Below are 49,446 nucleotides of genomic sequence, written 5' to 3' on the forward strand. Positions count from 1 at the left end.
GTGGTCAAAGCCAGGAAACTTGCCCGCAAGTCGTCGATCAATCTCTCCCGCATCGTGTTTATCGGCCTGATTGCGCTGGCATTTATGCCGCCCGACAGCTTGGAATCCGTGCGTGTTGCCGGCACGCGGCTAGCTGAGAACATCGAGATCGTGCGCACGCGGCCTCTGTCGGCGCCCGGCGATGCGTCGTCGTCGGCCTCCGTTCCCCGGCAATCGCCACAGCCGGAGGCGGGAAACGATAACGACGTCGGTCAGGCGCATGTCGAAAGCGCGGCCAAGCCGGAACCCTCACCGGCGGAAGGAGCCGCCCAGCCTGTGAAGCCTGACGCGCCGCCCGCTCCCGTGCCGCCGTCAGCGCAACCGGCCCCGCCGTGGACCGAAACCGAGATTGCAAAGGCGCGCACGCAATGTAATCGACTACTCAACAAGGTCACGCTGGTCGCCGACGTCCTTGAACCAACGAGGGAGGGCGTTTGCGGAGCGCCGGCCCCTCGCCTCGTCAAAAGTCTGGGCGTCAGCAAAGTCAGGATTGATCCGTCGCCGGCGCTCGACTGTCCGATGATTGCGGCGTTGAATACTTGGCTTGCGGACAAGCTACAGCCGGCCGCACAGAAAGGCTTCGGGTCGCCGGTTGTCCGCATTCTGGCCGAGGGCGCCTATTCGTGCCGCAATCGCTATGGCCTGGCGAAGGCTCCGATCAGCGAGCACGCCTTCATGAATGCCATCGACATTTCGGGATTTGTTTTGGCGAACGGCAAAGTCATCAAAGTTAGCAAGTCTTGGGCGCCCCAGTCACACGCTCTGCAGGGCAGCCTTACGGCGAAGCCAACCCCACCGAGCCGCGGTCTCAAAATTCTGGCCGTTGCCGAAGTGAAGCTCGGCGCAAGCGACTTAGCTAAGCAGGTCGCGGTCAAATCGAAGCCATCGGCACCGTCGGCTGCGGAGAAGGAAAAGGCCGTGCGGGAAGCGGAATCGGTTTTCCTGCATCGGGTGCATGACGATGCCTGCGATATTTTTGGTACGGTGCTCGGGCCCGATGCGAATGCCGCGCACCACGACCACTTTCATCTCGACATGAAGGCTCGCAAATATCGTTCGATTTGCGAATAGCGGCGATCAACGAGTAATTGCGACGCGCCTTAGACCTTCAGCGCAATAACTTCCATGCAGGTGCGATAGCGTTCGCTGATGTTGTACTCGGCGAATTTGAAGCCTTGAGTTTCGAGCAGCTGCACGAGTCGCGCTCTGGTAAAGTTGTGGTAGTGCTCGAGCTCGCCCCAATAAGGGTTCGTGCCCGTCGCATCGAGAACCCGCCAAATGATAGAATCCATATTCGGCATCGAGATAAACAGCGCGCCGCCGGGCCGCATCATGCGATGTACGGCGGCAAGCGATCGTTTTGGAAATGGTACATGTTCCAGAACATCCGCCATGCTGACGACGCTGAAGCGTTCGACGGCTGCGATGTCTTCGATGTCGTCGGAGTAAGCTTCGAATCCAAGGTTCCGCAGTTTCGCAACGTTCTCGGTGCGCAGATCGGTACCGACCGCACCGAAACCCCATTCCGCCGCCGTAAACAGCAATGACCCGTTGCCGACACCGATGTCGAGCCAATCGCCATTCGGGACGTAACGCGCCACCCGCTCGACCATCTTTGCCGAGACCTTGCGTTGGTTCTCGGCGTCGTTGCCGACCTTCTGGTTGCCGTGCGTCGCGGAAAAGATGATCTCGCAGGCCTCGGGCGTAAAATAGCCTTCGGTGAAGACATGGCCGCACGAGGAACATGCGCACCACTTCATCGTCGGCGGAAGTTGCGGCTTATAAAGAGGGTGGTTGGTGACTTTGGCCTCGATCTGGTGAGGAATGTCAGCGCCGTCGCAGAGCGGGCATTTGTCGTAGAGCGTGCGGGTATTTTCCAACGGCATCACCGTTTCGATCGGTGCCTTCGACTCGTTATCCACCACGACGAATGGGCGGGGCGCTTCTGCTGATCTCATAATATCCACCATCGTCTCAAAAGAGCTTTCGAGGTTGCGAGCGTAGCGATGCGAGTCAAAGAGAGGTGCGGTTTGACGCTGCTCGGCGAGCTTGTGCCGGATTTGTTCGAGCCTGCCTTTGTCGAGTGCCAAGGTCAGCGCCGCCTGCGCGTACTCTTCGGGGCTATGCGTGATCAGCTCCGGCAAATCCATCGCCGTCAGCAGACTGGCTGCGACACGTCCGGAAAATGTCTCTCCCATGCACGTCAACACCGGCAACCCGACCCAGAGCGCGTCGCTGGCCGTGGTGTGCGCGTTGCAGGGAAGCGCATCGAGAAAAAGGTCTGCTAAGCGTTGCCGCGCGAGATGCTTCGCGATCGGAAGCCGGCCGGCGAACACGAGGCGATCCGACTCGACGCCTCGGCTTGCCGCCTCGCGCCTTAGGTTTTCGAGGCAAATATCATTGGAACCCAGCAACCATAAAACGGAACCCGGCACGCTCTGAAGCAACCGCATCCAGACGTCGAACATTGCGGCATTGATTTTATAGCTGTTGTTGAAGGAGCAGAATACGAAAGCATCTTCCGGCAGCCCGAAGTCGGCGCGCGTCACCGGCTCTTCGTCAATTTTACGCTGTCTGTCATTGGGCTGATAGCAATGCGGAAGATGCACGATCCGTTCGGAATACTGCTCCTGATGCTCCATCGGAGCGACAATGGCATCCGCCAGGATATAGTCGATGAAATCGGCACCCATCGTCCCGGGGTAGCCGAGATAGTTCACTTGAACCGGCGCCGGTCTATAAGCCAGAATCTCCGCGCGGGCGTCTTTCGTGTAGCCCTTGAGATCGATGAGAATATCGATGCCATCGGAATGGATCGTCTGCGCCGCATCATGGTCGGACATGGCGCCGATATGCACATAATGTTCGAACGCACCGATGATGCGGTGGCGAAGCTTGCTGCCGTCGTCCGGGCTGAAGCAGTAGCCGAATAGCTCAAAACGCTTGCGATCGAGATTTTCCAGGATCTCGACGAGAAGCATCGTCGTCGCATGCTCGAAGAAATCCGACGATAGAAATCCGACCCGAATGCGCTGATCGACGCCCGAGCCGTTGTGATGACTCTTGAACTGCGCTGCTTCCGGCACCCCAAACATTTTCGCGTAGCGACGGGCCGCGTCGAGTTGATCGGACCTGCTCGACAGCATCGAGATCAGGTTAAACGGCGCGACACTCGTCGTTCTCGCGCGGAAAAGTTCGAGACAGCGCTGATCCTCGGTGTCGAGACCGTCCCAGTCGCAAAGGATGCGGCGCAAATTGGCAAACTCGAAGCGATTGACGATCGAGTCCGGCGCGCACTCGACGGACCTGGCAAATGCCGACCGGGCGTCTTCGAACCGTTCGCGTTCTTTAAATGTCACCGCCAGGTTGTAGTGGGCGACAGCGAGATCGGGGTCGAGTTTGAGCGCATGCTCGAATGCCTGAATTGCGCCCGTGTGCATGTTCATGCTTCGCAGCAGACATCCGACGTTGGCGTAAGCCTCGGCGCGATCCGGATCGATTGCGAGGCCCGCCTGGTAGCTCGCAAACGCCTCTTCTTTTTGCCCTGAACCCTCAAGCGCGAGCGCCAAGTTAAAGATCCAATCGGCACGGTTCGGCTCTAGAAGGATCGCCTTGCGATAAACGCTGACCGCCTCCTGGTGGCGCCGCTCGGCACGTAAAAAGGCGCCCAATTGGTCGAGACTTTGCGCGAGTTCGGCGGGAGTCTTCGCCTGCGCTTCGAGCAGGGCTTGGGCGGTATCCAACGACTCGGTCGACGCCAGGATGCGGCGCTCAAGGGTCCCCGCCGCCTCGTGGCTGGGATTGATTTCGAGCGCCCGGCGACAATGAACCAGTGCTTCAGCTGCGTCACCCGATTGCAGCATAAGCTCGCCCAGCCGGGTGAGAATATCCGGTTGCACCGGCTTCAGCCGAAGTGAATCCGAATAGGCGGCCGCCGCGTCGACGTTGTTCTGCGCAATGCGGAGAAGGTTGCCGAGCACTGCAAAGGCTTCCGAGCTGGTTGGCTGCAGCGCCATGCACCGCCGGCAAGCGTCGATGGCCTCATCGGCGTGTCGCATTTCTCCCAGAATGACCGCGAGGTTCAGCCACGCCTGGTGATTGCGTGGATCGATCGTGAGACTTTGTCGAATGTAGTCGACGGCATCGGGGCGAGCATTGAGTTTGAAAGCGATCAGGCCGAGGTGATGCAGGCTCGGAGCGTGTCGCGGAGACTTTGCCAGCACGCGACGGTGCGCGAGATCGGATTCGTGCAGCTTGCCCGCCTGCAGGTACTGCACGGCATCGCGAAAGTCGCGAGCGAGCACGGGATCGACGGCCGACAACGGCTTGGCACGGGCATTGGCTGATGCCTGGCGGCGCTCTTTGCGATTCATCCCGCACTCGATTCGGTGAGCTGAATGCTCCAACAATGATGGAGTCGATTCATGCCCGCCGCATCGTGTGCGAGGCTTGCGCCGAACGAAAGAGGCGCGTCAATCCCTACTCCGCCGGCTGAGGTGCCTCAGGGCCGGTCGCGACCTTGCGGCGGCCCAGTCCCGAGAGCCAGCGGCAAACGACGTAGAAGACCGGCGTGAAAATGAGACCGAAGACCGTCACGCCGATCATGCCGGCAAACACAGCCGTACCGAGCGCCTGCCTGAGCTCGGCGCCGGCGCCAACCGCCCAGACCAGCGGCACGACGCCGAGAATGAAGGCGAGCGACGTCATCAAAATGGGCCGCATTCTGAGGCGCGCGGCCTCAACCGCGGCAGCGAATCGATCGCGGCCTTGCACCTCAAGCTGCTCGGCAAATTCGACGATCAGAATAGCGTTCTTCGCCGCAAGACCGATCAAGACCACGAAGCCGACCTGCGTCAGGATGTTGTTGTCCTGACCACGCAGCACGACGCCTGAAATCGAAGCGATGAGGCTCATCGGCACAATCAGAATGATCGCAAGAGGCAGGGTCAAACTCTCGAACTGCGCCGCAAGAACCAGGAACACGAATGCGACGCCCAACGCAAATGCGAAGATCGAAGCGTTGCCTGCGCGAACCTGCTGGTACGCGAGTTCCGTCCATTCGTAGCCGAAACCGCGCGGCAGGGTTTCCGCCGCCATCTTCTGCATGATGTCGATGGCCTGACCCTGCGAATATCCGGGGGCCGCAGAGCCGTCGAGTTCGGCGGCGGGGTAGAGGTTGTAACGCGGAACACGCGACGGCCCCGATATGTCGTCAACGGTCGTAAAGGAACCGAGAGGCACAGCATCGCCGTTCGCATTGCGGACATGGATTTTAAGGATGTCTTTGCTGTCGAGCCTGAATTGACTGTCCGATTGGGCCGTCACGCGGAATGTCCGACCAAGCAGATTGAAGTCATTGACGTAGGCCGAGCCGAGATAGGTCTGAAGGGCCGAGAACACGTCAGAGACGTTGACGCCAAGCATCTCCGCTTTGGTGCGGTCGATGTTGAGGTAAAGCTGCGGTGTCGACGTCTCAAATAACGAGAAGACCTGCTGAACGCCGGTCGTCTGTGCGGCCTTAGCCATCATGGCATTGACGGCGCCCTGCAGCGCTACCGAACCGGCGCCCGAGCGGTCCTGAACCATCATCCGGAAACCGCCGGCGCTGCCGATACCACGCACGGGGGGCGGCGCCACAACGAAAACCAGTCCATCCTGAATCGCAGAAAACTTAGCGAGTAGCGCAGCCTGTATGTTTGGCGCCGACATGCGCGGGTCTTTGGCGCGCTCCTCAAACGGTTTCAGCGTGACGAAGACCGCACCTGCATTGGGTGCGTTCGTGCGCGTCGCACCCGAAAAACCCACGATGTTGACGGCATGAGCAACGCCGGGAACTTCAAGGGCCAATTCGGAGACCCGCCGGTTAACCGCGTCAGTGCGCGCCAGGGAAGCGGCGGGTGGCAGCTGGATCACCGTGATCAGATAGCCGGCATCTTGTTGTGGTATGAAGCCGACCGGCGTCTTACGGAACTCGTTCAGTCCGAAAGCTATCAAGCCCGCATAGACGACGAGCATCAACACGGCGAGACGAACCACGTGCTTGACGAGCCAGCCGTATCCCGACGATAGCTTTTCGAAACTCCAATTGAAGCCGCGGAAGAATGTGTGCACCGGCCACATCAGCAGGCTCGACTTGTGCTGCGCCTCGTGTGGTTTCAATAGAAGCGCGCAGAGCGCCGGGGACAACGTCAGCGAAACGATCAGCGAAATGACGGTGGCACCGGCAATCGTCAGGGCGAACTGGCGATAGAACTGCCCCGATATCCCGGTGATGAACGCCGAAGGAACGAAGACCGCCGTCAGCACCAGCGCGATCGCGATCAGTGCCGTTCCGACTTCCTCCATCGTCCTATAGGCTGCTTCACGCGGGTCCAGGCCCTTGGCCATGTTGCGTTCGACGTTTTCCACCACGACGATCGCATCGTCGACCACGATTCCGATCGCGAGTACGAGACCGAACAATGACAAGTTGTTCAACGAAAATCCGAATGTCGCCATCAGAAAAAAGGTGCCGATGAGAGACACCGGGATGGCGACGATTGGAATAATGGCGGCGCGCCACGTCTGCAAGAAGAGCACGACGACAAGCACGACAAGAACGATCGCCTCGAGAATGGTTTCAACGACCGCGTTGACGGACTGCTGAATGTAGTCGGTAGGGTTGTAGATGATCGTGTACTTGATGCCCGGGGGGAAGCTTTTTGAAAGCTCCGCCATCTTCTGTTTGATGGCGTCGGCCGTATCAATGGCGTTCGAACCGGGAAGCTGGAAAATGCCGAGTCCGACAGCGGCGGTCTTATCGAGGTAAGAATTGACGCCGTAGTCGAGGCCAGCAAGCTCGACGCGCGCCACGTCCCTTACTCTGACGACAGCGTCGTTGTTTTGTTTAACAATGATATTGCCGAACTCTTCGGGATCGGTCAGCCGTCCGAGCGTTTGCACCGATATCTGAAAGGCGTCCGGATGCTTGAGAGGCGGCTGGCCGAGAACGCCGGCCGCGACCTGAACGTTCTGCCGTTGCAGTGCTTCCACCACGTCGTTCGCCGTCAACGCCAGCGACTGAAGCCGATCGGGATCGAGCCAAACGCGCATCGAATAATCTCGGCCGCCGAAGACTGTAACCGAGCCGACGCCTTGGATGCGGCTCAGCACATCAAGGACGTTGAAGTTAATATAATTCGATATGAACAGCGTATCGCGAGAATTATCGGGCGAGAGAAGATGCACGACCATCATCAGGTCGGGAGAGGCCTTGGCGACAGTGACGCCGATGTTGCGCACGTCAGCAGGTAACCGCGGCAGCGCCGTCTGAACGCGATTTTGAACCTGCACCTGCGCGATATCGAGGTTAGTGCCGAGGTCGAACGTAACGGCGATCGAAAAGCGCCCGTCTCCCGTCGAATTCGACGTGATATAGAGCATGTGCTCAACGCCGTTGATCTGCTGCTCGAGCGGCGTAACGACGGTCGCAGCCACGACTTCAGCGCTGGCACCGGGATACTGGCCAGTGACATTGACCACCGGCGGCGCAATCTCGGGATATTGCGCAATAGGCAAGCGGCTAAGCGACACCGCGCCAATAATGACGAGAACAACCGAAATAACGGCCGCAAAAATCGGGCGATCAATGAAGAAGTGCGAGATGCGCATCTAGGGTCCGTTATTCAGTTGGTGCGGACCGTTGGGTCCTTGGCTGTCATCGCTTCGGCCGATGCCTGCTGAGGCGTGACCTTGGCTCCCGGCCGGACGCGCATGAGCCCGTTCACGATGATCGTGTCGTCGGGGCTCAGGCCGGTCCTTATGACCCGCAAGCCATCGACGACAGGGCCGAGTGTCACGTACTTCGGCGTGGCGACATCGTTGTTGCCGACGGCAAATACGAATTTTCGAACTTGCTCCGTGCCGATCGCGGTATCGGGAACGAGCAGCGCCTCTGCCGGCGGCGACGTTGATATCCGGATGCGGCCGAACATTCCGGGCGTTAACTTGCCGTCGGGATTTGGGAATTCGGCACGACCACGGATCGTGCCCGAAGCCCGGTCGATCACGTTATCGACGAAATCGATCCGGCCCTCATGAACAAAGTCTTTTTCGTCGATCAGCTTCAATTGCGCAGGCAGCGACTTCAAGCCGCTGTCCCTGCTTTTAGACTGCGCATCCGACAGGGCATCGATGTAACGCAAGTAGGAAGCTTCATCCATTGTGAACTCGAAACGGATCGGATCGACCGAGACAATCGTTGCAAGCAGCGTTGTGTTTCCCGCCGTGCCTCCGGTAACGAGGTTGCCGATCGAGACACGGCGATCGCCTATACGCCCTGAAATAGGTGCTGTCAGCTGAGTGAACGTCAAATCCAGATCGGCCTGACGCGTCGCGGCTTCCTGCGCCGTGACGTTCGCTTCGGCGACGCGCTTGGCCTGCGTGCGTTGATCGAAGGTTTGCTGCGTGATCGTCGAGCCGCGCACGAGACCTTCGCCGCGCTTCAGGTCGCTTTCGGCAAAGGCGAGGTTTGCTTTCGCCTGCTCGATGGCTGCCTGCGCCTGATCGAGCGCGGCTTGGAACGGACGGCGATCGATGGTGAAAAGAGGATCACCCGCCTTGACCAGCTGGCCGTCGGTAAAATGAATGCTGTCGAGATAGCCGGAAACACGCGCCCGCACTTCGACGAAATCCACAGCGACGAAGCGGCCGACATACTCGTCAAAATCCGACACGAGTTTCTTGACCGGCTTGGCAACCGTCACTTGAGGCGCCGGCGGTGCGGCCGTCTGGGCGGCCGACTTGTTGTCGTCGCACGCCGACAGGCTTGCAGACAGCAAAAGCAGCGACACCATGATTGGGGTGGATCGATATAACAGCGTTTTGTCTCCGTCTCTCAAACTGCGTGTTGAGCTGTGCGACGGCCTTGGCGGGCCGGACAGCGAATAATTTATCTAAACACGAGACACTACGCGCGATCGGTCGCGACTGAGCCCCACGTCTATTCCCCTGCCGAAAGAACCGAATGACAATTGTCACCGAACTGTGCTAGACGTTACCGATCGGTAACATACAGGTACCGATCGGTAACATACTCGTCAAGGGGGCGATGAACACAACTCTGCTCAACGAAAATGGCAAGGCTGGCATCGCCGCGCTTGCGTCTCGGCCACCACGCGAGCGTATTCTGCTCGTTGCACGCGATCTTTTCTACCGCCACGGATTGCACCCCGTCAGCGTCGAAGCGATCGTGGATGCAGCCCTGACCAACAAGATGACGCTATATCGCCATTTCAAATCGAAAGACGATTTGATCGTCGCTTATGTCAATCAGCTAGCGAGCGAGGGCGATATCGTCTGGGAGCGAATTGCGGCCGACAGCCCCGGCGATCCGCAGAAGCGCCTCGATGCGTGGGTCGACCACATCGAAGACGTGTTAACGAACAAATATGAACGTGGCTGCGCGCTTGCCAACGCTGCAGTCGAACTCGATCCGGATCATCCCGCGCGGGCCGTGATCGAGGCCTATAAGCGGCGCAAACGCGAAGGCCTCGTCCAGCTGTTCAAGGCTGCACGGTATCGCGATCCCGAACGGCTCGCAGACGAAGTGTTCTTGCTCTTCGAAGGCGCCCGGATCAGCATCCAGTGCGGCGGTAAGGGTCCCGCTTCCCGTGTCGTGAGTATGTTACGTGGCCTTCTGGCAGCAGGCCCGCGCCGTACTCGCGGTTGAGAGCAACGATTACGATTGCATCCACGGATGCCTGCGGCCTCGAAAGGCGCGGGCGGCCACTTTCATCAGTATAATCTATTGTATATTCATCACTTTCAATGTTCGTCGCTATCCAGCGCATTCTTGGATATTCGATTGTTTGGCGCTTGCCTACTGATGACCGGCACCTCACATTTGTGTCATAGTCGCAATTGAGCGGCCGTGACATTTGCGGCTCGGTTACATTCGCGCAGTGCTATTCTGCTAAAAAGAAAACGACGAGGAAACGATGCGCAACATAATCATTCAAGCAGCCGCATCCGTGGCTGTGGCGCTCACATTCGGTCTTAGCTTGAACGGCGCCGCCTATGCCGCCAATCCCGGCGACACTGCAGCCTGGGACGGCATCCGGGGCGACATCTTCGGTACACGGGAAATCCTCGATGGCGCCGGCAAAGTCGCGCTTGAAGCTCCGTACCGCGCCGAGGATGCCTCGACAGTGCCGATCAGTATCCGGCTGCCCGCTGATTTCGCAAAAGGCGTCAAATCGCTGACGCTGGTCATTGATCAGAACCCGTCGCCCGTCGTCGCAACGTTCACCTATGGCGACGCCGCCGGAACCGGCGAGCGTGTTCTGGCGACCCGCGTGCGTATCGACCAATATTCGAACGTGCGCGCCATCGCAGAGACGACCGACGGCAAACTGTATATGGCGTACCGGTTCGTAAAAGCCTCGGGCGGCTGCTCGGCACCCGCTTCCAAGGATGCCGAGGAAGCGGCGAAGTCGCTGGGCAAGATGCGCGTCAAGACCGCTTTCAAGGATCCGAACGGCGCTCCCATTCAAGAGGCAGAGATCATGATCAAGCATCCGAACAATTCGGGCTTGCAGATGGATCAGGTGACCGGTCTCTACACGCCGGCGCATTTCGTGGACAAGATCGACGTCACCACGGGGGACAAGCTGGTGTTCTCGATGACCGGCGGTATCTCCATCAGCGAAAATCCGCACTTCCGTTTCAGTTATCAAGGCAGCCCATCGGATGTGATGAACGTCCACGCCGAGGACTCGATGGGCAAGGTCTTCGATGGCCACTCGACGCCGAGCCAATCCTGATACGCGATGATCGGAATGCGGCCTGATGGCCGGAAGTCTCTCAGATGACGACCTAACCCCTGTCGCAGGCGGCGGACTTTTGCACCGCCGCCTTTTGCTTAAGCGCGGCCTCGTCCTCGCGGTGGCCACTGCGGCAGCGCCGTCCGTCTCGCGCGCAGAAGATACGAAGGTCGGCGCAACCGCGGACCTCGCGAACCCACCTTGGCTGCATAAGACCGGGCTACCGTTCACGGGCTACGGCACGCCTTCGAAATACGAAAAATACGTCGTGCGCAATATCGGCGGCAACCGCGCGCCCGCCGGCGACGGCGTGTCGTGGACGCCACTCGAAGACCTTGAGGGCATCATCACGCCAAGCGGGCTGCACTTCGAGCGTCATCATGACGGCGTGCCCGAGATCGATCCGGCGCTACACCGCCTCGTGATCCACGGGCTCGTCCGCCAGCCGCTGATGTTCACCGTCGAGAACCTGTTGCGCTATCCGATGCGCTCGCAATTTCTGTTCATCGAATGCGGTGGCAACAGCAATGCCGGCTGGCACGAGGAGCCGATCCAGCGGCCGCTCGGAGCATTCCACGGGCTCGTCTCGTGTTCGGAGTGGACGGGTGTGCCGCTCTCTATTTTGCTCGATCAGGCGGGCGCCGACCCGAAGGCGTCCTGGGTTATCGCCGAGGGCGCCGATGCCGGGCTGATGAACGTCAGCCTGCCGCTGTCGAAGCTGATGGATGACGCGATGATCGCGCTCTACCAGAACGGCGAGCGCCTCCGGCCCGAGAACGGCTATCCCATGCGTCTCGTCGTTCCCGGTTGGGAAGGCGTATTGAACGTCAAATGGCTACGCCGCCTCCAGCTTGCCACCGAACCGGCCATGACGCGAAACGAGACGGCGAAATACACCGAGCTTCTTCCCAGCGGCAAAGCTCGGATGTTCACGTTCGTGATGGACGCGAAATCGGTGATCACATCGCCTTCGCCGGGACAGAAGATGCACGGACCGGAGATTTATGAGATCCGCGGCATTGCGTGGAGCGGGCGCGGCCGTATCGCCAAGGTCGAGGTCTCGGCCGACGGCGGCGCGTCGTGGGCTGAAGCGCATTTGCAAGAACCTGTCATGTCCCGCTGCTTCACGCGCTTTCGCATGCCGTGGAAGTGGGACGGCAAAGCCGCGGTCCTGAAGAGCCGCGCGACCGACGAGACGGGATACGTGCAGCCGGAGCGCGACGTGCTCGTCAAGGAACGTGGGCGCGAAGGATATTTTCACTACAACGCAATCGTCTGCTGGGCCATCGATGAGGACGGCTCGATCCGCCATGTCTATGCGTAGACCCGCAATCGCCGCCTTAACTGCGATGACGATGTTGGCTTCGCCGGCGCACAGTGATCCAGCAGCCGACGCCCCTCACCTCGGAACGCCGATGTCGCACGATGACGTGGCGAAATGGGATCTGACGATCTTTCCGGATGGCCGCGGTCTTCCGCCGGGACACGGTACGGCCAAAGAAGGCCGCCAGATTTACGAGCGCCAGTGCGCAAGCTGTCATGGCGACGAGGGTCAGGGTGCAACGGCTGAAGAACTTGTCGGCGAGCCAACGCCGCCGAGCGTCGATATTCCGAGTAAGGCCATTGGCTCATACTGGCCCTTCGCGACGACCATTTTCGATTTCATCCGCCGGAGCATGCCGCCCGCCGCACCAGGCTCGCTTTCCGCCGATCAGATCTACGCGGTGACGGCCTATCTGCTGGCAGCCAACAAGATCATCGGCGATAGCGACGAGATCAACGCCCAGACCCTACCCAAGATCAGAATGCCGAACCGCGATGGTTTCATTCCGATCGACGTCAAGAAGTGACCGCCGTCAGAGCCGCTTGGGGTGTCACAATCCGCGCGATGGTAAAATTTCCGGCTCGCTTCATGCCGACGCGCGCGCCCAAAGTCTTTGAATACTATTGAATTAACCTCTCGCGTGCCCTATTTCCCGGCCCCAGCGCGATCGTAGCGCTTGCGAGGTCGCCGGCTGGGCCGGCTGTTCAACTTTTGGGAGCGGCCGTTGGAAAACGTACTCATCATCGGGGCAGGCGCGGCCGGTTCAGTGGTCGCAAAAAAATGCGCGATGAACCGCGACGTCTTCAAGAAAATTCACCTCGCCTCGCGCCGTCTCGAAAGCTGCAAGAAAGTCCAGGCCGCCTGCGAAACACCGATCGACATCTCGCAGGTCGACGCGGACAACGTTGCCGAGACCGTTGCGCTGTTGAAAACGGTCAAGCCCGATCTCGTCATCAACATGGCGCTACCCTACCAGGACTTGCCGATCATGGATGCCTGCCTCGAGGCCGGCGTCAACTACATGGACACCGCCAATTACGAGCCGCGTGAAGAAGCCAAATTTACCTACAAATACCAGTGGCCCTACCACGATAAGTTCAAGGAAAAGGGACTGATGGCCGTCCTGGGCTGCGGTTTCGATCCGGGCGTCACTAACATCTTCTGCGCCTACGCGCAGCAAAAGCTGTATGACGAGATCCATACGATCGACATCATCGACTGCAACGCTGGCAGCCATGGCAAAGCCTTCGCGACGAACTTCAACCCGGAGATCAATCTCCGGGAAGTGACGCAACGCGGCAAATACTGGAAAGACGGCGAGTGGATCGAGATCGATCCGCTGAGCATATCGACGATGATCGACTATCCCGAAGTCGGGCCGGTCAAGTCCTACCTGATTTATCACGAGGAAGAGGAAAGCCTCGTCGAGAACATCAAGGGCTTGAAGCAGATCCGCTTTTGGATGACCTTCTCGGACAACTACATCAAGCACCTCGACGTGCTGCAGAACGTCGGCATGACGCGCATCGATCCCGTCATGTACAAGGGCACGCCCGTCATCCCGATGGAGTTTTTGAAGAGCCTTCTGCCCGAACCCTCCTCGCTAGCCGAGAACTATACGGGCAAGACGTCGATCGGCGTCGTCTTGAAGGGCGAAAAGAAGGGCAAGAAGAAGCGCTACATGATCTGGAACGTTGCAGACCATGCCGAGACGAACAAGGAAGTCGGCGCCCAAGCCGTGTCGTATACGACCGGCGTTCCGGCCGTCGTCGGCGCGATAATGATCTTCAAAGGTCATTGGAAAGGCGAAGGCGTGTTCAACGTCGAGCAACTGCCGCCCGTGCCCTACCTCGAAGAACTCGGCAAGCAGGGGCTGCCCTGGCACGTAAAGGAAATCGACAAGCAGGACCAGAAGAAGCTTTTCGCGGTCGAGACTTGATGTCGGAAGCCGAAATTCTTTCTATCCGCAACGAATTGACCGGCCTCGTCGTCTCAGTTGTCTCCGTGAGCTTCGGCATGATCTCGGCCTATATCGCCGGGCTCTGGCTGTTCCTCAGGGAAGCGCCTCTGGTTCTCAGGTTGCTCGCATTCACGTTGCTGACATTCGGTCTCGGCTTCATGGGCGCGTTGACGGCCGGCTTGAATGACCTTCTGCTCGGAAGCGAACATGCCTGGTCGAAGCTCGGCAGCACGGCGACTGGAATTACGGGCTTCGGAAGCGAGCGTCCGGACTGGCTCTATGGCTTGTCCCTCTATGAAGCCTCGACGGTGCTCGGCGGGCTAGCATTCGCAGCGATCTACCTGGCGTTGGCCTATCTGACATTCATCTATCGATGGCCGGCCTCCAACGCTCGCACAGCATTTTAGCGCGCCGCACCAAGCTCGCGCGTAATTCAGCGTTTCCTATCAGGGTTGCCGATGGCACATTCCGACTGGTCTGAAAAAATCGCAACACCCGCTTACGTGCTCGACGAAGCAGCGCTGAAGCGAAATCTTGCGCGGGCCGCTCGCATCAAACGCGACGCGGGCTGCAAAATTCTGCTCGCGACCAAAGCGTTTGCACTGCCTGCTGCCTTTCCGATGATGCGCGACGTTCTCGACGGCACGACGGCAAGCGGCGAATACGAAGCGCGTCTCGGTCATGACGAGTTCGGCAAGGAAGTGCATGTTTATTCGCCCGCCTATGCGGACGGCGAGGTCGAACGGCTGACGAAGCTCGCGCAGCACATCTACTTCAATTCGCCGGAGCAGATGACGAAGAATCTGCCCGTCCTGAAAAGGCATCCGGAGTTGAAGATCGGCATCCGCATCAATCCCGGCTATTCGAATGCCACGCTCGGCGGGGCGCTTTACGATCCGTGTGCCCCCTACTCGCGCTTCGGCGCGACGCGCGACACCCTCGAAGGCGTGCCGTGGGAGCACGTCGACATTCTTCACGCACATGCGCTGTGCGAGTCTGGCGACGAGGGCTCCGTCGGCCTCATCGAACACGTCGGGCGGGAGTTTCCCGATTACATCCGGCGCGTTAAAACCGTGAACTTCGGCGGCGGCCACTTCATCAACAAACAGGGCTACGATATCGAGAAGCTGATCGCGGCTATCCGAGCCTTCAAAGCCGCGTTCGGTGTCGAAGTCATTCTGGAGCCTGGCGCGGGCCTCGTAGTCGATACCGGTTATCTCGTTGCTACCGTGCTCGACATTCATCGCAACGAGAAAGACATCGCTATCCTCGATGCCTCAGCCTCGACGCACATGCCGGACGTGCTCGAGGTCCCATACACGCCGTTCATTATCGGCGCTGGTGCGCCGGGCGAAAAGCCGCACACGTACATTCTGGGCGGCAAGACGTGCATGACGGGCGATATCATCGGCGAATATTCGTTCGAAACGCCGCTGAAACCTGGGGATCGCGTCATTTTTACCGACATGATGCAGTATTCGTTCGTCAAGAATAACACTTTCAACGGCGTGCCGCTGCCTGACCTCGCAATCTTGAGCGAGGACGGCAGCTATCGCATAGTGCGGTCGTTCGGGTACCAGGATTTCCGGCACCGCCTCGGCTAGGGTTTGCCGCCATCGATTGGCCGAACCAGTCTCTTTCTTCTGCGAACCGGCCGAACCCCGGTGTGCAGAAAGTTGACGTTGGGGCCAATATGAAATCTGACACTCCCAAGCCGGTCTTGCTTGCCGACTATCGGCCGCCGGACTTCCTGATCGATACGGTGGATCTCGACATCGTCCTCGATCCGACGCGGACGCGCGTCACGTCAAAATTGACGCTGCGCCGAAATCCAAAGACAAAAGTATCCGCCAAGGCACCGCTAAAGCTCGACGGCGAATTACTCGAACTCGAAAGCATTTTGCTCAACGGCAAAGCGTTGAAGCGGTCGGCCTACACCGCCAACGAGACGGGCCTCACCCTGAAGGCTCCGCCAAAGGGTTCGTTCACGCTCGAGATCACGACGATCGTCAATCCGGAGGCCAACACGGCGCTACAGGGAATCTATCTGTCGCGCGGCGTCTATTGCTCGCAGTGCGAGGCTCAGGGCTTCCGCCGGATCACCTACTTCCTCGACCGTCCCGACGTTCTGGCACGCTACACGGTGCGTCTCGAAGCGGACATCGCCGCCGCGCCCGTGCTGCTGGCGAACGGTAATCCGACCGAGCGAGGCATTCTCTCTGGCGGGAAACGGCATTTTGCCGTGTGGCATGACCCGCACCCAAAGCCGTCCTATCTGTTTGCGATCGTCGGCGGCGATCTTTCGCCTGTTTCTTCCACGTTCGTCACTCAATCCGGCCGCCAAGTCCAGTTGAACATCTATGTCGAGCACGGCAAGGAACGGCGCGCCAATTGGGCGATGGACGCGCTGACGCGATCGATGCGGTGGGACGAAACGCGCTTCGGGCGCGAATATGATCTCGATGTCTTCAACATCGTCGCCGTGTCCGATTTCAACATGGGAGCCATGGAGAACAAGGGCCTCAACATCTTCAACGACCGCCTGATCCTCGCCTCACCCGAAACAGCGACCGACAGCAACTACGAATCCATCGAAAGCGTCGTCGCGCACGAGTATTTCCATAACTGGACCGGCAATCGCATCACCTGCCGCGATTGGTTTCAGCTCTGTCTCAAGGAAGGCTTGACCGTTTACCGAGATCAGGAGTTTTCCGCCGAGCAGCGGAGCCGGACCGTCCAGCGCATCTCCGACGTCCGACAGTTGAAGGCGCTGCAATTTCCCGAGGATCAGGGACCCCTGGCGCATCCCGTTCGGCCGGAAAGCTACATCGAGATTAACAATTTCTACACGCCGACCGTTTATGAAAAAGGCGCCGAGCTGGTTCGCATGATCGAGACCGTTCTTGGCCGCGAAAAATTTCGCGCCGGAATGGATCTCTATTTCGCTCGCCACGACGGCGAGGCCGTAACGATTGAAGACTTCATCGCGTGCTTTGCCGACGCGAGCGGCAAGGATTTCACGCAGTTCAGGCGCTGGTACGCGCAGGCCGGTACGCCGGAGATCGTCTGCGATCTGACCTACGACAGGCGCAAGAAGGCCGCCGCCCTGACGGTACATCAGGTGCTGAAGCCGACGTCCGGTCAGCAGAAGAAGCAGCCGGTTTTCATCCCGCTCAGCATGGCGTTGCTCGGCGAGAACGGCAAGGAAATGGACCTCGAGGTCGAAGGCGGCGCCGAGATCCGCAAGGGCGTTCTGGCGGTCACCGACCGCACGGCGAATTTCAAGTTCAAGGGCGTCACGTCTCGTCCGGTTCCGTCACTGCTGCGGGGCTTTTCAGCGCCGGTCAACGTTACGATTACACTATCCGACGACGATCTTGCATTTCTGATGCATCACGACGGCGACCTCTTCAACCGCTGGCAGGCGAGCAATAAATTCACGACGCGCGCCATCCTGGCGATGCTGGGTGCAAAGAAGCTGAAACCGGCGGTGGCATCGAAGGCGGCAAAGCTCGCCGAAGCGCTGCGCTACGCGCTTCGCGATACGACGCTCGACGACGCCTACAAGGCCGAGCTGTTGAGGCTGCCGGCCGTGACGGACGTCGCACGCGAGAAAGCAGAGAAAGTCGACCATGCGGCGATTTACGAAGCTCACCGGACCTTCAGCCAGGCGGTTGCGAACGCATTAGCCGACGAGCTCAACGAGCTCTATGCACACGCTTCGAACGGTCCGCTCTATTCGCCGGATGCGAAAAGCGCCGGCCGCCGCGCACTTCGCAATGCGGCTTTGACCCTCCTGACAGCGCGAGGGACAAAGGACGATTACGCGCGGCTCGAAGGCCATTACCACCAGGCATCGAATATGACCGACACCGCGCACGCGCTTTATCTCATCGCGGGCGTCGATGCGCCGGGGCGCGCAAAAATCCTCGCGAACTTCTTCGAGCGATGGAAGGGCGATCATCTTGTCATCGACATGTGGTTCGCCGCCCAGGCCCAATCGCCAAGAGACGAGACGCTCGATCAGGTCAAGGCGCTCTGCCGGCATCCGTTGTTCAAGATAACGACGCCGAACAAGGTTCGCGCCTTGATCGGCACATTCGCAGCTTCAAACCCGTTGCAGTTCAATCGCGCCGATGGTGCCGGTTACGACTTCCTGGCCGACAAGGTTCTAGAGATCGATCCGCTCAATCCGCAGGTTGCAGCGCGCATGCTCGGCGCATTCCGTAGTTATCGGTCGCTCGAGACGAAGCGAAAGTCGCACGCAAAGGCGGCTTTGAAGCGGGTTGCATCAGCGTCGCGTATCTCGCGCGACTGTCACGAAATCGTCTCGCGCATGCTTGAAGACTGAAGCGCTGGAAGGCGCCCGCAAGGGCAATCCCGTTAACTTCTGCCGGGCTTTTGCTCACCACGCCAAAATTACGACGAAATTGATTGCGCTCCGATTTTTTCTCCCTCGACAGGTGAGTCGCAAATCGGCGATTGTTGATTCGGGTCTGGAGCGCGGTCGTCGTTCAATTCCAGACGCGGGGCGCACTAAAGCAAAAATTGAGCAGGGGAATACAAGGATGGCTCGGACTTGGTCCGTCCCTCAACGGGGAAGCTATGCCGTCTTGGCAGCACCAGCGGTGGCGCGCCATGAACGACTGTTTGCGCAGCTGGCTGCAATGGGACGGGCCGATCCGCAACGCGGACTCCTTTTGTTGGTCGCGGCAGCGCTGACGATTATTGCGGTCGCCGTTCCGCATCTCGCCGACGAATCCTTGTCGAGCCTGCTGTTTCTAGCTGGCGCGGGACTGGCGGCAATCCTGTTTTGGGTCCCCTCAGAGTCGATCTCATCGTCGCAGTCAAAGCGAGCGGCGCGAAATACTGCGGCGCCATTGCCCGCCGCAAAAAGCAAATCTATAGGGCCGGCGAGTTTCGCCGAACTCGTCGTGCGTCCGGGAACCGCTCCGGCGTTCGACCGCGCGCAGTGGGCCAAGCTCACGGCCCATATGAGCCACGAGCTCAGAACCCCTCTCAACGCTGTTCTCGGATTCTCGGAAATGATGTCGAATGAAGTCTTCGGACCGCTCGGCTCGAGTTGCTACAGCGCCTACGCACGCGACATTCACGCGAGCGGGCTGATGCTTTTGAAATCGGCCGAAGACGCCCTTGCGATTACCACGCTGTTGACATCGCCGGATCAGCAGGGCGGTCCACAGGCGTGCCGCCTCAGCGCCGCGGCCGAAGATGCCTGCGCCTTCGCACGCCATGGCCTCAGCATGAAATCCATTACGATCGTCTCGGATATCGGGGCGGACACCGACGTCATCGGCGATGCCCAAGCGATGCGCCAAATGCTCATCAACCTGATTGCCGAGGCGGCCCGAAATGCCCGTCAAGGCACGACGCTCGCCATGACGGCAGACTGCGCGGCGGACGCCATCCGGCTTTCAATCACCGTTCCCGGAGGCGACGTCGAAGCGGCTTCGCAAGAGGACGGGTTTCCGGTGATACTGGCCCGTACGCTGTGCGAGCTTTCAGGCGCCCGGCTGGCGCGCGGCGATGCCGCCGACGGTAGCCGCCAATGGACCGTGCATTTTCTTCCCGTCGCGCAGAACGATCTTTTTTGCCGGGCAAATCAGATTTGAGTTCGGCTGTCCCGTAGGCCGCGCAACAGACGGCTCGGCCGGTTGTCACGTCAGTCAGGCCTACCCTGATCGTTCGGGCCGTCGGTCGTCTGCCTGAGCAGCCGCGGCCGGCGCGTCTGGCGCCAGGCATGCAGAACCTTGCGTTCTTCCGGGCTGAGCTTTTCCGCCGTATCGGCCAGAGCATTGTTGAGCGCCATCTTGTATTGGTTCTCTACGTCTCTGAGCTGCGTCATGGCCGTCTTGAACTTTTCTTTGTCGAAGGGCTCAGCTGTCAGCAGGTTGTTGGCATCGATCCAGTATTTGCGCACGGACGCTCTCAGGTCCTTCAATGACTCGCGTGCCGCTACGATTTCGTCCCTGACCGTGCCCTGTCGATCGGCCGGCAGCTCTTTGACGAAGGCCAACATGCCGTGCTCACTGCGCTTCAGGTCCTCATTTCGCTGGTGCCAGGCGGCGGCCGAGATCCCACCGATGAACAGCAGGTTGATCGCCAGGGAGGCGATGAAGGCGGGGTATAGATAACGCGAGCGCCCCGACGGCCGCTGATCGACTTCAACCGTCACAACAAATCCTCATCCAAAAAGCTGTCGGCATCGTCGGTCTGCGCCAACTGCTGGCTGATGCCCGTCGCACGCGCACCGTCACCGACCAGAAGCTCATTGAAGATCTTCGACTGTCCGGCAATAACACCGAGCACAAGTGATGCCGCCAGCGCGGTCGCCGCCAACCCGTGACGGTGGCGAAGCACCGGATGCCCCATCGCTTCACGCCGGTCCGTAGTCATGAGGCGTGGCTGTCGCTCGGCGGCAGCGACGATCCGATCCGCAAGCCTGCCGGCACGCGCGGCATCGTACTGCGGCGCCTTATCGAGAAGACGATCGAAAATTTCAGCCTTTTTCAGAAGCTCTTGCGCCTCGGCATTGCCGGCAATCAGCCCTGAAAGCGCATGGCGCAGCGGCGCCGGCCAGCGCGTCCGGTCGGCACCATAAGTGTCGAGCGTCGCTTCCAGCTGATCGAGCCCCACGGTGTAGAGACCCTTGCGTGTCATGGTCTTCTCGTCTCCCGCATATCAGAGTTCGCCATCGTTACGCAGCGACTCCCAGTCCGATTTCAAATCCGCTTTCAATTGCCTTCGCGCCCGGCTCAGAAGCGACTCGATTGCCTCGTCCGATACACCCATAATTTGCCCGATCTCGATCTGGCTCAACCCTTCGAAATGGAAGAGCGTCAATGCCAAACGCTGCCGGTCGGGCAACTTCTGCATCGCGACTTCGACGCGGCGTTGCGTATCCCGGCTTTCGAGCGCCGCAAGTTGTTTCGCCGGCTCCGGTACCTCCGGCAATTCCTCCACGGTCTTCACTCGGCCTTGACCTCGAACCCTGTCGAGACAAAGGTTCGAAACCACGCGGCGGAGCCAAGGCCTGATGCCTGCCGGCCCGATTTCCAACGTCGCGCCGGATCTCCAGAGCCGCAAGAAAGCCTCCTGCGCAACATCCTCGGCCTCGGCATCGTTGCGCAGCATGCGGCGACCGACCGAGACCATGCTGACAAGATGCCGCTCCATCAGCACCCGGAAAGCGCGGCTATCGCCGCCACCGGCCTCTGCTACGAGCGCGGCTTCGTCGGCACGGCTTTCAGCCACGCCTCCCCGCGGATTGGCAGCGCCGCCGTCGGTCCTTATCGCCGCCACTAAGCCCCTCGACATGCTGTCCGCGCTCGCTTTGGCCGTTTGCTACGCCCACGAGCGCCAGACGTTGGATTGCGCGCTGCGGGTAACAATCACCCACAAGAACGCCCTAACCTGCCACAATCCGTCGCCTATCGGCAAAGCTTCAGATGATCAGCTTCTCAAAGGCCGCGGAAACGTCGGCAAGTGCCTGTTTGAGCTTTGCTTCCAGGTCCTCGAACGACGCCGCGTGACCGGCCCTGACGAGCAACGATTTAAGCCCTTTCGGGGCCAAACCCGGATTGAACGCGCCTTCAAGCGTCAGGCGGAGGATTTGCGTCAGATCGTGGAGAAGCTGACCGGCGTTTGCCAGGCGGCGATAATCCTCGGGCCCGATTATGCCCTCCGAGGCCGCCGCGGCGAGGCTCACAAGCGTCGTCTGATGCAGCAGCGCCGGGTGGTCGGCGGCGTGAACAAGTTGCAGGTACTGGACGATGAATTCCAGATCGACGAGGCCGCCGCGCACCTGCTTCAGATTCCAGATGTCGCTCGTCGCCTTTTCGGCCTCGATGCGTTTTCGCATATCGCGGACGTCGGCGGCAACCTTCGCCTGGTCGCGACGGGCGATGAGGACTCTACGCGCGTCTCGTTCGACGTCGGCCGCGAGTTCCCGAGAGCCGGCGATCACGCGAGCGCGCGTCAACGCCATGTGCTCCCACGTCCACGCTTCATCCGCCTGGTAGCTGGCAAAGCTCGAAAGCCTGGTTGCAACCGGGCCTTTCTGTCCGGAAGGGCGTAGACGCATATCGACGTCGTAAAGGGCGCCTTCGGCCGTCCGTGCGGAAACGGCGTTGATCAATCGCTGTGTCAGTCGCGTGTAATAGTGAGGCGGGGCCAACGGACGCTCGCCGTCCGACTGTTCGGCTGCAGTATCGAAATTATAGATGACGATGAGGTCGACGTCGGATGCCGCCGTCATCTCGCGGCCGCCGAGCTTGCCCATCGCAACGACGACCGCCGCGCCACCCGGAACCCGGCCGTGGTCCTCCTCCATTTGACGGGTGACCTCCGTCAGCAGACCCGCAATGAGCCGGTCGGCAATCGTCGCGTAGGCAACGCCAGCTTCGGTGGCCGAGATGCTGCCGGTCAGAACCCTGACGCCGACGAGAAAAGTTTGCTCGCTGCCGATCCGACGCGCCGTGTCGAGGATTTCCTGACCGGAATCGCCTTGGCTCGTCATGCGGGCCGTTGCAAATGCCTTCAACAGCAGTTCATCGATCGCGGCACCGTTGAAGGCGCTGCCGAGAACTTGCGGATCGAGAACGGCGTCGAGCAGGCGCCGGCGCTTCGAAAGAATGTGCGCCAAGCGGGGCGCCGAGCCCATGATGTCGGCGAGGAGCCGGATCAGCGCCGGTTGCGCGGCGAGAAGCGAAAAGAGTTGAACCCCGGACGGCAATTCCGAAAGAAAACGGTCGAAGCTAGCGATTGCGCCGTCCGGGTCGACGGTGTCGGCGAGCGCCGCAATTAGCAGCGGCTGTACTTCCGTCAGCCGCTCACGGGCACGCGGCGATCTGACGGAGGGCGTTCGGCCGTGATGCCACCCTCGGACGATTGCGAGCACCTGCGCCGGCTGCGAATAGCCGAAGCGCGCCAACTCTGCCAGCGTCTGCGGATCGTCTGTCGGACCGGCAAAAACCATGTTCGAACCGCTGGCCGCCAAAGCCGGGGCGTCCTCGAAAAGTCCGGCGTAATGTTTCTCGACCGTTTCGAGGGCACGCGTCAGTTCAACCGAAAGCTCCGTCTCGCTCCGATAGCCCGCAAAGCGGGCGAACCTTTCGAGCGCCACGGGATTGGATGGAACCTCGTGGGTTTGTTCGTCGGCGACCATCTGCAGGCGGTGTTCGAGGCGGCGCAGGTAACGATAAGCCTGATCCAGGTCGGCGCGCACGGTTGGTTTTACCCAACCTCGCTCAGCGAGCGCTGCAAGGGCGTCGATCGTCGCGCGGGTGCGCAAATCAGGCTGACGGCCACCGGCGATTAGCTGTTGTGTCTGCGCGAAAAACTCGATTTCGCGAATGCCGCCCCGCCCGAGCTTCAGGTTTTGTCCGGCGACCATGATGCCGCCGATCCCCTTGTGGGTATGGATCTGGCGTTTCATCGCGTGGATGTCTGCGATCGCCGCGAAATCGAGATATTTGCGCCAGATGAACGGGGCGAGTTCGCGCAGAAACTCTTCGCCGGCCGCGATATCGCCCGCGACCGGCCGCGCCTTGATCATCGCGGCACGCTCCCAGTTCTGACCGACGTTTTCGTAGTAGCCGTGCGCGGCGGCGGTCGAGAGCGCTATTTGCGTTGCCCCAGCATCGGGCCTCAAGCGCAGGTCGGTGCGAAATACATATCCGTCGGGCGTTCGTTCTTCGAGCAGCAGCACGAGGTCGCGCGTAAGGCGCACGAGGAAAGATTGCAAGTCGCCGTCGCCGGCGAGACGCGATCTGTCGCGATCGAAAAAAATGATCAGATCGATGTCGCTCGAATAGTTGAGTTCGAATGCGCCGTGTTTGCCCATCGCGAGCACGAAGTAACCCGACTCCCGCTCGGGCTGCTCGGGATCTGCGGCCCGCCAAACACCGCTTTCGTTCGCAATCCGAAAGAGAAAGCGCACGGCCGTCGCGACGGCGGCATCGGCGCATTCCGACAGCACCCTCGTGACGGTCATGACCGGCCAGACGCCGCCAAGATCAGCGAGAGCCGTCAGCAGTGCCACCTCGCACTTGTAGACACGCAACGCCCGTTTGGCGGCAGCCATATCGGCCGCCGACCGCATGCTGAGGTTGAGTGTTTCCGTCAGCCTTGCAAAGTGCGCTTCCGGCTGCTCGAGAAGAACCCGCGCTAGCCTTGCAAAATCGCGCGTGGCTAGGCTCCTCAGGTAGGGAGAGCCTTCAAATGTACCCCGCAGCAGAGCTTCCACATTGGGATCGTGCAAGACTTCCGCGAGATCAGGAGTCGCTTGGCGCGCCTCCTCCATCAACTCGGTGAAGTGCTCCGAGTCCCGGCCGTCGGAGAGAGAACCCGGCGCTTCGGCAATACGTGAGACGAGACTCGATTTGACCTGCTGATCCATCGGCTCATTGTGCAGCAAGACTGGGTGGCGCGTCACCTGCAGACGCTATCAGGCACTTGCCGGACAGCAGCAGCACGACTTTAAGTCCCGGTTGATTGTCTTCGAGCCTGATCTCACCGTGGTGCAAGCGCGCCACCGCCGCGACGAGGCTCAATCCGAGCCCGGTTCCAGGTTTGGTGCGACTGGCTTCGAGACGCACGAAGCGCTTCAGTGCCCGTTCGCGATCGCCTGGGCTGATGCCCGGACCGTGATCGCTGACCGATATGGCGGCGCCGTCGCCCAAGCGATAGGCGCGAACCGTGATGGCGCTGCCCGGCTCGCCGCCGCGCGAATACTTGATGGCGTTGTCGATCAGGTTGGCGACGGCCTGACCAATGAGCTGGCGATTGGCGCGCACGAGCACGTCCCGTTCCGCCTCGATCGATAGAGCGAAGCCGGCTTCCTCGGCGGCGGGCGTGTAGAGTTCGCTGACATCCTCGACGAACCGACCGAGGTCGAACGTTTCGACGCTGTCTTCGAGCGGCCCAGCCTCGAGCCGCGCAATGAGCAGCAGTGCATTGAAGGTCTTGATGAGGTCGTCGGCTTTCTCAATCGTCCGCTCGAGCCCTTCACGATAGGCTTCGCCGCCGCGTGGATCGCGCAGCGCCGCCTCCGCCGCGTTTCGCAGCCGGTTGAGCGGCGTTTTCAAGTCGTGGGCGATGTTGTCCGAGACTTCCCGGAGGCCGCTCATCAAGCCTTCGATGCGGTCGAGCATCTCGTTGAGATTTCCGGCCAACGCATCGAGTTCGCCGCCGCCTCCGCTCTCGGGAATGCGCCGCGACAGGTCGCCTTCCATGATCGATCGGCTGGTGCCGGTAATGGCTTCGATGCGATTGAGAATGAGGCGGCTGACGGCGAGGCCGCCGAGCAGGCCTATCAGCGAGAGCACGCCAAATCCCAACAGAAACGCCCGCCGGACCGAGTCGGCGAAGAGCCGCTGATCTTCGATATCACGGCCGATAATGAGGCGAACGTCAGCGCCAAGGTCGACCGGAATGGCGACCGCGAGACGCGTGTTTCCGTTGTCGGCTTTCGGCGGCTGATAGCTGAAGACGCCGCCGCGCGGATCGGACTCGAGCTCGGGTGGGATGCGGTTCAAGTTTCCGGCGATTTTCATGCCGTTGTGGTCGGCAAGGTAATAGAGGCCGGTGCCTCCGGGGCGCGACAGTGCCGTCACGGTCTCGGTGAGCTTGGTGCTTCCGCCGACCTTCAGCTCGGAGGCAAGGATGCGCGCTTCGGCGTTTAGCGCGCCCAGCACCTGACGCGTCAGCAGATTGTTGGTTTGCCAGAACAGGAAACCGACAACGATCGCGGCGGCGAAAAGAAAAAATGCCACCGCCGCCGCGCTCAGTCCGAATGCCGTTGTCGACGCCGCCTTCGCGACGCGCTCAAGCGGGGCCGTCACGGATCGTGTATCCTGCGCCCCGAACGGTATGCAGAAGCGGCTTGTCGAAATTCTTGTCGATCTTCGCCCTGAGACGCGAGACGTGGACGTCGATGACGTTCGTTTGTGGGTCGAAGTGATAGTCCCAGACGTGCTCGAGCAGCATCGTGCGCGTCACGACCTGTCCGGCGTGCTGCATCAGGTACTCGAGAAGGCGGTATTCACGCGGCTGCAGCAGGATGTGGTCTCCGGCCCGCGTCACGCGATGCGACAGCCGATCGAGAACGAGATCGCCGACCGTGTAGCGCGTCTGCTGCTCTTCCGGAACCGTCCGGCGGCCGAGCGCTTCGACGCGAGCCAGCAATTCGGAATAGGCGTAGGGCTTCGTCAGATAATCGTCGCCGCCTGCCCTCAGGCCCTTGACGCGATCGTCGACCTCGCCCAGCGCCGAGAGGATCAGCGCCGGCGTGCGATTGCCCTCGGCCCGGAGCGATTTGATGACGGAAAGACCGTCGAGATGGGGCAACATGCGATCGACGATCAGCACGTCGTAGGCGTTATCCGTCGCGAGCGTCAGTCCCACCTCTCCGTCACCGGCGAGATCGGCGGTATGACCATTCTCTTTCAAAGATTTCTGAAGAAACTGCGCGGTTTCCTTGTCGTCTTCGATTACGAGCACGCGCATGGCGTTCTTCCGACCCTGGCCTTCTATGTGCCCACTGTTTAGCTGGCTGTCGTGCAAACGTCGAGACAGCCCCGCCTTGTCGTCGGCGGGGCTGTCCGAACTTGCCATCGCGTTAACCTCAGCCTTTCTTTTCGGTGAGCTGAACCGCGACGAAGCGCTTCTGGTCGGCCGACTTGACGTGCAGCAGCACTGCGGTCCGCTTCAGGTCCTGGGCCCTTTTCACACCGAGAACGACGTCATCGGGAGATTTAACGATCTGACCCGAAACCTCGAGGATCACATCGCCTGATTTCAGGCCCTTCTCGGCTGCGTCGGACGAAGGATCGACCTCGGCAATTGCGACGCCTTCTCCCGACCCCGTGCGGGCCGGCATCAATGTGAGACCAAGCTGGCTAAGCTCCATCGACGACTTGCTTTCATCGCCGCTGTTGTTGCCATTGTCCTGGTCGCCGCTCATCGCCTCTTCGGCGTTCTTCGGGAAGAGGCCGAGCTTGACCTTGATCGATTGTTCGGCGTTGTTGCGCCAAACCTTGATGTCGACGGGCGTGTCGGGAGACAGCTCGGCAATCTTTCTCGCCAGGTCGCGGCTATCGGCGATCTTGTCGTTGTTCACCTGCAAAATTGCATCCTGCATTTTGAGGCCTGCCGCTGCTGCCGGCCCGTTCGGTGAAACTTCGCTGACAAGGGCGCCATGTGCTTCCTTGAGTCCGAGGCTAGCGGCGGTATCTTCATCGACGTTCTGAATCTTCACGCCAAGCCAACCGCGCTTGACCGTGCCGCCGGTCTTCAATTGCTGAATGACTTCAGCGACCGTCTTCGCCGGCACGTCGAATGCGATGCCGACATTGCCGCCGGACGGTGAGAAGATCGCCGTATTCACGCCGATGACCTCGCCGTCGAGATTGAACGTCGGACCGCCGGAATTGCCCCGGTTCACGGCCGCGTCGATCTGCAGATAGTCATAGGGGCCGGAGCCGATATCACGCGCCAAGGCCGAGACGATGCCGGCCGTCACCGTGCCACCGAGACCGAACGGGTTACCGACGGCCAGCGCCCAATCACCGACACGCGGCTTCTTTTCCGAGAGCTTCACGAAGGGGAAGGTCTTGTTGCTGTCGATCTTCAACAGCGCGACGTCGGTGCGCTGATCAGTGCCGATGAGCTTGGCTTCGTATTTCGTCTCGTCGTCATCGAAGGCCACCTGGATCTTGGTCGCGCCATCAATCACGTGGTTGTTCGTGACGACATAACCGTCAGCCGAGATGACGAAGCCCGAGCCCTGTCCCTGAACGACCTTCGGGCGCCGGCCCTCCTCCTGCCCGAACTCCTTCGGCAGGTGCTTGAAAAAATCATGCAGCGGGTGATCGGGAGGCAGATCGGGAATCGTGAGACCACCACCCTTTTTGCTGTCCTTGTCGTTCTCGGCCAATTTCGACGCGCCACCGTCATTGACGACGGACACCGACACGACCGCCGGCTTAACCTTGTCGACGAGGTCGGCGAAAGTCAGCGGCGCATGGCCGAAGGGTGTCTGGACGGTCTGCCCTGCCGCCACTTCGGCGCGGGCGGATTGAATAGGCGCCAAGACCCCGAAACCAAGCGCGGCGCTGGCAGCGAGCGCTACGAATGCGGGCACGATTTTTGAGGTTGAATGAACATTCGGCATTATCGAACCGCGGTAGGGAAGTGGCATCCCGTATCTCCAATCTGACACATTGGCTCTGCGAGCCTTGTGCAGGAGGACGTAATGTAGTCGGGGTTACGGCAGCATGTCGGCCATCTTAACTGTTGGTAATCTCACTTGCGGCCGGTCGGAGGGCTTTTGAACGCTTCTCAGCGAACGAACGGCATTTCGATAAAGCGTCCGGGCAAAAAGGCGTTGGTTACAAACCTAGCCGGCGCGACGGAAACGGGAGCGAAAGTCAGCGCCGTTCGTCGGAGAGAATTTGCGCCAGCTTCGCCTTTTCCTCCTCCGACAGCGCGTCGCTTTGGGAGGTCGCCGTACGTCCCGATGATCGCGCTACAAGCACGATACCGGCCAGCAGTACGAGAAGCGGGGTCAGCCAAAGCAGCAGCGTCGAGAGTTCAAAGCGCGGCCTCAGCAGCACGAACTCGCCGTAGCGCACCACGATGTAGTCGACCACTTGAGCATCGCTGTCATGTGCCGTGAGGCGCTCCCGGACCAGCCGTCGCAAATCGGCTGCCAGTGGCGCATTGCTGTCGTCAATCGACTCATTCTGGCAAACGAGGCAGCGCAGTTCTGAAGAAATGATGCGGGCACGCTTTTCGAGCGCCGGATCGGGCAACATCTCCCCCGGCTGCACGGCCAGACTTGCAGATACGCTCGCCAAAATGGCCCATATCGACAATAGAGCAACCGACAGGACTCGTAGACGCCGCATCGGTGCTACTCCGCCGGTACGGCAACCGGCCGCCGCGATCGTGAAGGGGCGCCGACACGCAGCCGACGATCGGAGAGCGAGATACCGCCGCCGATGAACATGATCAGCGCTCCGAGCCAAATAAACCGGACGAGAGGATTGAAATAGGCGCGGACGGCGTAGCCGCCTTCTGGCTGCGCGTCGCCGATGACCAAGTAGAGATCGCCACGCCAGGAGGCATGAATGCCGGCTTCGGTCGTCGTCTGCGGCGGCGCATCGTAGAGCCGTTTCGCAGGCGTCAGCCGCGTCACGGACGCACCATCACGTTTGACGTCGAAGTCAGCGATATCTGAGCGATAGTTCGGCCCGCGCCCGGTGTCGACGCCGGCGAAGGTCACGTCGAAGCCGCCGACCGCCAGGCTTTGTCCGGGCTTCATAACCAGGATGTGTTCTTCCTGGTAGGCGCTGGTTGCGACGATACCGACGACAAGCATGCCGATGCCGAAATGCGCAAACAGCGTGCCGTAGCTCGAGCGCGGCAGGTTCGTTGCGCGCCTTATCACCTCGCTGCGCGAGACACTTCCAAGCTTGATGCGGTTCGCCCATTCGATCGCCGCGCCGGCCATCACGTAAACGCCGAGCGCAATTCCGAACGGCGCGAGCCACGGCCCACGATGCGTCATCGCCGAAACAGCAACGATGGCGACGATCGCCGCCAGAACAGCGAACCCCAGGCGTTGCGTTACGCCCGCCAAATCGCCGCGCTTCCACGCCAGCATCGGGCCGATCGGCAGCGCCATAAGCAGCGGCACCATCAGCGGTCCGAACGTCATATTGAAGAACGGTGGTCCGACTGAGATCTTGGCGCCGGTCAAAGCCTCGAGCACCATAGGATACAGCGTGCCGACGAGTACAGTCGCGGTGCTCGTCACCAGCAGCAGGTTATTGAGGACCAGGCTGCCTTCGCGGCTGATCGGCTGAAACAGTCCGCCCGACTGCATGGTGTTGGCGCGCAGCGCGAACAGCGCCAGGCCACCACCTGTAAACAGGACCAGAATTGCCAGAATGAAAATGCCACGCGTCGGATCGACCGCGAACGAGTGCACCGAGGTCAGCACGCCTGACCGCACGATGAATGTGCCCATCAGCGACAGTGAGAACGTCAGGATCGCGAGCAGGATGGTCCAGATTTTCAGCGCCTCGCGCTTTTCCATGACGAGGGCGGAATGGAGAAGCGCGGTTCCGGCGAGCCACGGCATGAAGGAGGCGTTTTCGACCGGGTCCCAGAACCACCAGCCGCCCCAGCCGAGTTCGTAGTAGGCCCACCACGAGCCCATCGCGATGCCGATCGTCAGGAACATCCAGGCCGCGAGAGTCCAGGGCCTGACCCAGCGCGCCCAGGCCGCATCGATCCGGCCTTCGATCAACGCCGCGATCGCAAACGAAAAGGCGATCGAGAAGCCGACATAGCCGGTGTAGAGAAACGGCGGGTGGAAGGCGAGAGCGGGATCCTGCAGGATCGGATTGAGACCGTTGCCATCCGACGGCGCCGGAATGAGACGCACGAACGGGTTCGACGTCAGCAGCGAGAAAAGCAAAAACGCCACCGCGATCGACGCCTGCACCGAAAGCACACGGGCTTTGAGCGTCGGCGGGAGATTGTTTCCGAATAGAGCCACCGCCGCGCCGAACAGTGCGAGGATCAACACCCAAAGAAGCATCGAGCCTTCGTGATTGCCCCACACACCCGCCATTTTGTAGATCAGCGGTTTCGTCGAATGCGAATTCGCGGCAACGTTGGCGACCGAAAAATCCGATGTCACGTAAGCGTACATCAGCGCAAAAAAGGCGATGGCGATCAGGAATAGCTGCGACACCGCCGCGGGCTCTGCGACGCGCATCATGCGGTCGTCTCTGAGAGATGCACCGAAGGCAGGCACGACTACTTGCACAGTCGCGACGAGCAGCGCGAGGATCAATGCGAAATGTCCGAATTCGACGATCACGGCAGCTTGCCCTCTTTAAGGTGCCTCGGCCTTCAGTGCATCCGGATGGGCACTTTCGCCAAGCTTTACGCCCTTTGCTTCTAGCGCCTTCGCAACGTTCGGCGGCATATAATTCTGGTCGTGCTTGGCGAGCACGGTGTCGGCCTTGAAGTTGCCGTTGCCATCGATCACGCCTTCGGCGACGACGCCCTGCCCTTCGCGAAAGAGATCAGGCAAAACGCCCGTAAACGTCACCGGAATGTCCTTCAGGGTATCGGTTACTCTGAAGGTAACCGTTGTCCCCTGGCCGCGCACGACGGAGCCTTTTTCGACGAGTCCACCAAGCCTGATGCGTTCGCCGGCCTTGACGCCCTTCTCCAGAACATCGCTCGGGATGTGAAAGAAGACGATACTGTCTTTCAGTGCAAACATAACGAGGATCAGCGCCAAGCCGAGCGTCGCGACGCCGCCGCCGATCAGAACTCCTCGTTTCTGCTTTCTTGTCATCGCGTCTCGCCGCCTTCCATCTTAGCTTCCGAGCCCGAGTTGACGTGCCAGATCCTCGACGCTGGCGAGACCGCCCTTATCGTTTTTCAATCCAGTCCTTGCATCATTCAAGGCTTTGATTGCGTCGTCCCGGCGGCCGAGGACGTCATAGGCGCGAATGAGCTTCAGCCAGCCGGCTGCATCCGTTCCATCCGCCTTCAGACGCGCAGCGAGCCCATCGACCATACGCCCGATGAAGGCTTGGCGTTCCTCAGGGCTCATTGCACTGACGGCCGCGGCGTCGGGAGTCGATGACGGCGTGGCGCCATCGGCTTGCTTGCCGTTGCTGTCGGCCGCGCCCTTGCCGGCGCCGGGAGTGAGCCCCGCGAGGCGCTCTTCGAGAACCTTGCGCCACGGCGCATCGGCCGGTGCCTCTGCAATCAGTTTGCGGTAATCGGCGGCGGCATCGGTGAGGTGACCGTCCTGTTCCTTTGCGAGTGCCAGCCAGATGCGCGGCTCTTTCGAGTCCGGGGCCATGACGAGAATGCGTTCAAGGGCTTTCTTGGCATCTTGCGGAATGACACCATCCTCGGCCCTGATCCGCGCGTTGGCGAACCCCTGCAGCCGCCGCGGCGATTCACCAACCAATCGAAGTGCGTTGCCGTATGCCTCCGCCGCATCCGCATAGCGGCCCATGGCGTAGTAGACTGGCGCGATGACATCCCAGCCGGTTCCGTCGTCAGGATGATCGCGAAGGCGAGCCTCGACCTTGGCGACCAGATCGTTCGGTTTCATCGTGTCGGACGCCGTCGCGATCCGCTCGCTCAGAGGCTGCCCAGGCAATCCGGGTGCGCCGTATGCAAGGTAGAGCGCTAGGCTTGCGACGGGCAACGCGATCGACGTCACGACGTAGATGGGCTTTGCAAAGCGACCCCGTCCGCCGGGTCCACCATCCGGCGACTTGGCGTTTGTTTCCGTGGAGCGTAACAGGCGGCGCGCGATCTCAGCGCTTGCGGCCTCTGCCTCCCTGGCCGCAAGACTTCCACGTGCCGCGTCGGCGACGACTTCTCTCAACTGGTCTTTGTAGACGGCGATGTCGGCATCAGCGGCTTTGACAGGTGGACCCGCTGAGCGCGTCAGCGGTCGCGTAATGGCGAGCGTCACGCCCGCCACCAAAACGCCCACTAATATCCAAAACAGCATCGTCGCGCGATCCTCAGCTCGATGCGCAGGGAATAGGATCGGCGTCAGGCCCAGGCAAGCTGCGAGGCACGGATTAGCTCAAGTGTCGCGGACCTGGCTTAATCGCGCGAACAGCAGGAAACGCGCTCGCTGCACCGCATCAGCCGACGTTCTCCCACGTTCCGTCTGGATTACGACACGCCGTTCCGCGCATCTGCTTTGGCCGCCCATCGATGTAGATCGTGTGCGTGTAATCGCGACAATCGGCGACACCGCGTTTATAGGGCCGGCTCGGAACGATTTCACCGTAGTGGCCATTGTCCGGATCGCGCCAGTTCCGCGTAACGCCGGATTGTCCACGCTCCAAAGCGTCGTATTCGGCTTCCTGTGCCAGCTTGCGATCGCGTTCGTCAAGGCTGGCGCCGATCTGGCTTCCGATGATGCCGCCGACAACCGCGCCGCCGACGGTGGCCAGCACATTGCCACGACCCTTGCCGATCTGATTTCCGACAACGCCGCCCGCGACACTGCCGAGCACGAGACCGGTGTCGGTGTGATCGATCCCTCCCTGGCCGTTGCTACACGCGGCCAAAAAGGCGCCCACAATCAGCGGAATCGTAAAGCGCGCAACGCGCATGGCGAACCTCGTTGTCGGTTAGCTTCCCCCGCGCCGCATAGCCCCATCCGGCGCGAACCTGAAACTCCTGGCTAGACCGATATTGTGCCTTCGACAAGGCGGAAATCCACCACAATTCTGGCAGGCCAAATGAGTTGCGACCTGATGCTGCAATGCAGCACTTTGGTGGAGAAAAAAACTCTAGAAAGGCTTTTCGATCAGGCGGCAGGCAGGCCGAGCACGGCTTTAAGGCCCCCATGCTCGGAAGCCTCCAGCGTCAGCCGTCCGCGATAAGACGCAGCAAGATCGCTGACAATCGAGAGTCCGAGGCCAGAACCCGGCTTCGTTTCATCCAAGCGCATGCCGCGCTTACCGATTTTAGCGCGCTGTTCAACCGAAAGCCCTGGCCCGTCGTCTTCGACCGCGATTCTCAATTGCTTGCGTTGAGACGACGCCTGCAACGTCTCGATCGTCGCCGTTAGATAAACGCGGCTTTTCCCCCACTTGCAGGCATTGTCGAGGAGATTGCCGAGCATCTCCTCGAGGTCCTGCTTCTCGCCCTGAAACTTGGCGCCGGGCTGTATGGTCACAACCAGCGCGATGCCTTTCTCGCCATGAATGCGCTCGACGGCCCTGACGAGCGACTGAGCGGTCTGTTCGAGCGGCGTGACCCGGCCGATGACGCCGGCGCGCGCCGCGATGCGGGCCCGGTCGAGATAGTGGCTGATCTGATCGCGCATCAGCTGTGCCTGCTCGGCAACCTTGGAGCCGAGCGTCGTTTCATCGTCGCGCGCCTCGTTGGTGATGACGGCAAGCGGTGTCTTCAGAGCGTGAGCGAGATTGCCGACCTGCGTGCGTGCCCGATCGATAATATCCTGATTGGACTCGATCAGCGCATTCAGTTCGGTCTGCAGCGGTTCGATTTCGGCCGGCAATTGCCCCTCGAGGCGCTCTGCTTCGCCCGAGCGAATACTTGCAAGACCGCGCTCGATGCGGTGCAACGGCAAGAGGCCAAACCGCACCTGGAACACCGTGACGCCCAACAGCCCGAGGCCTACAAGCGCCAAGGCTGTCGTCAGACGCGTGCGGAATCTCGCAATCGTCTCCTCGAACCAGTCGAGCGGTCCCGCGACGATGATCGAATATTTCGTATTCGCCGGATCGTGACCGGGTGAATCGATAAACTCGAGAATGCGGATCGTCGTGCCGGTCGGTCCCGGCACGTTCATCCAGCGGGTGCCGGTATCGTCGGTCGGAAACTTGCGATCGTAGGGAGACGGAAGGACAGCCGTCGCAAGAGACGGCGAAACAAGTGTGCGTCCAGGAGCCCCATCGATCGGGCGGATCTGCCAATACCAGCCGGACTGTGTAACTTCGAACAGCGGCTCGTAGAGATTGGGCGGCATGACCGGTGTGTCGCCGGTGGTGCTCATGCTGTCGATGGTGATCTGCGTCAACAGCTTCTTCAACTGCGCATCGAAGCTCAGTTGGACGTCTTCACGGTACAGAGAATAGATGATGTAACCCGCAAGCGGCAGGACGAGAAGCGTCCATGCCGCCGAAGTCGCGAAGAGACGCAGCGCAAGTGAGTTAAGCCTCATCGGGTCCGTGGCTCATGCGATAGCCGAGGCCGCGGACCGTCTGTATCACATCGCCGGGAATTTTTTTACGCAATCGACCAATGAAGACTTCGATCGTGTTCGAGTCGCGATCGAAATCCTGGTCGTAGAGGTGCTCAACAAGTTCGGTGCGCGACACGACGCGGCCGTTGTGGTGCATCAGGTAGGCCAGCAGCCGGAACTCATGTGACGTCAGCTTCACCGGCAGACCTTCGCACGTCACGCGCGCCGACTTCGTGTCGAGCCGCAGCGGCCCGCATTCGATCTCGGATTTGACATGACCGGAGGCGCGGCGCACCTGGGCGCGCACGCGGGCCAGCAGCTCTTCCATGTGGAAGGGCTTGGCGAGATAGTCGTCGGCGCCGGCGTCCATGCCGGTTACCTTGTCACTCCAACGATCGCGCGCGGTCAGCAAGATGACCGGCATCTTGCGATCGCTGCGCCGCCACTGTTCGAGGATCGAGATGCCATCCATCTTCGGCAGGCCGATATCGAGGATCACGACATCATAGGGCTCCGTGTCTCCGAGGAAATAGCCCTCTTCGCCGTCCGCCGCCGCATCAACGGCGAAGCCGGCATCTGCCAGGGCTCCTACCAGCTGACGGTTCAAGTCTTTATCGTCCTCGACGACGAGCGCGCGCACGTCTGACCCCTCTTCCCCAGATGCCTCGTTCGCCGGTTATTAGAGGACCCCGTGACGGAAGTAAGTTCAGGGTACCGCTTACCGGCTCCTGGCAGACATAACGCTACTCTTGAGCTGTCCCGTCGGGCTGCGGATGACGATGCGGTAAAAATAACCCTCGGCGGACCGGCAGAGCGTCGTCTTGACGAGCTGTCCGACCCCGTCCGCGGTCAGCGATTTGGCGACTTCTTCGACGGTTATAAGTTTTTCTTGCCGTACGATCTGGCCCGCCAGCCCCCAATCATTGAGGCAGTCGTCGGCAATGGCCGGCCCTTGCAGCAAAACCATTGCCGCAGCCGAAATCACAGCCGTTATACCCAATCCGGCCATCCGCTTTCTTTCAGAGGTTTGGCGAAGCTAACGATACCGTGTTGAACCAGGAATGAATACGGGGAACGGCCGCCGCCAGGCGCCAAATCGACCATGCGCGTTAACCCTTGCGCAGAGTTAGCGGGCTCGCCGCATTGAGCCGGCCGTAAATGGCAAGCACCGTGCCGAATAGCCCCGTGAGCGCCTGAACCGCCGTCAATGCCTGGTCGCCGAAGGTCGTGATGACGTCTGCCGGCAGCGTGATGCCCAGGGCCGGTCCGAGCACGGGAATGACGGTTGCGGCAGCCGTAATTATCGTGCCCCACATCGTTTTTGAGTGTGCCCACCACTTGCTGCTGTCATCGGTTGCCGTCGCGCCTGTCGTTCCATTGTCCATTTCGAGTTCTCCTTTTGCGATTTGCGCCGGCTCCAGCAGCCCGCGGTTCGTAGCCTCGGCGCCGGCCCACGCTCGGCCGAGCACCAAAGTTGCATCGACGCGTTTCAGCCAGCCGCGGCCGAAGCGCCAGAAGTGCGGAAGCGCGCGATACCTGCTGCGGCGCACCTCGGCGTAATCGTCGATGAGATCGACGACGCTGCGCGATCCGATTGCCGAAAGTGTCTCCGGGCCGATCTCGCCATCGACGGTCACGCGCGCCACGCCCTGAAGCATTTGGATTGCGGCGCTGACGCCGTGATTGACGGCGGCATCGAAATGCATCAGCGCCAACGGTGCCGTGAACGCCGTGCACATCGACGGCTTGAAGTAGCGCTGCCGGTAGATCGCCCGCACGGTGTCATCGGGAATTGACTTCAGTTCCGAAATCAGCCGAGGGCGCGTTTCCGCGCCGATCGTTTCACCCTTGAAGGCCGCGTAGGTGTCGAGCGTGATGCCGCGGTTGGTCGGCCCGCCCGGATCGTAAGCGTCATTCGAAAAACCACCCTCCATTTCGAGGACGTGGGCGAGGGCCTTGAGGAAAATCGTGTCATCGCCGTCGGAGTCGGCCTCGGCTTCTTCCCGTGGCCAGCGAAGTCCGAGTAACCGGGCCTTGTCGTAGGCGGCGACCGTGACTGCATCGCCCTGATTGCCGCCGAGCAGAAACAGCTTGTCCGCGGTCTCGCCGAGATAAAACGCGACGTGGCCGGCATTAGGATCGTCGCCGCGCGCCAGCACGGTCACGGCGCCGATGCGCGGCGTTTCGAGAGAGTCGCCCCAATCGAGATAGGATCGCGCCAGCAGCGACCCCGTGCCGGCATGTCCAGAACGCTTCAGCATCGCGCCCATGAACGCCGCGCACCACGGCGTCGCTTCGCTTGCGGCACTGGTATCGCCGGCGTCACGGAAATAGCGCAGGATCTCAGCGGCGTCCTCCTTGCCCGGAATTTCGCGCACGCCGAATTCGGCCCACGCGGCCTCAAGCCACGCTGGTTGGTCCATGTTTCACTTTCATGTTGCAAACTTCGGAGCCGGATTTTGCTCAACACTCAATGGCCGGCTTGACCCGGCCATCCAGGGCGACGTCCTAGATCACGGCCGCGCGTGCTGAGCCCCGGCCAAACGCTACATTCGTTTGATAGACACGAATCGAAACGGCCGATTGGACGCCGCCGAAGTCGGCGATCTGCTGGGCGCTGGTGTAGAGAACCGCCGGCGTTGAAGTGGCGATCGTGCGTTTGACATCATCACTGTCGAGAATATCGACTTCATATGTCTCTCTCTCTTCTCCAAGTGGAACGTCGGCCACTTCCCAGTTGTCACCGCCCGTACGTGTGCGGCGTATCCACGAGATGCTGAGATCACCGGAAACGCGAACGCCATTGACGTGGACAGGAGAAAGCGGCCGCAATCCGAGACCCTGATATGTGAACGGTACGGTGACGTAGGACGCATCGCCGATGCCGCGATTGCCGGGACCGTAACGCCAATTGAACGGCAGCTTGAGTTCGCTGCCTTGCATCGGAACGCGCGCCACGGCGCCGTCAAGCAGTACGAACTGGGCACCCGCGGCGAGCGGATCGGCGATCGCCGCTTCGGTTCCGAGCTGGCCGCGTAGAAGACCGCTGATCTCGTACGTCTGCACATCGACGAGCGTCGCCGTCAGGAACTGAACAATCTCCCAATCACCGTTTGCATTGCGGATGGCCGCGAGATTAGCGCCGCCGAGCATCGTCACGAGGTCGGCTGAGACGAGCGTTCCGTTCGTCACACGCACGCGAAATCGCGCCTTTCGATCGATGCGGCCCTCAGGACCCGCCGTCAGCGGATCGAGCGTGACCCCAAGCGTTGCGGGTACGCCGGCGATGGCCTTCAACTGATACCCGGTCGTTTGCGGCGAAACATAAAGCGCGACGCTGCCGGGCCACGGCTTTTGCATCGCCGCGACGTATCCGGACTCTGGCGCGGCCGACGCGTTCCACAGCGGCAGGTCCATCAGCGCCACCGCAGGCGGACCGATTTGCACGTGCGCAGGCTGCGGCGCGGGCCGCGACGGCGCATCGATCTGATCGTAAACGTCGGGATCGATACTCAGCGCTTCGATATCGCGAACGCCGTGCTCGGAAACATCCGTCAGCCGCAGAAGCCTGTTGCGCCCGGCCATCTCGACCTCAACGACATCGCCCGGCTCGAGTGCCAGTGTTGATGGCGGCAACTTGAATTTGGCGGACTCGCGCGCCGCCCACGTTTCGTAGAGCCAGCTCTCTGCCATCGCGCCCGCCAGATTGTCGTCGAGGACGATCGGCAGGTTGGCTTCCGCGACACGGCCGCTGGCGCCTGTCAGGCGACGCGCCTCGGCGACGGCCTGCTGATAGACGTCGGCGCTCGAAATGTAGCGCACCTTCGCGGATGCCGGCAGTTCCGTTTCCTGGCCGCGCGTCAACTCGTAGAGAGCGTCGTCCGGCCGCTCCTCGACCAAGTTATCGGTCGTCAGTGTCATGGCCGGTGCGGCGTGGCCGCGGTGCCGGAAAACTATTCTGCCGCTGCTTTCGATGCTGTCGAAAAAGTACGCGAGTTCGAGCGGTTGCATCGCATCGCGCGCCGACATCGTCCGGTCGATCACGTAACCGGGCACCGTTCCTGTCAACGCCGAGGCATCGAAGTCGGTGAAGTCTTGATCTATCAGGATTTGCGATACGAGGTCATCGAGCGAGGCGCTGCCGAGCCGGCCATTGAGCCAGTGGCCGAGTGCCCAGTTGTCGCCGTCGCTCCAGTAGGATGTCGCGTAAGGAAATGCCGGATAGGGTCGAGCATCCCAGCAGTAGAAGTGGATGTGATCGAGGTCGACCATCCGCTCACCGGTAATCGCCGAGAGCGGATTGAGCCCTTCCACATAGCCGCTCTTTGTCCAGTCGAAAGCGTCGCGGAACGCCTTGAGACAGCGTGCCTGAATCAGATCATCGCGGATGCCGCGCGAGTAATAGGGCAGCGTCGATTCGGAGCTCTTTGGATCGACGAAAACGTTCGGCTTGTTCGCGCCCTTGTCGACCGCGGGGCAACCAGTCTCCATGATCCAGAATGGCTTCGACTGCGGTACCCACGACGTCGGGGACGCACTCTCGATGCTGCCGGGCCGATTGAAATGCTCGTTCGACCACCAGGCGAGAATGTCCTTATAGCGAAACACCCACGGCTTGCCGCTGCCGTCGGTGATCGGCGTTCGAACCTGGGCGTTGCGGTCGGCGCTCGAGGCATAATACCAGTCGTAACCTTCGCCGCCCTGGACGTTCGCTTTGAGATACGACGGGTCGTAGGTCGACGACGCCCCGGCGAGCGCATCGAGATGATCGCGGCCATCGCGCCAATCGGCGAGCGGCCAATAGACGTCGAGCCCGATCGCGTCGATGTCAGCCGACGACCAGAGCGGATCGAGATGAAAATAAACGTCGCCCGAGCCGTCGGCGGGCTGATGCCCGAAGTATTCCGACCAGTCGGCGGCGTAGAGCACCTTTGTCGAGGGGCCGAGTACGGATTTCACGTCAGCGGCAAGGGCGATCAGCGCTGCGACGAACGGATAAGCGTCGGCGGTCGAGCGGACCTGCGTCAGCCCGCGCAATTCCGTGCCGATGACGAATGCATCGACACCGCCCGCGGCTTTGGCCAGGTACGCCTGGTGCAAGACCATGCGCCGGAACGACCATTCGTCCGGGCCGGAATAGCGGACCGTATCGCCGGCCAATGAGAAGTTTGCGGGCGATGCCGTGCCGACAAACTCTGCGATTTGCGCAGCGGCCGGCGTCGTCTTGTCCGGCGTGCCCGCCTCACCGGGCGCCGGATGACAGGTGATGCGGCCCCGCCAGGGATACGCGGGCTGAACCGTTCCGCCGTAGGGATTGGCTAGCGTATTGCCTTCGGCGACATCCATCAGAATGAACGGCGTCAGCGTCACGTTGATATCACGCGCCTTCAAATCGCGGATCGCGGCGACGACCGTCTGATCCGACGGCGTGCCACCGTAAGCCGCGTTGCCGTCGCGCGTGCTGATCACGTAGGCGCTGTCGCGCGTCACGCCGGCAACTGACCACTGCAGCGGGCCCGTTGATTTATCGCGCGTCTCGACGCCGGGTTTCAATTTGCATGCACCTGCACGCAGATCCGTTCCGAACCAGCTGACGATCAGCGATACGGATTTGGCGTTTGGCAGCGCCGCCTCGAGCTGATCGATGGCGACCTGCCAGTCGGTCGCCCCGAGCAACTGATGGACATTCTCCGATTGCGAGACGCCGTCGCCGAACGTCTGATGCACAGGCTCCGTCGCGTAGACGAACTCGCCGGCTCCGGGGATCAGCACGACGCCGCGGACGTCCTGGCCCGCGTCCGATACGCTGCGGAAGACCTCGAACGACAGTTGCGGAATGCGATTGCCGTAATCGGCGAGCGGCAGCCGCTCGAACACGATGTAGGCGACGCCGCGATAGGCGGGAGCGTTGTCAGCACCTTCGCGCGCCGCGATCAGGCTATCGACGCTATCGGTTTCGGTGCCGGCGTGCAGCCGGAACGTGATGCGCGACAGATCGATTTCTTGCTCGTCGGCCCAGATGCGCCCGACGCGCGTCACCACGCCCTCGCCGAGTGCGACCGCAAAGTTCGCGTAGTAGCGGTATTGCCTGATCGACGTGTCGCCGCCCGAGCTGCCTTTTCCGCCGCCGGCCGATTCCGTCGTCTTGACGATCTCTTCTTCGAAATCCGTTGCCCAGATCACCTGACCGCCGACGCGCGCCCGGCCATAGATGCGCGGCAGCGGTGAGCCTTCGGTCGACGCCGTGACTCTGAGGTCGCTCAGTCGCGGACCTTCGACGGCGCGGCTCTGCCCCGAGGCGCCGAACAGCGCGTTGTCGACGTAGGCGCCGGTAAACGCGCCGATCTGCGAACCGATCGCGGCGCCCGACAGCGTTGCGCCGAGGAAGCCGACACCGGCAGGCAGCAAACTGCCGCCGACTGCAGCCCCGACCGCAGCGAGAGCAAGTGTCGCCATGCTTCAATTACCTTCGGACAAATCAGGAAACCGGAACGCGCCGGCAATGCGCCGCCGCCACCAATGCGAAAGCGCAACCTCGCTGACCGGCGCGCCTTCCATTGCGTGGATCATCGTCGATGGGCCCGAGACGATTGCCGAGTGCTTCGCGACAACACCACTGCGCAAGCGAAAGACGATGACGTCGCCAACGTCGATCGCAGAGATTTTGATCGGTTCAAGATGCCGGGAAGCGGCCTCCAGCATCGTCTCGCGACCGCCCGCCTCGGCCCAGTCGCGGCTATACGCGGGAGGGGTTTCGGCATCCGATCCATAGAGGTCCCGCCAGACGCCGCGCACAAGCCCAAGACAATCGGTGCCGATGCCCCTGGCGCTGGCTTGATGATGATAGGGCGTGCCGAGCCACGCCCGCGCCGCCGCGACGATGGCTTCGCGTGTCAATCGTTGCTGCATTGTCAGCTCTTGCGTCCGACTTGCGTTAAGAACTGATTGCCCGGGATCGACGGAAAGCCGCGAAAATTTATGGTATTCGCGAACCTCGCCTTGCATGTCGCAAAGCGCTTGTCGCAGCCAGCTGTGACGACGAACGTGTCGCCGGCGACCGGCCCTTCCGCTTCGGCCCACAATTCGATCGTGACGGAACTCGCGAGCTTGGCATGCGATTTGACCTCGACTTTCAGGCCCGCCGACGCACCCGACGTGAATGAGAAAAGTCCGCGCGAGAAAAGTCCGTTCTCGAACCCGTCGATCCCTGAGACCGTAAACCGGCGTGCCGAGTGCGCGGCCGTGATCGCGCCTTCACCGTGAAAGGCCGGAGACGACAAATCGACCATGCAACGCGCGTCGCCGAGATCGGCATCGCAGGTGAGCTGCAACAAGCGCCCTTTGGGCTGTTGCAGGTAGTGCGCGAGCCCGCGAAGTTCGGCCGTGAATCCCGTACCGGTGCGGCGCACCTCGCCGATGCTTCCCGAGCGCATCAGTACGCGCTGGCTCGTATCAGCCCAATTGGTGCGATAGATTTCGATGCGCGCATCATCGTAGCGGCCGGCCGCCAAATCGTCGTCGGTCAGCGTTGCAGATGAGAGCGCGCCGGTCACCTCGAGGTTGTCGACAGAGAGACCAAGTCCATCGGTTATGTCGCTCGCCGTGAATCCGCTTGCCGCTTCATAAGTTGTGCCGTCAAAGGTCAGTGCCCGGTCGTGGTCGGTGAAGCCGAGGACAACGCCGTCGCGCCGCACGACGCGCCAGCACCAGCAGAGCGTCGTCGCGCCCGACGCCAGGTGGGCCGCAAGATCCGGCGACAGCGCCTTCATAGCCTGACCTCCACGATTGGAATGTTCGGAATGGCTCCCGACGTGAAGCCCGAAAGATTGATCTCGAGTTTGTCCGTGTCGAAGCGCACCGGCACGTCAAACTCAAAGCCGGCCGTCACGCTTTGACCGCTCGCAGGTATGTGCCCGGCAAGAAACGTCACGATGCCAGTCGAGGCGTCGGCCGCAAAATCGGTTCCGGCTGTTTGCTCGACGCCGGCGACGGCGATTTTCAGCGTGCCGGCAACGGGCTTCTTGATGTCCCGGGTCCAGGGAGCGAAGGCGCTGCCGTACGTCTTCTGCAGCTGGAACGCCGCGCGTGTACCGGTGCCGGTTCCGATCACCTGATCGAGTGGCGACGTCGCGGAATTCGGCGGGCACGATTTCCAGTCCATCGGATCTCGCCAGCGGAACGCGTGCAGCCGTCCGCGCCGCTCTTCGAAGAACGCGATGATCTGATAGAGATCGTCGAGCGACCTGGCGCCGTAGCCGGCATTGTAACTGCGGCGGCTGTCGGCCCAGCGGCTGTTACGTTCTTCAAATCCCGAGCCGAGCACGACAACATCGGTGCGTCGCTCCGGACCGCCTTGGGCGTTGCGTGAAATCGCCGTCGGAAATCGCACGTCGTGAAATGACATGATGCCTGGATCGCTGTTTGAATGTGAAGATGAAGGGCGGGCCTGCTCGGACTATAGATTCCGCTGACCCGCTGCGGCGGCGCGGGCGATCATCGCAGCGATTTGCGTCTGTGAGCGGCTGAAGCTTTGCGCATCGGGCGTCGAGATATTGATCGTGATGTGCTGTCCGCCGCCGCCCGCCGCTGCAACGCCAAGACGCCCGTCGGAACCGCGCGTCAACGGCATGATTGCTTCGGGCCCCTTTTCACCGGCGAGACCTGACGCGCCGCCGGCAAGCGGAAACGAGATCGGACTTGCGATGACACCGCCGCTCGCAAACGGCATCGGCGTGCCCTGCTGAATGACGCCGCCCTTCGCAAACGGCAGCGTGCCGGTCAGCAAACCTTGGAACGCCGAGGCGAGGCCCGTGGTCAGCGGCTGCAGCGCCGACTTCAAAGCCATTTGCGAGACTGTCAGCGCCAGCGATTTGAAAACATCGCCGACGTTCTTGCCTTTGATCGCGATGTCATCGAACGCCGAGATGAGCGAGGTCGAGAACTGCCGGCCGAGGCGGCTCGTCGTGCGCAACTTGTCCTCGAGGTCGCTGGTGTCGGCCGTAACCTTGACGTTCCACGTCTCGAGCTGATCGTCGTATTGTGGCATTAGACGTCCTTGTGGTCAGGAAACTGACGCATCAACGCATCGAGGTCGTAACGCGATATCCGATCGTTGCCGCCGCCCGGCCCGAAGCGCCCGCTCAGCGCCGCTTGAAGTTCACGCGGCGTCATCGCCCAAAAGACCAGCGGCGATAGGCTGAGCACGCCAAGGCCGATCTCCATCACGAGCCCCCAGCGAAAGGGACGCGCGCTTCGGCACCGCCCTCCCCGCCGGTCCTCGAGGATTGCGATGTGACTTCGCCGCCGAACGTGGCGTTGAGCAGGCGCGCGACGATATCGACGTAACCTGCGGCGCCGCCCTCGGCTTGCATGGCGGCGACGGCCTCATCGGTGATTGCTTCTCCGGCTCCGCGCAATCCTGCCGCGATGACGCGTACGCAATCACGCGCCGACAGGCGCCCCTTCTCGAACCGCGTCGCGAGCGCCAGCATGTCATCGTCGCCGAAAGCGTGCTCGAGGTCGGCGAGCGCGCCGAGCGTCAGCACGAGCCGATGCGTGACGCCGTCAAGCCTTGCTTCGATCTCGCCGCGGTGTTGATTGGCCATGAAAGAACTCTTTGTTTGGCGCTTGGCGAATCGCGTTCCGCGAGCCGGCGGTTTTTTCTTTGGCGCCGGCGACTCCGCTACGCGGAGCCGGCCGCCGGCGCCCTTACTTGTCATCTCCGATCTTCGCTTGCGCTTGATCGAGGATGCCGAATTGGGTGTGATCAGATCGCCGTGAACGTCAGCTCACCGGCGCTTTCAAGCGAAATTTCGAACGTCATCTCGGCGTCGTGGCGGCCGCTGAAATCGAGTGCCGTGATTTGGAACGCCCCTTCGATCGTGCCGAAGTCCGGCACGACAACTTGCCAGCGTCTGATCGTGCCGTTGAAGGCGTAGTCGCGGATGGTCTCATCCGATGCGCCGTCCTTGAAGACGCCCGAGCCCGTGACTCGCGCCGCCTTGACGCCGGCACCCGTCAGCAGTTCGCGCCACTGTCCGACGCTCTCGGTATTGGTGATCTCGACCGTCTCGGCGCTGATCGACAGGCCGCGAGCCCTGAGCCCGGCGACCGTCACGTAGACACCGGCGCCGGTCGTATCGACCTTCAGGAGAAGGTCTTTGCCTTTTTGTGCTGCCATGTTTGCAACTTTCGTTTTGAATGGTACCTGGCGACTCCCCTCCGGGGAGCCGGCCGCCAGGCACGGGCTGTAGTGAGGTTCGTGCTATTCGGCTTCCGTCACGGCGCGGAAGCGGGCGATGCCGTGAAATGTCTCGCCATCGCTGTCGCGGCGGGCTTCGGAAAATTCGTGCCGCAGATTGATCAGGCGATGTCCGGCAAGATCGAGCGCCTGATCGTGCAAGGCTTCGCGCGCGGCCGCGATCGCCGTTTCCGCTTCCTTTCGACCATGGCCGCGCGACCAGACGTGCAGCGTCACGATATGTTCCTGTCCGGCGTCCGTTCCCGTCGACCAATCTCGCTCGGTCGATTGCCCGAACGTCAGAAAAGGAAACTCGGCGCGCGCCGGTACGTCGTCGTAAATGCGTGTGCCGCCGAGCGCCGCAATCGTCGCGGCATCGCTCGAAAGTTTCTGGAAAATCGCCTGCTGAAGCGCGAAACCTGAACTCGACATCATCTATCTCGCTTTGGCTGTAAGGGATCGGATGCGACTTGCCGGCCGGCGTCCGGCGCAACACGGTTTGAACTGCCAGCGCCTGAGCGCAACGCCGCCTCGCGCCTGGCCAGAGCATCGGCCACCAGTGCCGACGCCCGATCGCGCGCCGTGGCTGCGACGCCGCTGATGTTCGCTGTGACGATCACAGGTCGCGCTCCTCTACCGGACACTTCAGCCAATGCCCGCGATCCTCGACGTCGATAGCTCCGAGAATGTCGAACACGCGGCTTCCAAATCGAATGCGCATGTCGGGCGTCACGTCGGCCCGGTAGCGTATCCAGACATCGTGCGTCGCCTTCCCTGCGATGCGGTCGAGCGTGAACGCCTCGGTCACGTCGCGGGACCAGATCGCCGCCCAAACTTCGGCGACCGCCTGCCAAGCGAGCGTCGCACCACCGGCGCCATCGCCCGTCCGCGCCGCGCTTTCGATTGTCACGCGATGGCGCAGATCGCTGGCCTTGACGGGCGCCTTCATAGCCGGATCGTCCGAAACGGTTGGATGAGGTCGGATACGGCGGCTGGAACTTGCGCCGCGCTGGTGCCGATGTCGTCCGGGTCGCGGTGCTCGTACCAGTGCGCCGTTAGCATCAGGATGGCGTGCTTCAACGGCGCAGGAACACTGTCGGCCGTCGCGCCGAAGCCGGCGGTGAAATCGATTTCTATGCCGTTCGCGGGCAATCCCGGAATGGGCGGGATCGTATTGTTCCAGACGAGGCGTCCGGGTCGCGATGCGAGATCGACGAGATAGCTCTCCGCGGGGATGATCATTACAATGCCGGCGCCGTTCACGACGCGCACGTCATCAACTGACTGCAGCGGCGTCATCGGAAGATCGATGTGATTGCCACGGGGCCAGCGGTCGAGCGCCAGCGTCCAAGATTGCGTGATGAGGGCCAACCCCAACGCCGCCTCGATATGAAGCCGCGACGTCAGAACGAGGCTGCCGATCAGGATATCCTCGGCGTCGCCATCGACGCGCAGATGCGCCTTGGCCTCGGCCACGGTCACCGGCTCAAGCGCCGGCGGGGTCGTCATCACGAGAGACATGAGGATTCCTTATTGATTGCGCCTTGGGACTCCGCTGCGCGGAGCCGGCCGCAAGGCGCGGCCTTGTTGATCGAGTTGCGCGACGGTGAGTGCGCTCGGCGGCCGGCTCGCAGAACGCGAGTCGCCGAGCGCAAACAAAAATGCGGGACCACCGCGTTGCGATGGCCCCGCACTTAATCCCGCGCGGGCGGGAGGGGGACCCGCACGGGAATTTGGAATAAACCGTCATCCTCGGCCGAGGGCGGCGAAGCCGCGTCGAAGGCCAGGGATCCAGCGCAAAACTCGTCGAAGACGCAATGTTGGGCCTTCGGCACTTCTCGCGCTGGATCCCCGAACGGCCTCGCAGGCTCGTCCGTTCGAGGATGACGATTCGTGCGGCGCGCCGGGCGACTCGCGTTCTGCGAGCCGGCCGCCTGGCGCGGGCTTAGTTCATCTTGTCATCCCGGACGCATCACGAAAGCGGCGATCCAGGACCCAGGACCGGAGCACCGACATTCCTTCTGTGTCCCGGGCTCTCCGCTGCGCTTCGGCCGGGATGACAAGTGTGCAAGCGTCGCCCGGCGCGGACTTGAAGCTTCATTCATTGCTTCGGCCAGCGGCCGTGAGCCCGACCGGGCGACGGCGCAAGCGCCGCCCCTCGCGGAGCTGGCCCGCGCAGTCGCGCGGAACAGCCAGCGTGAGCGGATTAAGCCGCGAACTTCAGAAGCTTGATCGCGTCGAAGTCCTGAATGCCGCCGCCGACGCGCTTCGTCGTGTAAAAGAGCACGTGGGGTTTGGCGCTGTAGGGATCGCGCAGCACGCGAATGCCGGCGCGATCGACGATCAGGTAACCGCGCGAGAAGTCACCGAACGCGATCGACGTCGTATCCGTGTCGATGTCCGGCATGTCCTCGCTTTCGGCAACGGGATAGCCCATCAGCGACGGCGCTTCGCCCGGTGCATTCGACGGCTGCCAGAGATAGTTGCCCTGGCCGTCCTTCAGTTTGCGCACCGCCGAGACCGTCGAGCGGTTCATCACGAACGTGCCGTTGGCGCGATATGGCGCCTTCGCCGCGTAGACGAGATCGAGCAGCTTATCGCTAGGGCTCGTCGCCGGGAAAGCTCCGTCAACGCCGGTTGCGATGTAGCCGACATTGCCCCACGTCCACGAGCCGTTGGCGACGGCGGTGTAGCTGAGGAACCCCTTCGGCTTGTTGGTGCCATCACCCGACACGAAGGCCGTGCCTTCCTGCTCGGCGAAAGCCAGGCGAACTTCTTCGGCCAGCCACTCGCCGATGTTGACGATCGTATCGTCGAGCAGCGTTTGCGAGGCCGCCGGCATCGCGTAAAGTTCCATCGTCGGGAACTGCAATTCGGCGAGAGTCGGCGTCGCCGACTGCGTGCGCGACGTGGTTTCCGCCGTCCAGCCGGTGCCGACGCCAGTCGTCGCGAACGGCCGCTTGTAGACCGACCCAGACACCTGGCGAATACCGGAGATGGCGCGCATCGGCGAGATGGCCTTCAACGCGCGGTTGACCGTCGCTTCCGTTTCGGCCGGCACGAGATAGCCGCCGTCGGCGCCCGAGCCGGCTGACAGTGCTTTCTCCTCGATGCGAGCGAGGCGCCCCGCGTCGCCGCGGCGGACGTAGCCGTCGAACGCCGTCTTGTGCGCAAGTTGTGAAGCAGGATCAGCTGCACCTGGGCCGAGGTGTGGCCGCGCCGATTTGAGCGCCAGGCCATCGGCCAGCCGCTTGGTGCTGTCGAGCGTTTCCTCGATGTGCGCCAGCTTTTCGGCGGTCAGCGCATCGGCGGTGCCGCGACGCTCGATTTCGGCGAGGCGCTCGTCGTTCGTTTCCTTGAATGCGTCGAATGCTTCGAGGAATTCTTCGAAAGCGCGCGCGGTTTCCCCGCCCGCCCCTTTCGTTTCGAGGGGAGTCGTGTCGGTCATGGTGTTGTCCTGTTTTAGGGTGTTGACAGGCAACTCACGTTGTCATCCCGGCCGAAGCGCAGCGAAGAGCCGGGACCCAGAGCACACTCTCGTTGCCCTGGGTCCCGGGTCTCGCCAAATGGCTCGCCCGGGATGACAACTACGGAGTTGGCTTGTCTTACGTTGCCGGTGAAATCTGCCGTGCCGCCGCTCTGAAGCGAACGGCAAGCCCGGCATCGTCGTCAAAGGTCCGGCCCGCGTCCCGCAGAGCCTTGAGACCGTGGAAACCCGAGCGGAACACCGCCCTGGCCTCCATCCGCGTCAGCCCAGCATCCCGCGTGAGCCAGCGCTCGAATTCACGTTCGGTCGGCGCCGCAGCTTTGAACGGCCGCGCCTTCACACTCTCGACGCGCGCGCCCGGCAGCATCGGAAACGTGACCACCGAAATTTCCCAGAGATCGACTTTCTCGAGACGGCGCACGCCGGTCGCCGCATTGCGACGCCCCTTCTCCGCCTTGAAACCGATCGACAGCCCATCGAGTGCACCGGCGCGCATCAGCGCCAACACTTCGCGCGCTTTCGCTACCGCCGTCATCAACCGGCCTCTGACGTAAAGGCCACGTGCGTCCTCGCGAATATCTTCCCAGACTCCAATCGGCTCGGCCGGATCGTGCTGAAAGAGCATCTTGATGCGCGCCGCGCCGCGTTGCAGCAGGCTGTCGCGGAAGGCACCCGGCGCAATCACGTCGTGGCCGAGATCTTCGCGATTGAACAGACTCGCGTAGCCCTCGAAGACGCCGTCATCTTCTATCGACTTCATGTCGAGGGCCAAAGCCAGGCTTCTCCTTGAAAGC

At 61.5% G+C, this 49,446-nt stretch carries 42 protein-coding genes; 10 read left to right on the plus strand and 32 right to left on the minus strand.

The genetic code is table 11. The features are described from left to right. Positions 1-1,110: extensin family protein (locus tag VN623_RS02570; RefSeq protein WP_325567811.1), on the plus strand; the 1,110-nt coding region annotated here is incomplete at its 5' end. A 29-nt stretch (positions 1,111-1,139) separates the two neighbouring features. On the opposite strand, the gene VN623_RS02575 is transcribed toward VN623_RS02570, so the two are convergent. From VN623_RS02575 to VN623_RS02585, 3 genes are all read right to left on the minus strand, one after another. Beyond that, positions 1,140-4,412, minus strand: a complete 3,273-nt coding sequence (locus tag VN623_RS02575; RefSeq protein WP_325567813.1) for a tetratricopeptide repeat protein — start codon at positions 4,410-4,412, stop codon at positions 1,140-1,142. A gap of 106 nt (positions 4,413-4,518) precedes the next feature. Continuing rightward, positions 4,519-7,689: a multidrug efflux RND transporter permease subunit gene (locus VN623_RS02580; protein WP_325567815.1), complete on the minus strand. Its 3,171-nt coding sequence runs from the start codon at positions 7,687-7,689 to the stop codon at positions 4,519-4,521. 14 nt (positions 7,690-7,703) lie between these two features. After that, positions 7,704-8,873: an efflux RND transporter periplasmic adaptor subunit gene (locus tag VN623_RS02585; protein ID WP_325567817.1), complete on the minus strand. Its 1,170-nt coding sequence runs from the start codon at positions 8,871-8,873 to the stop codon at positions 7,704-7,706. A gap of 254 nt (positions 8,874-9,127) precedes the next feature. On the opposite strand from VN623_RS02585, the gene VN623_RS02590 reads away from it, so the two are divergent. From VN623_RS02590 to VN623_RS02630, 9 genes are all read left to right on the plus strand, one after another. After that, complete coding sequence (locus VN623_RS02590; protein ID WP_325567819.1) at positions 9,128-9,748, plus strand: TetR/AcrR family transcriptional regulator; 621 nt, start codon at positions 9,128-9,130, stop codon at positions 9,746-9,748. A gap of 268 nt (positions 9,749-10,016) precedes the next feature. After that, positions 10,017-10,841 carry a quinoprotein dehydrogenase-associated SoxYZ-like carrier gene (locus tag VN623_RS02595; protein ID WP_325567821.1) on the plus strand — a complete coding sequence of 275 codons (825 nt, stop codon included), beginning with the start codon at positions 10,017-10,019 and terminating at the stop codon, positions 10,839-10,841. 25 nt (positions 10,842-10,866) lie between these two features. Beyond that, entirely contained in the window at positions 10,867-12,165 is a 1,299-nt protein-coding gene (gene soxC, locus VN623_RS02600; RefSeq protein WP_325567823.1) for a sulfite dehydrogenase, read from the plus strand. 91 nt (positions 12,166-12,256) lie between these two features. Beyond that, entirely contained in the window at positions 12,257-12,691 is a 435-nt protein-coding gene (locus VN623_RS02605) for a cytochrome c (protein WP_325567825.1), read from the plus strand. A gap of 198 nt (positions 12,692-12,889) precedes the next feature. Continuing rightward, positions 12,890-14,104, plus strand: coding sequence for a saccharopine dehydrogenase family protein (locus VN623_RS02610; RefSeq protein ID WP_325567826.1), 1,215 nt, complete (start codon positions 12,890-12,892; stop codon positions 14,102-14,104). After that, positions 14,104-14,532, plus strand: coding sequence for a hypothetical protein (locus VN623_RS02615; RefSeq protein ID WP_325567828.1), 429 nt, complete (start codon positions 14,104-14,106; stop codon positions 14,530-14,532). The genes VN623_RS02610 and VN623_RS02615 overlap by 1 nt, the downstream gene beginning before the upstream one ends. 51 nt (positions 14,533-14,583) lie before the next feature. After that, positions 14,584-15,729 (plus strand): carboxynorspermidine decarboxylase, encoded by a 1,146-nt coding sequence (nspC, locus tag VN623_RS02620; RefSeq protein ID WP_325567830.1) that lies wholly within the window; start codon positions 14,584-14,586, stop codon positions 15,727-15,729. Positions 15,730-15,818: 89 nt separating this feature from the next. After that, entirely contained in the window at positions 15,819-18,476 is a 2,658-nt protein-coding gene (pepN, locus tag VN623_RS02625) for an aminopeptidase N (protein WP_325567832.1), read from the plus strand. 262 nt (positions 18,477-18,738) lie between these two features. Further along, a complete protein-coding gene (locus VN623_RS02630; RefSeq protein WP_325567834.1) occupies positions 18,739-19,758 on the plus strand; it encodes a HAMP domain-containing sensor histidine kinase in 1,020 nt (339 codons plus the stop codon). Positions 19,759-19,808: 50 nt separating this feature from the next. Here the strand turns inward: VN623_RS02630 and VN623_RS02635 are convergent, their stop codons facing one another. The 29 genes from VN623_RS02635 to VN623_RS02775 all read right to left on the minus strand — a co-directional run bounded on the left by VN623_RS02635 (position 19,809) and on the right by VN623_RS02775 (position 49,412). Continuing rightward, on the minus strand, positions 19,809-20,321 hold the full coding sequence (locus tag VN623_RS02635; RefSeq protein ID WP_325567836.1) for a periplasmic heavy metal sensor: 513 nt from the start codon (positions 20,319-20,321) through the stop codon (positions 19,809-19,811). Next, positions 20,318-20,806, minus strand: coding sequence for a hypothetical protein (locus VN623_RS02640; RefSeq protein ID WP_325567838.1), 489 nt, complete (start codon positions 20,804-20,806; stop codon positions 20,318-20,320). Before VN623_RS02640 ends, VN623_RS02635 begins: the two co-directional genes overlap by 4 nt. A gap of 21 nt (positions 20,807-20,827) precedes the next feature. Further along, the gene (locus VN623_RS02645) at positions 20,828-21,463 is read right to left on the minus strand and encodes a sigma-70 family RNA polymerase sigma factor (protein ID WP_325567840.1); all 636 of its coding nucleotides are present in this window, start codon (positions 21,461-21,463) and stop codon (positions 20,828-20,830) included. Between the two features lie 127 nt (positions 21,464-21,590). Next, complete coding sequence (locus tag VN623_RS02650) at positions 21,591-24,545, minus strand: bifunctional [glutamine synthetase] adenylyltransferase/[glutamine synthetase]-adenylyl-L-tyrosine phosphorylase (RefSeq protein WP_325567842.1); 2,955 nt, start codon at positions 24,543-24,545, stop codon at positions 21,591-21,593. A gap of 4 nt (positions 24,546-24,549) precedes the next feature. Continuing rightward, entirely contained in the window at positions 24,550-25,989 is a 1,440-nt protein-coding gene (locus tag VN623_RS02655) for a sensor histidine kinase (protein ID WP_325567844.1), read from the minus strand. Continuing rightward, on the minus strand, positions 25,973-26,653 hold the full coding sequence (locus tag VN623_RS02660; RefSeq protein ID WP_325567846.1) for a response regulator transcription factor: 681 nt from the start codon (positions 26,651-26,653) through the stop codon (positions 25,973-25,975). Before VN623_RS02660 ends, VN623_RS02655 begins: the two co-directional genes overlap by 17 nt. A gap of 118 nt (positions 26,654-26,771) precedes the next feature. Further along, entirely contained in the window at positions 26,772-28,346 is a 1,575-nt protein-coding gene (locus tag VN623_RS02665; protein WP_325567848.1) for a Do family serine endopeptidase, read from the minus strand. Between the two features lie 229 nt (positions 28,347-28,575). Then, positions 28,576-29,055, minus strand: a complete 480-nt coding sequence (locus VN623_RS02670; RefSeq protein WP_325567850.1) for a cytochrome c-type biogenesis protein — start codon at positions 29,053-29,055, stop codon at positions 28,576-28,578. A gap of 5 nt (positions 29,056-29,060) precedes the next feature. Continuing rightward, positions 29,061-31,040, minus strand: a complete 1,980-nt coding sequence (locus VN623_RS02675) for a heme lyase CcmF/NrfE family subunit (protein WP_325567852.1) — start codon at positions 31,038-31,040, stop codon at positions 29,061-29,063. A gap of 15 nt (positions 31,041-31,055) precedes the next feature. Continuing rightward, the gene (ccmE, locus tag VN623_RS02680) at positions 31,056-31,526 is read right to left on the minus strand and encodes a cytochrome c maturation protein CcmE (protein ID WP_325567854.1); all 471 of its coding nucleotides are present in this window, start codon (positions 31,524-31,526) and stop codon (positions 31,056-31,058) included. Between the two features lie 21 nt (positions 31,527-31,547). After that, positions 31,548-32,708: a c-type cytochrome biogenesis protein CcmI gene (gene ccmI / locus VN623_RS02685; protein WP_325567856.1), complete on the minus strand. Its 1,161-nt coding sequence runs from the start codon at positions 32,706-32,708 to the stop codon at positions 31,548-31,550. 139 nt (positions 32,709-32,847) lie between these two features. Further along, positions 32,848-33,324, minus strand: a complete 477-nt coding sequence (locus tag VN623_RS02690; RefSeq protein WP_325567858.1) for a glycine zipper 2TM domain-containing protein — start codon at positions 33,322-33,324, stop codon at positions 32,848-32,850. A 197-nt stretch (positions 33,325-33,521) separates the two neighbouring features. Next, on the minus strand, positions 33,522-34,904 hold the full coding sequence (locus VN623_RS02695; RefSeq protein WP_325567860.1) for a sensor histidine kinase: 1,383 nt from the start codon (positions 34,902-34,904) through the stop codon (positions 33,522-33,524). Continuing rightward, entirely contained in the window at positions 34,894-35,565 is a 672-nt protein-coding gene (locus VN623_RS02700) for a response regulator transcription factor (protein ID WP_325567862.1), read from the minus strand. Before VN623_RS02700 ends, VN623_RS02695 begins: the two co-directional genes overlap by 11 nt. Positions 35,566-35,643: 78 nt before the next feature. Then, positions 35,644-35,934, minus strand: coding sequence for a hypothetical protein (locus VN623_RS02705; RefSeq protein WP_325567864.1), 291 nt, complete (start codon positions 35,932-35,934; stop codon positions 35,644-35,646). Between the two features lie 100 nt (positions 35,935-36,034). Continuing rightward, the gene (locus VN623_RS02710) at positions 36,035-37,348 is read right to left on the minus strand and encodes a TIGR02594 family protein (RefSeq protein WP_325567866.1); all 1,314 of its coding nucleotides are present in this window, start codon (positions 37,346-37,348) and stop codon (positions 36,035-36,037) included. 85 nt (positions 37,349-37,433) lie between these two features. After that, on the minus strand, positions 37,434-41,381 hold the full coding sequence (locus VN623_RS02715) for a baseplate multidomain protein megatron (protein ID WP_325567868.1): 3,948 nt from the start codon (positions 41,379-41,381) through the stop codon (positions 37,434-37,436). A 3-nt stretch (positions 41,382-41,384) separates the two neighbouring features. Further along, on the minus strand, positions 41,385-41,834 hold the full coding sequence (locus tag VN623_RS02720; RefSeq protein ID WP_325567870.1) for an NlpC/P60 family protein: 450 nt from the start codon (positions 41,832-41,834) through the stop codon (positions 41,385-41,387). Between the two features lie 2 nt (positions 41,835-41,836). Next, the gene (locus VN623_RS02725) at positions 41,837-42,694 is read right to left on the minus strand and encodes a DUF2163 domain-containing protein (protein ID WP_325567872.1); all 858 of its coding nucleotides are present in this window, start codon (positions 42,692-42,694) and stop codon (positions 41,837-41,839) included. Then, positions 42,691-43,329 (minus strand): DUF2460 domain-containing protein, encoded by a 639-nt coding sequence (locus tag VN623_RS02730; protein ID WP_325567874.1) that lies wholly within the window; start codon positions 43,327-43,329, stop codon positions 42,691-42,693. Before VN623_RS02730 ends, VN623_RS02725 begins: the two co-directional genes overlap by 4 nt. Before the next feature lie 51 nt (positions 43,330-43,380). Further along, on the minus strand, positions 43,381-43,971 hold the full coding sequence (locus VN623_RS02735) for a phage tail tape measure protein (RefSeq protein ID WP_325567876.1): 591 nt from the start codon (positions 43,969-43,971) through the stop codon (positions 43,381-43,383). Further along, the gene (locus tag VN623_RS02740; RefSeq protein ID WP_325567878.1) at positions 43,971-44,147 is read right to left on the minus strand and encodes a phage tail assembly chaperone; all 177 of its coding nucleotides are present in this window, start codon (positions 44,145-44,147) and stop codon (positions 43,971-43,973) included. Before VN623_RS02740 ends, VN623_RS02735 begins: the two co-directional genes overlap by 1 nt. Continuing rightward, a complete protein-coding gene (locus VN623_RS02745) occupies positions 44,147-44,530 on the minus strand; it encodes a gene transfer agent family protein (RefSeq protein ID WP_325567880.1) in 384 nt (127 codons plus the stop codon). Before VN623_RS02745 ends, VN623_RS02740 begins: the two co-directional genes overlap by 1 nt. A 161-nt stretch (positions 44,531-44,691) precedes the next feature. Further along, complete coding sequence (locus VN623_RS02750) at positions 44,692-45,105, minus strand: phage major tail protein, TP901-1 family (RefSeq protein ID WP_325567883.1); 414 nt, start codon at positions 45,103-45,105, stop codon at positions 44,692-44,694. 84 nt (positions 45,106-45,189) lie between these two features. Further along, positions 45,190-45,597, minus strand: a complete 408-nt coding sequence (locus VN623_RS02755; protein ID WP_325567885.1) for a DUF3168 domain-containing protein — start codon at positions 45,595-45,597, stop codon at positions 45,190-45,192. Between the two features lie 184 nt (positions 45,598-45,781). Beyond that, complete coding sequence (locus tag VN623_RS02760; RefSeq protein WP_325567887.1) at positions 45,782-46,114, minus strand: phage head closure protein; 333 nt, start codon at positions 46,112-46,114, stop codon at positions 45,782-45,784. Continuing rightward, complete coding sequence (locus VN623_RS02765; protein WP_325567889.1) at positions 46,111-46,686, minus strand: head-tail connector protein; 576 nt, start codon at positions 46,684-46,686, stop codon at positions 46,111-46,113. Before VN623_RS02765 ends, VN623_RS02760 begins: the two co-directional genes overlap by 4 nt. 685 nt (positions 46,687-47,371) lie before the next feature. After that, positions 47,372-48,613, minus strand: a complete 1,242-nt coding sequence (locus tag VN623_RS02770; RefSeq protein ID WP_325567891.1) for a phage major capsid protein — start codon at positions 48,611-48,613, stop codon at positions 47,372-47,374. A gap of 157 nt (positions 48,614-48,770) precedes the next feature. After that, on the minus strand, positions 48,771-49,412 hold the full coding sequence (locus VN623_RS02775) for an HK97 family phage prohead protease (protein ID WP_325567893.1): 642 nt from the start codon (positions 49,410-49,412) through the stop codon (positions 48,771-48,773). Positions 49,413-49,446 lie beyond the last annotated feature (34 nt).

It is taken from the genome of Hyphomicrobium sp., assembly GCF_035572195.1.
Classification (GTDB): domain Bacteria; phylum Pseudomonadota; class Alphaproteobacteria; order Rhizobiales; family Hyphomicrobiaceae; genus Hyphomicrobium_B.

Excerpts from the sequence above, each read along its gene's own strand:
- VN623_RS02730 (WP_325567874.1), bottom strand. The coding sequence starts at position 43,329 with ATGTCATTTCACGACGTGCGATTTCCGACGGCGATTTCACGCAACGCC.
- VN623_RS02720 (WP_325567870.1), bottom strand. The coding sequence starts at position 41,834 with ATGCAGCAACGATTGACACGCGAAGCCATCGTCGCGGCGGCGCGGGCG.
- VN623_RS02670 (WP_325567850.1), bottom strand. The coding sequence starts at position 29,055 with ATGCGGCGTCTACGAGTCCTGTCGGTTGCTCTATTGTCGATATGGGCC.
- VN623_RS02750 (WP_325567883.1), bottom strand. The coding sequence starts at position 45,105 with ATGGCAGCACAAAAAGGCAAAGACCTTCTCCTGAAGGTCGATACGACC.
- VN623_RS02605 (WP_325567825.1), top strand. The coding sequence starts at position 12,257 with ATGTCGCACGATGACGTGGCGAAATGGGATCTGACGATCTTTCCGGAT.
- VN623_RS02695 (WP_325567860.1), bottom strand. The coding sequence starts at position 34,904 with ATGAGGCTTAACTCACTTGCGCTGCGTCTCTTCGCGACTTCGGCGGCA.
- VN623_RS02585 (WP_325567817.1), bottom strand. The coding sequence starts at position 8,873 with ATGGTGTCGCTGCTTTTGCTGTCTGCAAGCCTGTCGGCGTGCGACGAC.
- VN623_RS02770 (WP_325567891.1), bottom strand. The coding sequence starts at position 48,613 with ATGACCGACACGACTCCCCTCGAAACGAAAGGGGCGGGCGGGGAAACC.
- VN623_RS02660 (WP_325567846.1), bottom strand. The coding sequence starts at position 26,653 with ATGCGCGTGCTCGTAATCGAAGACGACAAGGAAACCGCGCAGTTTCTT.
- VN623_RS02745 (WP_325567880.1), bottom strand. The coding sequence starts at position 44,530 with ATGGCCAATCAACACCGCGGCGAGATCGAAGCAAGGCTTGACGGCGTC.
- nspC (WP_325567830.1), top strand. The coding sequence starts at position 14,584 with ATGGCACATTCCGACTGGTCTGAAAAAATCGCAACACCCGCTTACGTG.
- VN623_RS02710 (WP_325567866.1), bottom strand. The coding sequence starts at position 37,348 with ATGGACCAACCAGCGTGGCTTGAGGCCGCGTGGGCCGAATTCGGCGTG.
- ccmE (WP_325567854.1), bottom strand. The coding sequence starts at position 31,526 with ATGACAAGAAAGCAGAAACGAGGAGTTCTGATCGGCGGCGGCGTCGCG.
- VN623_RS02640 (WP_325567838.1), bottom strand. The coding sequence starts at position 20,806 with ATGACACGCAAGGGTCTCTACACCGTGGGGCTCGATCAGCTGGAAGCG.
- VN623_RS02755 (WP_325567885.1), bottom strand. The coding sequence starts at position 45,597 with ATGTCGAGTTCAGGTTTCGCGCTTCAGCAGGCGATTTTCCAGAAACTT.
- VN623_RS02740 (WP_325567878.1), bottom strand. The coding sequence starts at position 44,147 with ATGGAGATCGGCCTTGGCGTGCTCAGCCTATCGCCGCTGGTCTTTTGG.
- VN623_RS02765 (WP_325567889.1), bottom strand. The coding sequence starts at position 46,686 with ATGTCTCTCGTGATGACGACCCCGCCGGCGCTTGAGCCGGTGACCGTG.
- VN623_RS02595 (WP_325567821.1), top strand. The coding sequence starts at position 10,017 with ATGCGCAACATAATCATTCAAGCAGCCGCATCCGTGGCTGTGGCGCTC.
- VN623_RS02650 (WP_325567842.1), bottom strand. The coding sequence starts at position 24,545 with ATGGATCAGCAGGTCAAATCGAGTCTCGTCTCACGTATTGCCGAAGCG.
- VN623_RS02725 (WP_325567872.1), bottom strand. The coding sequence starts at position 42,694 with ATGAAGGCGCTGTCGCCGGATCTTGCGGCCCACCTGGCGTCGGGCGCG.
- VN623_RS02690 (WP_325567858.1), bottom strand. The coding sequence starts at position 33,324 with ATGCGCGTTGCGCGCTTTACGATTCCGCTGATTGTGGGCGCCTTTTTG.
- VN623_RS02775 (WP_325567893.1), bottom strand. The coding sequence starts at position 49,412 with ATGAAGTCGATAGAAGATGACGGCGTCTTCGAGGGCTACGCGAGTCTG.
- VN623_RS02575 (WP_325567813.1), bottom strand. The coding sequence starts at position 4,412 with ATGAATCGCAAAGAGCGCCGCCAGGCATCAGCCAATGCCCGTGCCAAG.
- VN623_RS02665 (WP_325567848.1), bottom strand. The coding sequence starts at position 28,346 with ATGCCACTTCCCTACCGCGGTTCGATAATGCCGAATGTTCATTCAACC.
- VN623_RS02715 (WP_325567868.1), bottom strand. The coding sequence starts at position 41,381 with ATGGCGACACTTGCTCTCGCTGCGGTCGGGGCTGCAGTCGGCGGCAGT.
- ccmI (WP_325567856.1), bottom strand. The coding sequence starts at position 32,708 with ATGCTGTTTTGGATATTAGTGGGCGTTTTGGTGGCGGGCGTGACGCTC.
- pepN (WP_325567832.1), top strand. The coding sequence starts at position 15,819 with ATGAAATCTGACACTCCCAAGCCGGTCTTGCTTGCCGACTATCGGCCG.
- VN623_RS02590 (WP_325567819.1), top strand. The coding sequence starts at position 9,128 with ATGAACACAACTCTGCTCAACGAAAATGGCAAGGCTGGCATCGCCGCG.
- VN623_RS02645 (WP_325567840.1), bottom strand. The coding sequence starts at position 21,463 with ATGTCGAGGGGCTTAGTGGCGGCGATAAGGACCGACGGCGGCGCTGCC.
- VN623_RS02705 (WP_325567864.1), bottom strand. The coding sequence starts at position 35,934 with ATGGCCGGATTGGGTATAACGGCTGTGATTTCGGCTGCGGCAATGGTT.
- VN623_RS02615 (WP_325567828.1), top strand. The coding sequence starts at position 14,104 with ATGTCGGAAGCCGAAATTCTTTCTATCCGCAACGAATTGACCGGCCTC.
- VN623_RS02735 (WP_325567876.1), bottom strand. The coding sequence starts at position 43,971 with ATGCCACAATACGACGATCAGCTCGAGACGTGGAACGTCAAGGTTACG.
- soxC (WP_325567823.1), top strand. The coding sequence starts at position 10,867 with ATGGCCGGAAGTCTCTCAGATGACGACCTAACCCCTGTCGCAGGCGGC.
- VN623_RS02580 (WP_325567815.1), bottom strand. The coding sequence starts at position 7,689 with ATGCGCATCTCGCACTTCTTCATTGATCGCCCGATTTTTGCGGCCGTT.
- VN623_RS02760 (WP_325567887.1), bottom strand. The coding sequence starts at position 46,114 with ATGAAGGCGCCCGTCAAGGCCAGCGATCTGCGCCATCGCGTGACAATC.